Annotated in this window: 56 protein-coding genes, 1 tRNA gene and 2 pseudogenes (2 of these 59 only partly in view); 18 read left to right on the top strand and 41 right to left on the bottom strand. The window is 47.4% G+C overall.

Translation table 11 applies throughout. From position 1 onward, the window contains the following. The 3 genes in view from EFB11_RS05480 to EFB11_RS05470 are tightly spaced (at most 18 nt apart) and all read left to right on the top strand, a layout consistent with a single transcriptional unit that may run on beyond the window. A protein-coding gene (locus EFB11_RS05480; RefSeq protein ID WP_122789284.1) for an electron transfer flavoprotein subunit alpha crosses the window boundary here: on the top strand, nt 1-535 show its 3' end. It extends 656 nt beyond the left edge of the window; 535 of the gene's 1191 nt are visible here — the last part of the coding sequence; the start codon falls outside the window, past its left edge; it ends in the stop codon at nt 533-535. A gap of 3 nt (nt 536-538) precedes the next feature. Beyond that, the gene (locus EFB11_RS05475; protein WP_122789283.1) at nt 539-1960 is read left to right on the top strand and encodes an FAD-binding oxidoreductase; all 1422 of its coding nucleotides are present in this window, start codon (nt 539-541) and stop codon (nt 1958-1960) included. 18 nt (nt 1961-1978) lie between these two features. Then, the gene (locus tag EFB11_RS05470) at nt 1979-3151 is read left to right on the top strand and encodes a YkvI family membrane protein (protein ID WP_122789282.1); all 1173 of its coding nucleotides are present in this window, start codon (nt 1979-1981) and stop codon (nt 3149-3151) included. Nucleotides 3152-3264: 113 nt separating this feature from the next. Here EFB11_RS05470 and EFB11_RS05465 read toward each other — a convergent pair whose 3' ends face one another. The 7 genes from EFB11_RS05465 to EFB11_RS05435 all read right to left on the bottom strand — a co-directional run bounded on the left by EFB11_RS05465 (nt 3265) and on the right by EFB11_RS05435 (nt 11714). Then, the gene (locus EFB11_RS05465; protein WP_122789281.1) at nt 3265-4371 is read right to left on the bottom strand and encodes an NAD(P)-dependent alcohol dehydrogenase; all 1107 of its coding nucleotides are present in this window, start codon (nt 4369-4371) and stop codon (nt 3265-3267) included. Nucleotides 4372-4406: 35 nt separating this feature from the next. Beyond that, nucleotides 4407-6353 carry an oxidoreductase gene (locus tag EFB11_RS05460; protein ID WP_122789280.1) on the bottom strand — a complete coding sequence of 649 codons (1947 nt, stop codon included), beginning with the start codon at nt 6351-6353 and terminating at the stop codon, nt 4407-4409. A 104-nt stretch (nt 6354-6457) separates the two neighbouring features. Next, the gene (locus tag EFB11_RS05455) at nt 6458-7243 is read right to left on the bottom strand and encodes an SDR family oxidoreductase (RefSeq protein ID WP_122789279.1); all 786 of its coding nucleotides are present in this window, start codon (nt 7241-7243) and stop codon (nt 6458-6460) included. Nucleotides 7244-7332: 89 nt separating this feature from the next. Beyond that, on the bottom strand, nt 7333-8301 hold the full coding sequence (locus EFB11_RS05450) for a transketolase family protein (protein WP_122789278.1): 969 nt from the start codon (nt 8299-8301) through the stop codon (nt 7333-7335). A gap of 6 nt (nt 8302-8307) precedes the next feature. Further along, nucleotides 8308-9168, bottom strand: coding sequence for a transketolase (locus EFB11_RS05445; protein ID WP_122789277.1), 861 nt, complete (start codon nt 9166-9168; stop codon nt 8308-8310). Between the two features lie 19 nt (nt 9169-9187). Further along, on the bottom strand, nt 9188-10252 hold the full coding sequence (locus EFB11_RS05440; RefSeq protein WP_122789276.1) for a zinc-dependent alcohol dehydrogenase: 1065 nt from the start codon (nt 10250-10252) through the stop codon (nt 9188-9190). Between the two features lie 40 nt (nt 10253-10292). Next, nucleotides 10293-11714: an MFS transporter gene (locus tag EFB11_RS05435; RefSeq protein WP_122789275.1), complete on the bottom strand. Its 1422-nt coding sequence runs from the start codon at nt 11712-11714 to the stop codon at nt 10293-10295. A gap of 406 nt (nt 11715-12120) precedes the next feature. On the opposite strand from EFB11_RS05435, the gene EFB11_RS05430 reads away from it, so the two are divergent. Beyond that, complete coding sequence (locus tag EFB11_RS05430) at nt 12121-13023, top strand: AraC family transcriptional regulator (protein ID WP_122789274.1); 903 nt, start codon at nt 12121-12123, stop codon at nt 13021-13023. An 81-nt stretch (nt 13024-13104) separates the two neighbouring features. Here the strand turns inward: EFB11_RS05430 and EFB11_RS05425 are convergent, their stop codons facing one another. The 5 genes from EFB11_RS05425 to EFB11_RS05405 form a co-directional block, all read right to left on the bottom strand. Then, nucleotides 13105-14439, bottom strand: a complete 1335-nt coding sequence (locus EFB11_RS05425; RefSeq protein ID WP_122789273.1) for a copper amine oxidase N-terminal domain-containing protein — start codon at nt 14437-14439, stop codon at nt 13105-13107. Between the two features lie 486 nt (nt 14440-14925). Continuing rightward, a complete protein-coding gene (locus tag EFB11_RS05420; RefSeq protein WP_122789272.1) occupies nt 14926-16095 on the bottom strand; it encodes a sodium ion-translocating decarboxylase subunit beta in 1170 nt (389 codons plus the stop codon). Between the two features lie 15 nt (nt 16096-16110). Continuing rightward, nucleotides 16111-16494: a biotin/lipoyl-containing protein gene (locus tag EFB11_RS05415; RefSeq protein WP_442906825.1), complete on the bottom strand. Its 384-nt coding sequence runs from the start codon at nt 16492-16494 to the stop codon at nt 16111-16113. A gap of 18 nt (nt 16495-16512) precedes the next feature. Continuing rightward, entirely contained in the window at nt 16513-16845 is a 333-nt protein-coding gene (locus EFB11_RS05410; protein ID WP_122789270.1) for an OadG family protein, read from the bottom strand. 1 nt (nt 16846) lies between these two features. Beyond that, the gene (locus tag EFB11_RS05405) at nt 16847-18226 is read right to left on the bottom strand and encodes a pyruvate carboxylase subunit B (RefSeq protein WP_122789269.1); all 1380 of its coding nucleotides are present in this window, start codon (nt 18224-18226) and stop codon (nt 16847-16849) included. 785 nt (nt 18227-19011) lie between these two features. Between EFB11_RS05405 and EFB11_RS05400 the strand changes: the two genes are divergently transcribed. The 5 genes from EFB11_RS05400 (at nt 19012) to EFB11_RS05375 (ending at nt 22947) form a co-directional block, all read left to right on the top strand. Continuing rightward, nucleotides 19012-19088, top strand: a tRNA-Arg gene (locus EFB11_RS05400). Nucleotides 19089-19861: 773 nt separating this feature from the next. After that, on the top strand, nt 19862-20749 hold the full coding sequence (locus EFB11_RS05390; protein WP_122789267.1) for a DUF6017 domain-containing protein: 888 nt from the start codon (nt 19862-19864) through the stop codon (nt 20747-20749). Between the two features lie 51 nt (nt 20750-20800). Further along, entirely contained in the window at nt 20801-21628 is an 828-nt protein-coding gene (locus tag EFB11_RS05385) for a ParA family protein (RefSeq protein ID WP_206424165.1), read from the top strand. Beyond that, nucleotides 21585-22508: a ParB/RepB/Spo0J family partition protein gene (locus EFB11_RS05380; RefSeq protein ID WP_016147836.1), complete on the top strand. Its 924-nt coding sequence runs from the start codon at nt 21585-21587 to the stop codon at nt 22506-22508. Before EFB11_RS05385 ends, EFB11_RS05380 begins: the two co-directional genes overlap by 44 nt. A 13-nt stretch (nt 22509-22521) precedes the next feature. After that, complete coding sequence (locus EFB11_RS05375; protein WP_243115163.1) at nt 22522-22947, top strand: hypothetical protein; 426 nt, start codon at nt 22522-22524, stop codon at nt 22945-22947. On the opposite strand, the pseudogene EFB11_RS05370 reads toward EFB11_RS05375, so the two are convergent. The 3 genes and pseudogenes from EFB11_RS05370 to EFB11_RS05360 all read right to left on the bottom strand — a co-directional run. Beyond that, nucleotides 22895-23161, bottom strand: a pseudogene (locus EFB11_RS05370) (conjugal transfer protein TraG); the annotation flags it as partial. The gene EFB11_RS05375 and the pseudogene EFB11_RS05370 sit on opposite strands and share 53 nt — an antisense overlap. Further along, complete coding sequence (locus EFB11_RS05365; protein ID WP_122789264.1) at nt 23158-23646, bottom strand: PcfB family protein; 489 nt, start codon at nt 23644-23646, stop codon at nt 23158-23160. The pseudogene EFB11_RS05370 and the gene EFB11_RS05365, both read right to left, overlap by 4 nt. Before the next feature lie 6 nt (nt 23647-23652). After that, on the bottom strand, nt 23653-24546 hold the full coding sequence (locus EFB11_RS05360; protein ID WP_122789263.1) for a DUF6017 domain-containing protein: 894 nt from the start codon (nt 24544-24546) through the stop codon (nt 23653-23655). 358 nt (nt 24547-24904) lie between these two features. On the opposite strand from EFB11_RS05360, the gene EFB11_RS05355 reads away from it, so the two are divergent. From EFB11_RS05355 to EFB11_RS05335, 5 genes are read left to right on the top strand one after another with little or no spacing between them, the layout of a single operon-like run. Beyond that, nucleotides 24905-25888 (top strand): Fic family protein, encoded by a 984-nt coding sequence (locus tag EFB11_RS05355; RefSeq protein ID WP_122789262.1) that lies wholly within the window; start codon nt 24905-24907, stop codon nt 25886-25888. After that, nucleotides 25849-27174 (top strand): DNA cytosine methyltransferase, encoded by a 1326-nt coding sequence (locus tag EFB11_RS05350; RefSeq protein WP_243115162.1) that lies wholly within the window; start codon nt 25849-25851, stop codon nt 27172-27174. Before EFB11_RS05355 ends, EFB11_RS05350 begins: the two co-directional genes overlap by 40 nt. Further along, nucleotides 27153-29264: a sensor histidine kinase gene (locus tag EFB11_RS05345; RefSeq protein WP_122789260.1), complete on the top strand. Its 2112-nt coding sequence runs from the start codon at nt 27153-27155 to the stop codon at nt 29262-29264. Before EFB11_RS05350 ends, EFB11_RS05345 begins: the two co-directional genes overlap by 22 nt. Before the next feature lie 13 nt (nt 29265-29277). Further along, complete coding sequence (locus tag EFB11_RS05340) at nt 29278-29919, top strand: hypothetical protein (RefSeq protein WP_122789259.1); 642 nt, start codon at nt 29278-29280, stop codon at nt 29917-29919. A gap of 2 nt (nt 29920-29921) precedes the next feature. Beyond that, complete coding sequence (locus tag EFB11_RS05335; protein WP_122789258.1) at nt 29922-30602, top strand: hypothetical protein; 681 nt, start codon at nt 29922-29924, stop codon at nt 30600-30602. Here EFB11_RS05335 and EFB11_RS05330 read toward each other — a convergent pair. From EFB11_RS05330 to EFB11_RS05265, 13 genes and pseudogenes are all read right to left on the bottom strand, one after another. After that, the gene (locus tag EFB11_RS05330; protein ID WP_122789257.1) at nt 30585-30947 is read right to left on the bottom strand and encodes a hypothetical protein; all 363 of its coding nucleotides are present in this window, start codon (nt 30945-30947) and stop codon (nt 30585-30587) included. The two genes, EFB11_RS05335 and EFB11_RS05330, sit on opposite strands and share 18 nt — an antisense overlap. Nucleotides 30948-31115: 168 nt before the next feature. Further along, nucleotides 31116-31325, bottom strand: coding sequence for a helix-turn-helix domain-containing protein (locus EFB11_RS05325; protein WP_122789256.1), 210 nt, complete (start codon nt 31323-31325; stop codon nt 31116-31118). Nucleotides 31326-31825: 500 nt separating this feature from the next. After that, on the bottom strand, nt 31826-33424 hold the full coding sequence (gene tnpC, locus EFB11_RS05320; protein WP_122789255.1) for an IS66 family transposase: 1599 nt from the start codon (nt 33422-33424) through the stop codon (nt 31826-31828). Nucleotides 33425-33481: 57 nt separating this feature from the next. Next, nucleotides 33482-33838, bottom strand: a complete 357-nt coding sequence (gene tnpB, locus EFB11_RS05315) for an IS66 family insertion sequence element accessory protein TnpB (RefSeq protein ID WP_122789254.1) — start codon at nt 33836-33838, stop codon at nt 33482-33484. Next, nucleotides 33832-34173 carry an IS66 family insertion sequence element accessory protein TnpA gene (gene tnpA, locus EFB11_RS05310; RefSeq protein ID WP_122789253.1) on the bottom strand — a complete coding sequence of 114 codons (342 nt, stop codon included), beginning with the start codon at nt 34171-34173 and terminating at the stop codon, nt 33832-33834. The genes tnpB and tnpA overlap by 7 nt, the downstream gene beginning before the upstream one ends. Nucleotides 34174-34349: 176 nt before the next feature. Next, the gene (locus EFB11_RS05305; RefSeq protein ID WP_122789252.1) at nt 34350-35540 is read right to left on the bottom strand and encodes an IS256 family transposase; all 1191 of its coding nucleotides are present in this window, start codon (nt 35538-35540) and stop codon (nt 34350-34352) included. A gap of 871 nt (nt 35541-36411) precedes the next feature. Further along, nucleotides 36412-36612 (bottom strand): annotated as a pseudogene (locus EFB11_RS17130) (DUF1653 domain-containing protein); the annotation flags it as partial. Nucleotides 36613-36873: 261 nt separating this feature from the next. Beyond that, nucleotides 36874-38784, bottom strand: a complete 1911-nt coding sequence (locus EFB11_RS05295; RefSeq protein ID WP_122789250.1) for a serine/threonine-protein kinase — start codon at nt 38782-38784, stop codon at nt 36874-36876. A gap of 4 nt (nt 38785-38788) precedes the next feature. Next, entirely contained in the window at nt 38789-39595 is an 807-nt protein-coding gene (locus EFB11_RS05290; protein WP_122789249.1) for a PP2C family protein-serine/threonine phosphatase, read from the bottom strand. Between the two features lie 38 nt (nt 39596-39633). Further along, nucleotides 39634-39900, bottom strand: coding sequence for a DUF4176 domain-containing protein (locus tag EFB11_RS05285; RefSeq protein ID WP_122789248.1), 267 nt, complete (start codon nt 39898-39900; stop codon nt 39634-39636). 282 nt (nt 39901-40182) lie between these two features. Continuing rightward, nucleotides 40183-41358: a hypothetical protein gene (locus EFB11_RS05275; protein ID WP_122789246.1), complete on the bottom strand. Its 1176-nt coding sequence runs from the start codon at nt 41356-41358 to the stop codon at nt 40183-40185. A gap of 82 nt (nt 41359-41440) precedes the next feature. Beyond that, nucleotides 41441-41746 (bottom strand): WXG100 family type VII secretion target, encoded by a 306-nt coding sequence (locus EFB11_RS05270; RefSeq protein WP_122789245.1) that lies wholly within the window; start codon nt 41744-41746, stop codon nt 41441-41443. 35 nt (nt 41747-41781) lie between these two features. Next, a complete protein-coding gene (locus tag EFB11_RS05265) occupies nt 41782-42093 on the bottom strand; it encodes a WXG100 family type VII secretion target (protein ID WP_122789244.1) in 312 nt (103 codons plus the stop codon). A gap of 250 nt (nt 42094-42343) precedes the next feature. On the opposite strand from EFB11_RS05265, the gene EFB11_RS05260 reads away from it, so the two are divergent. Then, nucleotides 42344-43522, top strand: coding sequence for an IS110 family transposase (locus tag EFB11_RS05260; RefSeq protein WP_122789243.1), 1179 nt, complete (start codon nt 42344-42346; stop codon nt 43520-43522). 165 nt (nt 43523-43687) lie between these two features. Here the strand turns inward: EFB11_RS05260 and EFB11_RS05255 are convergent, their stop codons facing one another. The 7 genes from EFB11_RS05255 to EFB11_RS05225 all read right to left on the bottom strand — a co-directional run bounded on the left by EFB11_RS05255 (nt 43688) and on the right by EFB11_RS05225 (nt 51811). Further along, the gene (locus tag EFB11_RS05255) at nt 43688-43990 is read right to left on the bottom strand and encodes a WXG100 family type VII secretion target (protein ID WP_122789242.1); all 303 of its coding nucleotides are present in this window, start codon (nt 43988-43990) and stop codon (nt 43688-43690) included. Between the two features lie 19 nt (nt 43991-44009). After that, the gene (locus EFB11_RS05250; protein ID WP_164706613.1) at nt 44010-44258 is read right to left on the bottom strand and encodes an EsaB/YukD family protein; all 249 of its coding nucleotides are present in this window, start codon (nt 44256-44258) and stop codon (nt 44010-44012) included. Nucleotides 44259-44263: 5 nt separating this feature from the next. Further along, nucleotides 44264-48895 carry a type VII secretion protein EssC gene (essC, locus tag EFB11_RS05245; protein ID WP_122789240.1) on the bottom strand — a complete coding sequence of 1544 codons (4632 nt, stop codon included), beginning with the start codon at nt 48893-48895 and terminating at the stop codon, nt 44264-44266. A gap of 26 nt (nt 48896-48921) precedes the next feature. Then, nucleotides 48922-50052 (bottom strand): SPFH domain-containing protein, encoded by a 1131-nt coding sequence (locus EFB11_RS05240; RefSeq protein WP_122789239.1) that lies wholly within the window; start codon nt 50050-50052, stop codon nt 48922-48924. A gap of 16 nt (nt 50053-50068) precedes the next feature. Next, the gene (locus EFB11_RS05235; RefSeq protein ID WP_122789238.1) at nt 50069-50905 is read right to left on the bottom strand and encodes a hypothetical protein; all 837 of its coding nucleotides are present in this window, start codon (nt 50903-50905) and stop codon (nt 50069-50071) included. Nucleotides 50906-50998: 93 nt separating this feature from the next. Continuing rightward, a complete protein-coding gene (locus tag EFB11_RS05230) occupies nt 50999-51469 on the bottom strand; it encodes a hypothetical protein (protein ID WP_122789237.1) in 471 nt (156 codons plus the stop codon). Between the two features lie 63 nt (nt 51470-51532). Then, nucleotides 51533-51811, bottom strand: coding sequence for a helix-turn-helix transcriptional regulator (locus EFB11_RS05225; protein WP_122789236.1), 279 nt, complete (start codon nt 51809-51811; stop codon nt 51533-51535). A gap of 514 nt (nt 51812-52325) precedes the next feature. Between EFB11_RS05225 and EFB11_RS05220 the strand changes: the two genes are divergently transcribed. The 3 genes from EFB11_RS05220 to EFB11_RS05210 all read left to right on the top strand — a co-directional run bounded on the left by EFB11_RS05220 (nt 52326) and on the right by EFB11_RS05210 (nt 54955). Further along, entirely contained in the window at nt 52326-52685 is a 360-nt protein-coding gene (locus tag EFB11_RS05220) for a helix-turn-helix domain-containing protein (protein ID WP_122789235.1), read from the top strand. Between the two features lie 280 nt (nt 52686-52965). Continuing rightward, on the top strand, nt 52966-54336 hold the full coding sequence (locus EFB11_RS05215) for a BTAD domain-containing putative transcriptional regulator (protein WP_122789234.1): 1371 nt from the start codon (nt 52966-52968) through the stop codon (nt 54334-54336). Between the two features lie 331 nt (nt 54337-54667). Further along, a complete protein-coding gene (locus tag EFB11_RS05210; protein ID WP_122789233.1) occupies nt 54668-54955 on the top strand; it encodes a helix-turn-helix domain-containing protein in 288 nt (95 codons plus the stop codon). 89 nt (nt 54956-55044) lie between these two features. Here the strand turns inward: EFB11_RS05210 and EFB11_RS05205 are convergent, their stop codons facing one another. The 6 genes from EFB11_RS05205 to EFB11_RS05180 all read right to left on the bottom strand — a co-directional run. Further along, nucleotides 55045-55338 carry a hypothetical protein gene (locus EFB11_RS05205; protein ID WP_122789232.1) on the bottom strand — a complete coding sequence of 98 codons (294 nt, stop codon included), beginning with the start codon at nt 55336-55338 and terminating at the stop codon, nt 55045-55047. A 126-nt stretch (nt 55339-55464) separates the two neighbouring features. After that, nucleotides 55465-55800 (bottom strand): helix-turn-helix domain-containing protein, encoded by a 336-nt coding sequence (locus EFB11_RS05200; RefSeq protein ID WP_122789231.1) that lies wholly within the window; start codon nt 55798-55800, stop codon nt 55465-55467. A 160-nt stretch (nt 55801-55960) separates the two neighbouring features. Next, nucleotides 55961-56473 carry a hypothetical protein gene (locus tag EFB11_RS05195; RefSeq protein WP_164706612.1) on the bottom strand — a complete coding sequence of 171 codons (513 nt, stop codon included), beginning with the start codon at nt 56471-56473 and terminating at the stop codon, nt 55961-55963. After that, nucleotides 56445-56627: a hypothetical protein gene (locus EFB11_RS05190; protein WP_122789229.1), complete on the bottom strand. Its 183-nt coding sequence runs from the start codon at nt 56625-56627 to the stop codon at nt 56445-56447. Before EFB11_RS05190 ends, EFB11_RS05195 begins: the two co-directional genes overlap by 29 nt. Before the next feature lie 144 nt (nt 56628-56771). Further along, nucleotides 56772-57185, bottom strand: a complete 414-nt coding sequence (locus EFB11_RS05185; protein WP_122789228.1) for a hypothetical protein — start codon at nt 57183-57185, stop codon at nt 56772-56774. A 60-nt stretch (nt 57186-57245) separates the two neighbouring features. Then, nucleotides 57246-57671, bottom strand: the 3' portion of a protein-coding gene (locus tag EFB11_RS05180; protein WP_122789227.1) for a hypothetical protein. 168 nt of this gene lie beyond the right edge of the window; 426 of the gene's 594 nt are visible here — the last part of the coding sequence; its start codon lies off the right edge, out of view; the stop codon is at nt 57246-57248.

The following is a 57671-nucleotide window of genomic DNA, read 5'->3' as shown; positions in this document are numbered from 1 at the left end:
GCGCCCGCAGTTTGCGACCGTGCGCTACCGTGTTATGGACCGTGCGCCCCGGCTGGACAAGCCCCAAGGCGAGATCATTCGGTGTGCGGTGAGTGATGAAATGGCGTCCTCGCGCATTCGGGTGCTGTCCTCTACGACCGTGGAAAAGAACAAGAGCCTGGAAGAAGAGGACATTCTGGTCGTAGCGGGGCGCGGCGTGCGCAGCGAGAAGGACGTCGAAATGTGCCGCGAACTGGCACAAGCCCTGGGTGGTCAATTAGCCTTCACCCGTCCCATGGTCGAAAACGGCTTTGGCGACAATGCCCATCAGATTGGCCTGTCCGGCCGCACCGTGCGGCCCAAGTTGATCATCACCTGCGGTGTATCGGGCGCCATTCAGTTTACCTCGTGCATGACCGGCGCCGAGTGCATCGTGGCCATCAACACCGACCCGGAGGCGCCGATTTTCAAGGTTGCGCACTATTGCCTGGTGGACGACCTGTACCGCGTGGTGCCGCGCCTGACCGAACTGGCCCGCGGACGGAAGGAGGACTAACCGATGCCATTTCCCTATAAAAAGATGACCGAAGCCGATTTTGACTTCATCCGTTCGGCGACCGCGCCCGAGCGCGTGTGGGTGGGTGACGAGATCGCGTCCGAATACCACCGCGACGAGATGCCCGAGTACGGCGTCTATCCGCCCGAATTGTACGTCGAAGTCATCAACAAAGAAGAAGTTTCGGCCATTCTGGCCTATGCTTATGAGAACAATATCCCGGTCGTCTGCCGCGGTGCGGGCACCGGACTGGCGGGCGGCGCGACCTGCAAATACGGCGGTATTTTGCTGTCGGTCATGCGTATGAACCGCATTTTCCCGGTTGACCGCAAAAACCAGACCATCACGGTCGAGCCGGGTGCGCTGCTCATCGACGTGCAGGCGGCAGCCGCGGCTGAGGGCCTGTTCTATCCGCCCGACCCGGGCGAAAAAACAGCGTCCATTGGCGGCAATGTCATCACCAATGCGGGCGGCATGAAGGCCGTGCGCTACGGACTGACCCGCGATTTTGTGCGCTGCATCGAAGCTGTGCTGCCCGACGGTTCGATCATGGAGTTTTCGTCGAACGTAGTCAAGAATACGACCGGCTACGACGTCAAAGACCTGATTATTGGCTCGGAAGGCACGCTGTGCGTGCTGACTCAGGTGACGCTCAAGCTACTGCCCGCGCCCACCTGCTCGTGTACGCTGGTCATGCCGTTTGACAGCCTGGAAGCCTGCGCGGACATGGTACCCGAGGTGCTGGCGCTGCCGTTTGTGCCCACGGCCATCGAGTTTTTGGAGCGCGAACTGATCGACATCGTGCAGGACAACCTGCATAAGATGCTGCCCGTCCAGCAGGGTGAGGCGGTGCTCATCGTTATGTATGACGCATCCAGCCGGCAGGAGCTGGACAGCGCGGTCGAAGCGGCCGCCGAAGCTGCCTTGGCCCATGGCGCCATCGACTGCTGCATTGCGGACACGCCCGAGCGGGCGGCGTCGGTTTGGGCGGTACGCGGCGCGATTTTGGAGGGTATGAAGGCCGATTCGGTGTCGCAGGAGGAATGCGATGTCGTTGTGCCGCGCGCCCGCATTGCCGAATATGTCAAGGCAGCCAAGCGCATTGCGCTGTCGCATGGCATTCGTGTTGAGCCTTGCGGCCACTGTGGCGACGGCAACATCCATACCGAGATGCTGCGCGGCCCGGAGATGAGCGACGAAGAGTGGAAGAGTGCCACCCATGCCTGCCTGACCGAGCTGTATGCTTTGTCCAAGGAACTGGGCGGCCAGCTTTCGGGCGAACACGGCATCGGCAACGGCCGCATCGAGTTCTTGGAGGAATTCGTCGGCTCGCGTATGATCGCGCTGTATAAGGCCATCAAACTGGCCTTTGACGAAAAACTGATCTTAAATCCCGGCAAGATGATCGAATTTAATAAGGGATAAACCTCAGGGGGAACAGACATGAAAAACTCACTTCTCGTGGATAAAAGTCGGATGCCGCTCGCGATGGGCATCGCGTTTGTCGCCTTCACTACCCAGTTCGGCGGCGGCTTTGCCTCGGGCGCGCAGATCTATCAGTATTTCATCAATTATGGCATTTGGTGCCTGATTTTGCCCGTGCTGACCCAGGGCCTGTACGCCCTGTTCTTCTGGTACGGCATGCGCTATGCCTACAAGCACAAGACCTACGACTACCGCAGCTTTTCGGACAGTCTCTACGGCAAGACCCGCCATGTGATGAGTAACCTGTACGAAATTTGCTATCTCATCATGATTGGCACCGCTTCCGCGGCCGCGTTTGCGACCGGCGGCTCGACCATTGAAACCCTGTTCGGCCTGCCGTATTGGCTGTGTACGGTTATCGTTGCGGCATTCATCTTTGTCATCGCTCTGTTCGGTACCACGGTCGTGCGCAAGTGTGCATCCACGCTGAGCGTGCTCATTCTGATTGGCCTGCTGCTCGTGCTGGTGCCCAACATCATTGCCCAGTGGGACAATATCATGGACTCCATCGGACGCATGAGCGCCGGGGAAATGACCGTCCTGAGCCAGCAGTCGGGTGCGTTTGGCCCGGCGCTGTGGTCGGCAGTGCTGTATTTCTTCTTCCAGCTGGCCTCAGTTTCGGTCATGTATCAGCACATGGAGCCGGTCACGGACGTTAAGCAGATCGACCGCGCGGCCATCGGTATGTTTGTCTGCAACTTTGTGGCGATGGAACTGTCCATCATCGGCCTGCTGGCCATTGCCTTTGTCGCAGAACTCGCCACCGCATCGGTGCCCATGCTCATTCTGGTGCAGAACGGCGTCGGCGCCAGCGTGCTGACCCCGATCATTTCGCTGCTCATTATTCTGGGCGCAATCTCCACGGCGGTCAACATGATTTCGGGTATCGTCACCCGCTGCGTCAATGCGGTAGAGCGGCGGATGCCTACGCCGGAAAAGCGGCAGCAGGGCCACCTGACACGCAATGCTATCTTTACGCTGATTTTCACCTTCCTGGCTTTCGCCATCGCCCAGTTCGGCCTGATGACCGTGGTCAGCAAGGGTTATGCGTATCTGGGTTATGCGGCATTCATTACGTTGTTTATCCCCTTTGTGGTGCATGCCATTGCCACCCGGGGACGGGAAGTTTAAAAAAAGGGAAAGACCTCGCCAAAAAGGCGAGGTCTTTTTTCAGGGGATATCCGACAGGTTTACCGGCAGGGGAGGTCCAGACCCCGGCAGCAAACCGGAACGGCAGTTTGGAATCAGCCGTCCATACGGAGAACGGCCTTGATGCACTTGCCGGCACCGGACTCGGCAAAGGCTTCGTTGATCTGCTCGAAGGGATAGAACTTGATGAGCTTATCAAACGGGAACATGCCCTTTTTGTAGTAGTCGAGCAGCTTCGGAATGAACAGCTTCGGGATGGAGTCGCCTTCGACAATGCCGATCAGGCTCTTGGCGTCGCCCATCAGTTCGACCTGGATGTTGAAGGTCACGTCGCCAGTCGCGCCGAGCACAACAGCGGTGCCCATGAAGCGGCAGGATGCCAGGGCTTTCTTGACGAAATCGGGCACACCCGAGGTGTCGATGGCGTAGTTGACGCCGCCATCGGTGATTTCATTGCGGATGGTGCCGACGATGTCATCGACTTCCTTGCGGTTGATGGTATGGGTTGCACCCAGTTCCTTGGCGAGTTCCAGGCTTTTTGGGTTGCCGCCGACCGCGATGATCTTTTCGCAGCCTGCAATCTTAGCCGCCATAATGGCGCTCATGCCGACCGTGCCGCAGCCGAAAACGGCGATGGACGAACCGAATTCCGGGCGCAGGCGGTTGAGGACTGCACCGGCGCCGGTCTGGATGCCGCAGCCCATGGGGCCGATCAGCGCCAGATCGATGTCGTCATAGTCGACCTTGACCGCGCTCGACTCGTTGACGACGACATGGGTCGCAAACGAGGACTGGCCAAAGAAGGTGGCCAGCGGCTTGCCATCCAGGGTGGACAGACGGGTGGTGCCGTCTGCCTGAACGCCGCCGAAGTTGATGGCGTTGAAGTTTTCGCAGGCGTGCTGGTGCGCGGTCATGCAGTTGTGGCAATGGCCGCAGAAGCCGAACGACAGGCCGACCTTATCGCCAACCTTGAATTCAGTGACTTCGGGACCAACCGCTTCGACGATGCCGCAGCCTTCATGGCCCAGAACGGCCGGCAGTGGAACCGGAATGACCTGTGCACGGGCCGCGTCATCGGTGTGGCAAACGCCGCACGCGGTCACTTTGACCAGAATTTCGTGTTTCTGCGGCGGGGCCAGTTCGACTTCTTCGATTTTGAACGGCGCGCCTTGTTCGTAGGTAACAGCAGCTTTGATTTTCATAGAACATACCTCTTTCTCGGGTTTGGTTTTGGGGATTAAATATCGAGCGCTCGGTAATAGCCGCCCGAAACCGCTTCGACGACGCGACCGGCCTTGATGCAGTCGCCCACTTCAAAGACACGCGGCGCAGCATTGTAGAAGCTTTCGGCACAAGCGCGGTCGGCCTTCATACCGGCGGCCAGCAAGATGGTGTCCGCTTCGAGCAGTTTTTCGCCGTCCGGGCCTTCGCACAGCAGACCGGCATCGGTGACCGACTTGGCGGTGGTGTTCACATGGATATGAATATCATGATTGCGCATGTAGATCTTCATGGCGTTTTTGTGCATGAAGTAGGAATCTGCTGCCCAGTCGTCCTTCATTTCCACGATGGTGACATCCTTGCCCAGGCCGTCCAGATAAATGGCGCATTCGCTGCCGACCAGACCGCCGCCCAGGATGACCACCTTTTGGCCGAGGGCCGGGGTTTCCTGGTGCAAAGCATCCAAGGTTACGACCTTGTCGCTGTCGATGCCCGGGATGGGCGGCACGATGGGCTTGGCGCCCACGGCGACGATGATCACGTCGGCCTGCAGCGCTTCGGCCTGCTCGGCGGTCAGTTCGGTGTTCAGCTTGACTTCCACGCCAGTCTGCGCTAAACGGCCTTCCAGAACCTTGACGAAACGGTACATATCCTGCTTGAAGGGGATGTATTGTTCGGAGAGCAGCTGTCCACCCAGACGGCTGTTCTTTTCATACAGCGTGACCGTATGACCGCGCTGGGCTGCTGTAATGGCGGCATACATGCCGCCCGGGCCGCCGCCAACGACGATGACCTTTTTGGGGGTGGTCGCCGGTGCGCCATAGAAGCTTTCCATCTCGCGGCCGACCACGGGGTTGAACGCACAGCAGAAGGTGCGGTTGGTCAGGTAGTTGTAGAAGCAGGTAAAGCAGCGGCAGCAACGGGTGATATCGTCCTTGTGACCGGAGAAGGCCTTTTCGGGGAAGTAGGGGTCGCAAATCGACTGGCGGGCGATCTCGATGATGTCGGCCTTGCCGGATGCGATGATCTCTTCCATCTGGTCGGGGTCGTTCAGGCCGCCCAGAGTGGCCACCGGGGTCTTGACGTGCTTTTTGATCTCGGCTGCCAGATACACGTTGCAGCCGTGTTCGACGAACATCGACGGGTGGGTCAGGACGAAGACGTCCGGGTCCTCATGCACACCAGCCGAAACGTGGATGATATCCACCTTGCCGTCGATGGCCTTGGCCATGGCGATGCCTTCGTCCAGTCCATAACCATCCTTGGTCAGTTCGGCGCCCGACATGCGGAATTCGATCGGGAAATTATCGCCGACGGCTTCGCGCACCTTTTCAATGACCAGCAGAGGGAACCGCATACGGTTTTCCAGACTGCCGCCCCAACGGTCGGTGCGGTGGTTCATGGAGGGCGACATAAACTGTCCGAGCAGCCAGCCGTGGCCGCCGTGAATCAGGATCATATCAAAACCGGCTTGCTTGACGAGCGCGGCTGCCTTGCCGAAAGCTTCGGCCGTGCGGACGATCTCTTCCTCGGTCATCGCGCGCACAGGCAGTCCATCCGGGTTGACTTCATCGTTGGGGCCCAGGGCATAGGCTTCGGAAGCATGTCCATGGCCGCGGGCATTGGCGTATTTGCCGCCATGGGCCAGTTCCATGACTGCTTTGCAGTTATGGCGGTGCATGGCTTTGGATGCCTCTTTCAGCGAGGGCAGGGAGCCGATGTCATAAAGCGCCACTTCCTTGGTGTGTGTGCGGCCGACCGCGTCCACAATACCAAGACCGATGGCAACGCTGGACAGGCCGCCGCGTGCCCGGTTTTCGTGAAAAGCGATGTCCTCTTTGCGCATATGGCTGTCCGAATCCATCTCCGGATTGCTCATCGGTGCGCCGAGGATGCGGTTTTTAAAGGTCACGCCCTTGATGGTGATCGGGCTGGCCAGATGGGGATAGAATTTGTTTTGCATAGCTTCATTCCTCTGGTATAGGGCGGAAAAGCGGCTTTACAGGACCCTCCTGCAAAGCCGCTCTTCACAATATGGTTTGGAAAGAAAAAAACGGATCGGCAGGATTATAGGACGGTAAAGAAGCCGCCGTCCACGTTGATGTCAACGCCGTTCAGGTAATCGGATGCGCGGGAAGCCAGGAATACGATGGTGCCCATCAGGTCGTCCATCTCGCCCCAGCGGCCAGCCGCGATGCGATTGGTGATCTTATCATAGAACTTCGGGTCCTTGCGCAGCTCGGCATTGACCTCGGTGGCCAAAAAGCCCGGGCAGATCGCATTGGTCTGGATGTTATACCGGCCCAGTTCGTTGGAGAAGTTGCGGGTGATGCCGATAACGCCGTGCTTGGCTGCCGTGTACGGCGGGCACTTGGCGTCCGAGGTGTAGCTGAGCGCCGAACCGATGTTGATGATCTTGCCGCCGCCCTGCTTCTTCATCACGCGGGCGACTTCCTTGGACATGAAGTATACGGCGTTCAGGTCCAGGTTGATGCACATATCCCAGTATTTATCCGGATAATCGTCAAAGTCAGCAAAGGCGCTTGCACCAGCGTTGTTGACCAGGATATCGATGCGGCCATACTGCTTCATGCACTCGTCCACACAGGCCTTGCGGTAATCCTTATCGGTCAGGTCGCCGCGCAGGAAGTAAACCTTACGTCCTTCCTTTTCGATCAGTTCTTTGATCTCGGAAACATCTTCGGTGAAATGGGGGATAAACAGGTCGGCGCCAGCCTTGGCGAATGCAACCGCGTAAGCCATGCCCAAGCCCTGATTGGCGCCCGTAACCATGGCGACCTTGCCATCCAGACGGAACCAATCCAGGCTGAATTTATCAAAAACAGTCGACATCGAAAAACACATCCTTTCTGGGGAAACACAAGATTTGAGAGAGGGGCGGGGTACACTCCGTCGCGCGCCCCGCCAAAAAACATGGTGGCTTAGATGCGCAGCATCTGCTCGAGTGCTTCGACGATGCCGTCGCGATCCATGTGATAGTAGTGATAGATTTCGTCTACGGCGCCCAGAACAGCGAATTCATCGGGCATGCCGACGCGCTTGAAGTTGCCCTTGTAGCTCGATTCGCACAGAACTTCTGCAACTGCGCCGCCCAGACCGCCGTTGATCGAGTGGTCTTCGACGGTGACGATGTTGCCGGTCTTCTGCGCCACGCGCAGGATAGCTTCGGTATCGAGCGGCTTGATGGTGTGCATATCCAAAATGCCGATCGAAGAGCCGTGCTTTTCCTTCATCATCTTGGCAGCCATCAGGCATTCATACAGGTTGGAGCCGCAAGAAATGATGTAAGCGTCGGTGCCTTCCAGCGTTTCGATGGCCTTGCCGATGACCAGGTCATAATCTTCTGCGTATACGTTCGGGGAGCCCGCGCGGTCGATGCGGATGATCATGGGGCCCTGGAAGTCCATCGACTGACGGATGAACTTGCAGCACTGGCCAGCGTCCGCGGGAACGACAACGGTCAGGTTGGGGATTGCACGATAGAGCGCCAGGTCGGCGATGTCGTTATGGGTGGGGCCGCCGCCGGCGGTAACGCCCGAGTGGGTGCCGATCAGACGGACGTTTACGTCGTTGTATGCAATATCCGTATGGATCTGGTCGGCTGCACGCAGCGGAAGGAAGGGTCCAAATACCTGAGAAAAGACCGTGCAGCCGGACAGAGCCAGACCCGCCGAAGCGCCAACCTGATCGGGTTCGGCAATGCCGAAGTTGAAGCAGCGCTCGGGGAATTCCTTGAGCAGTTTGCCCGCCGAAGAAGAGGGGGCAACGTTATCCGAATAGGTGAATACAAAATCCTTGCCTTCGCAGGCCATTTTATAAAGCTCCTCGCCGTATGCTTCGCGGGCGTTGGAGAGCATCATATCAAAATCGTAGGTTGTTTTCGCTGCCATTTATCATCACGCCTTTCTCATTTTTGCAACGTCTGCCAGGGCGATCTTGAGGTCTTCGTCGCCGATGCCGCCGCCGTGCCACTTGTGGTTGCCTTCCATGAAGGAAACGCCCTTGCCCTTGATGGTGTTGGAGATGATGAAGGTCGGACGGGCTTCCTTGGTGTAATCGAGCGGGGGCAGCTTGTCGAGTGCGGCGCAAACCTGAGCCATGTCGTTGCCGTCCTCAATTTCAATGACATCCCAGCCAAAGGCGCGAACCTTATCGGCTACCGGGTCGATGTTCATGATCAGCTTGGTGTTGCCGGTCATTTGCAGCTGGTTCTTGTCGAGGATGCAGACCAGGTTGTTCAGCTTATAGTGGCCGCCAGCCATCAGAGCTTCCCAGTTGGTGCCTTCGTCGAACTCGCCGTCACCGATCATGACCATGACACGGTAATTTTCCTTGCGGTAGCGGGCGCCCAGCGCGTAGCCGACTGCGATCGGCAGGCCGTGGCCGAGCGAACCGGCCGAAACTTCGATCTGCGGGCACTTTTTGCGGTTGGAGTGCATGCCGAACTTGTAGGTGTCCAGGCTCTCGAAGTGCTCGACCATGTAGTCCTGGGTGTAAGCGCCCAGATCGGAGAAGATGGTGTACAGGGTCTCCGAGCAATGGCCCTTGGAAAGGATGAAGCGGTCGCGGCCTTCCTTATGCGGGTCCATAACGTCGAAGTTTAAGTATTTGTAGTACAGCGCAACCGCCATTTCCACGATAGACAGCTCACCACCCAGGTGGCCCATGCCGATGCGATGGATAAAAGTCAACAGATTGGAACGGATATCGACGCACTTGTCCTCGAGTTCCGCGATGGTTTGCAGTTTTTTACTCATTTTCACTCATCCTTTCGGTTTATTCGCCCTCGAACTTGTTGCAGCGAATGAGGATCTTGGGATACTTGCTGGTCAGATGCATTTTGAACGCCTCTTCGACGTCGTCGATGTCATAGACCTGTTCGTCAGCCGTAAAGGCAGACAGATCGACATACTTGAGGTATTCGGCCGTGCGCTCAAAGTTGAAGTGTGCGCAGTACATGCCTGTGATGTTGACCTGGCGCATGTAGCAGTACTCAAACAGGTTCAGCGGCATCTCGTAATCGACCGGGAACTGGGCGACATACAGGATGTTCGCATACTTGGCCGAAACCTTGAGCATGTTGACGGCTGCGCTCGGAACGGCCGAGCATTCCAGAATGACATCATAGCCCAGACCGTTTGTGATCTCCATGGCGCGTTCCACGATGTCTTCGGTGATCGGGTTGATGATGTGCTCCACGCCGATCTTCTTGGCCAGCTCGCAGCGGCTTTCGACCGGCTCGGACATGGTCAGTTCCGCAGCGCCATACTTGGCTGCGAGCTGTGCACACAGCTGGCCGATCGGGCCGCCGCCCGAAATCAGCACGCGCTTGCCGACCAGCATGCCGATCTTATCCATCGCACGAACGGCAATGGAGAGCGGCTCCATCAGGCTGCCTTCGCGCAGGCTGACGCTGTCGGGCAGCTTGCAGACCTGCGATTCGTTCCAGACGACATATTCGGCCATGCACGGCTCGTTGCCGATGTTGGTGCAGTATTCGGGGTGGCCGATCGAGCACTGATAGCACTTGCCGCAGTAGCCCAGGAAGTTGCCGCCCACACGGTCGCCGACCTTCAGGCCCTTGGCCGTGGCGTTCTTGCCAAGTTTGACGATGACGCCGGACATCTCATGGCCGATGCCGAACGGTGCGTCTTCCGGCTTGTTGAAGCAGCCGTCGACCACGTGCGGGTCGCTGCCGCAGATGCCGCAGTACGCAACCTTGATGAGCACTTCGTCATCTTTCAGTTCCTTGATCGGCATATCGACGATGCCGACCGTGCCCCGGGTTTCCGGGTTCGGGTCTTTCATATTGCCGACTCTTGTTGCACATACAACCTTCATAGTTTGTAACTCCTTTGCTCCGTGTGGGTGGTGGGTTTGCTTATTTTGCCGCCATCTGGGCATTGCGCTTGGCAATATCCTCTTGGATCTGACGGATTTTTTCTTCGTTCAGATGGTAGAATAAGCCGTATACCAACATGGCAACCACAACCGCGCCGAGCGGCAGCAGGGTGGTCATCACGCGGATGGCAGTCAGGGTGGTTTCATTTTGTGCCTGGTTGGCGACATAGCCGGTTGCTTCCAGAACCGCGGTCGGCAGCGAGCCGCCAACGATCATGGAGAACTTGATGCCCAGGCCAACCAGCGTCATAACGATGGCCGTGTAGCGCTTGCCGGTCTTCCAGTCTGCGTATTCGACCGGGTCGGTGATGACCGACCAGCAGATGCCCATCAGCACGCCGTAGCCGTAACCGGTGATGGCGCGGGAGATCATCATACCGGTGATCGCCGTGGTCGGCATGAGGTACAGCAGCAGGCAGCCGATGCCGGCAACTGCGAGACCAAACATAACCGTGCCTTTTTTATGCAGACGCTTGGTCAGATACGGCACGCACGGTACGCCGATGACCGAGAACAGCATCATAATCATGGAGAACCACGAAAGCATGTCGCTGCGATTTGCGTAGTAGTTGATGTAGTAAGCACCCATGGTGGACTGTACCTGGCTCATGGTGTAAACACCGAGGAACAGGACGAAGGTGACGAATACCGGACCAACGCGGAACAGCAGGTAGAAAACGTCCTTGACGCTTGCCTTGTTGTTCGGGTCGATCGGGGGAGCCGCGATGCGTTCTACGATCTGGCTGGAACCCCAGAGTAAGATCGCGACCATGATGATCGCCATGATGACGGTGGTGAGCATGTAGCCCTGTGCCAGCGTCATGCCCATGCCTTCGGAGAAGAAGTTCGAAAGCTCCGGCAGCATGATTGCGCAGACAACGCCGCCGGCCTGTGCCAGCGTCATGCGGATGGACTGCAGGCGGGTACGTTCGTGCTGGTCATTGGTCATCAGCGTGGCCGCCGAGATGTACGGCTGGATGATGAAGGTATAGAGCATGTTCAGCAGGTTGTAACCAACGACTGCCCAAACAACCTTCATGCCATAGCTGAAGTTCGGGGTGGTGTAGGTCATGATGGCGGCCAGACCGAATGGAATGGCGCCCCAGCGGATGTAAATCCAGTATTTGCCCTTCTTAGGCTGCAGGCGTTCGCAGATCGTGCCCATCATCGGGTCGTTGATTGCGTCCCAAATGCGGGATACCGCGAAGATAATGGCGACATGTCCGGGTTTGAGCCCGAAAATATCGGTGTAGAAATAGCTGATGTAAAGCGCAATGCACTGGAACACCAGGTTCATTGCAAAGTCGATGGAGGAGTAACCGAGTACTTCTTTTTTGTTCAGTTTGTAGTAACCGTACTGGGATGATGTGGTTTTCCAAGTGGATGGATCCTTATGATTCATGGCAGAATGCTGACCTCCCTTTTCTCTTCCATAATTGCGGGTTTGAAGAACTGCCCTCCTTTCTGTTCTGGATTTCTTCTTCTGTCTGTGCTCTTATTGTAAACGGACGGACGGTGCGGAAACAATTCCGAAAACAGACAGGTTTGCCAAGCAAAATGTCTGGAATCACCGGCATATTTGTGAACTTCCACAATACGCACTGGCAGAATATTGTGCAATAAATACAGAAAAACGAAAAAAAACTGTGATTTATTTAACATTGTGTGAAAAACGGACATGATTGCCGAAAAACAGGACCTTTTTCGGCGGGCATTCTGCACAAGAGATATTTTTTAAAAACGAAATTTATGGTATCATAATAAGAAAAAAGGGACTGCGGATATGGATAGGAGGGAGAAAAGACCGCATGAAGTATCAACAAAGGCAATATCCGTTTTATAATCCCAATCTGGTGCGCATGAGCATGGGCACGCTAGATTTTGTGGTCAACTACGCGGACATGCTCGATCAGACCTGCGTGGAGTTTCAGCATGTGCACGACTGCTATGAGATCTATTACTGCCTGAGCGGGATGCAGCACCTGATGATCGATGGGGAACAGCACGTACTCACTGCCGATTCCTTTGCTGTTATCCGGCCGGGCGTGCATCATTACACGGTCTATGAGCCGACGCTGCTCAAGCAGTATGTCGTGTTCGTCTTTACGCCGCCCACGGCCAACTCGTCCAAGAGCCGCAGTAAGGGCGTACAATCGGAATTGGAGTTCCTGTCGGCAGCGCTGCGGTATTTTGAGGAGCACACCCATTTCATCTGCAAAGACCGTTTCCAAAGCAATGCCGTGCTCAAGAAGCTGGGGGAGGAGATCGGTTCCGACCGGCCGGGCAAGAACCAGATGATCAACGCGCTGTATCAGCAGTATCTCATCACGATTTTCCGCCATCTGGTTTCGGCCAAACAGGAGGAGGCAGTGCCTTCCAATATCAACCTGGCCATTGCCATGACCAAGTACATGCACGCCAACTATAACAAAAATATTTCCCTGCAAGATATCGCCGATGTGTTCTATGTGTCCCCACGGCACATCAACCGCGTGTTTGAAGAATATTTCGGGCAGAGTTTCAAGCGGACCCTGAATATCTACCGCCTCAACTATGCCAAAAATTATCTCATGGACACCAACTATCCGGCCGAAAAGATTTCCGAACTGGTCGGGTTTTCCTCGCCCAAAATGCTGTACCAGCTCTTCAAAGAGATCGAAGGGACAACGGTTTCCGAATTTCGGGCGCGGTATCGCAAGGACCGTACATAAGAAAAAAGCGGCAGGTCGAAACCTGCCGCTTTTTTATGCAAAAAGAAAGCCTCTGCCGTCCAAAGAAAGCAGAGGCTGTTTTTAGTTCGTCCAGGTGGTGACCGAACCAGACGGCCGGGACACAGGGGTCTTGCCGCCGTCGGCCTGGGTCAGCGTAATTTTCATCGACAGGTCGGAGGTGGAGCCGCCCTGTACGGTCAGCGTCAGGGTCGAGCCGCTTGCTGTCTGGTCGATTTCCATGCCATAAGTTGTACCATCGGCCTGGGCTTGTCCGGAAACCTGGGCCCGTTCGACCGTGTTTGCTGCATCATAGGTCAGCGTGATGCGGTAGCTGCCCGTCGACAGCACGGCCTGATTGCCCGAAGTTTGGAAAGCGGTATCGCCATAGGTGGCCTTGGCCTGTTCCAGGAAGGTACGCACGGTCTGTACGGTGGCATTGGGGGCGCCTTCCAGGTCCAGTTGCTGCGCCTGGCTGGCGATAACGTCGGCAAAATGCTCCTGTGCCGGCGCGGCCAGCAGATCGCCGCCCGCCTGTCCGGCAAACGTATCAAAGGGGAAAGCCATCCAGCCGTCGGATGCCGCGCCAAGTTCGGTCATCAGCGCACCCGACAGATACAGCGTGCGGTCGGCACGGCTGAAAATCACCTGATACGAGGTGTTGGCCAGACTTTGCAGCAGCGATTCGATTTCGCTGTCGATCACGTCCGCGCCTTCATTTTTTTCAATGGCTTCGCGCAAGGCGGTCACATCGGCCTGCACCTGACCGGCCAGTTCGGAAGCATCGGCATTCGACGAACCGGAAACCGTGCCTGTCAGTTGCACCGGCAGGTCACCCATCGCGGCTTTGTATTGCATATCAAACGAGAAATCACCCTGGACCGCCTGGGCAGTATCGGATGCCGTAAAGTCCAGGTATTGGTCCATGCGGCCAAACGACGCGGCATAGGCATCATCCGCCAGGGCCGCCACGTCCACGATCAGCACCGTCTGGCTGGACTGTACCCAATCGACACAGGCGCCAAAGGCCTCGGAAGCAAAGCGAATGGGGACATAGGTCCGGCTGCCCTCGATAAAGGGAGCGGCATCGGTCGAGATCGTCTGAGTCTGCCCATCTTCGGTAATGGTCACATCGGTCTTGCCGATCTGGAAGCGGACATCTCGGCCGTCCCGCGTGGCGGTGACCGTCTGGGTCGCATTGTCCCAGGTGACTGCAGCATCCATCTCTTCAAAGATGGCGCGGAAGGGAACATAGGTCCGGTCATCCCGTAGAAGGGGATAAGCGTCGGTAAATGCGACCGTCTGATCGTCGACTTTCACGGTGATGTTGTTTGCCGCCTGGGCCGGAATGCTCAATGCACCGAGCAGCAGAGCCGAGCAAAATAACGTGCCCAAAGGACGAAAAAGGGCATGCTTCATGGGAAAAACCTCGCTTTATTCGGAAATTTTGGGACGCAGCGCCGCCGGCGTCCACCAAATTAAGGGTAACACAAACGCCGGGGAAACACAAGGGCAAAGGGGGGAAACGGACGAAAATCCAATTTTAAAATTGTTTCACAGTCCATTCATAGTATGTTCATAATTGGAAGGCAAGTCGATGGTATACTGTACTCGTAAAGCAGAAGAGGTATACAACGTACCGCACATTCTATTTTACCCCTAACCCCCTATTTCCCCCTTTTTTCTGAAGCGCGGAAGGGTAAAACGCCTTTCCCCCCTTGGCAGACCTTCCGCTGCTTCATCCCCCCTTTTTCTCTTTTGAACATATCTTACATTTCCCCTTTTCTTTTTTCTTTTGGTTTTAACCCCCTGATGGAAAAGCGGCGGCCCGAGCAAGGCCGCCGCTTTTCTGCAATAAGACAACCTGCCAGGAACATGTCCCAGCAGGTTGCAACATACGGCGTATCAGCCGCCAAATACCTTGATCATAAAGCCTGCGGCAACCGCAGAGCCGATAACACCGGCAACGTTCGGACCCATGGCGTGCATGAGCAGGAAGTTGGCCGGATTGGCCTTTTGTCCTTCGACCTGCGATACGCGCGCGGCCATCGGCACCGCCGATACACCGGCCGAACCGATGAGCGGGTTGATCTTGCCGCCTGACAGCCGGTACATAACCTTGCCGAACAGCAGGCCGCCGACCGTAGACAGCATGAAGGCGAGCAGACCCAGAATGATGATCTTGATGGTATCCCAGGTCAGGAAGGTGGTCGCTGTGGCTTTGCAGCCGACCGACAGACCCAGGAAGATGGTTATGATATTACACAGAGCGTTCTGTGCAGTATCGGACAAGCGCTCGGTCACGCCGCATTCGCGGAACAGGTTGCCCAGCATGAGCATACCGATCAGCGGAGCGGTATCCGGCAGCAGCAGGATGACAAACACAGCAACCGCGATCGGGAAAACGATCTTCTCGACTTTGGAAACCGGGCGGAGCTGCTCCATCTTGACTTCGCGTTCCTTGGGCGTGGTCATCAGACGCATGAGCGGCGGCTGGATGAGCGGAATCAGCGCCATGTAGGAATACGCTGCAATGGCGATGGCCGGTAGATAATCGGCTGCCAGCTTGGAAGCGGTCAGGATGGCCGTCGGGCCGTCTGCGCCGCCGATAACACCAATCGCTGCCGCAACCGCCGGGTCAAAGCCCAGAGCCAGTGCCAGCAGGAAGGCGGTAAAGATACCAAACTGTGCGGCTGCGCCCAGCAGCAGCGAAGAGGGGCGGGCGATCAGCGGACCAAAGTCGGTCATCGCACCGATGCCCAGGAAGATGATGGACGGATAAATGGCGTGTTGTACGCCCTGATAGATGACCCACAGAAAACCGGGGCTGGTAACCGCACCGTCGGCTGCGATAGCCGGTGCATTGAGCAGGCCGGTGAGCGGGAAGTTCGCCAGCAGGATGCCGAATGCAATCGGTACGAGCAGCAGAGGTTCGAATTTTTTGCCGATGCCCAAATACAGCAGGACACAGGCGACAACGATCATGATCAGGCTGCGCGGGTCAGACAAAAAGGCCGCAAAGCCGGATTCTTCCAAGATGCGTTGCAAGGTGCCAAAAAAGGAGAAATCATTCATGGTGATAAGCCCCCTTTATGCCAGCGTGCACAGGACGGTGCCTGTGTCGACCGCTGCCCCCTTGCTTGCCATGACCGAGGTGATGGTACCGTTCTTGGGTGCAAAAATTTCATTTTCCATTTTCATGGCTTCCAGGATGAACAGAACGTCACCCTTCTTGACCGTCTGCCCATTGGAGCAGCGAACGTCCAGGATGGTGCCAGGCATCGGTGCTGCAACCGGATCGCCAGCCCCTGCGGGTGCAGCGGCAGCCGGAGCGGGAGCAGGAGCTGCCGCCGGTGCGGCCGGAGCAGCTGCCGGAGCCGGAGCGGTTGCCTGTCCGGCGTAAACCGCGGTTGCCTGCCCTTTTTCTACTTCAACTTCATATTTTTTTCCATTGAGTGTAACAACATATTTCATAATTTGGTTCCCCCTGCGTTAGAGCGCCTTGATGGTCTTAAAGATCAGTTCGGAAAGCGGAATGCCGGTTTCATGGCTGACGATCGCCATGATACAAGCGGCTGTTTTCTCATCCACGTCGATCAGCTTGACATCGCCCGAAACCGCGGTCACTGCCGGAGCGGGAGCCGGTGCAGCTGCGGACGCGGCCTTCTGCGTGGTTGCCACCCGTTCGCGGACAACAGGCCGCTGGACGGATTGCACGATCTTGGAAATCACCGGGATCATCAAACACAGGATGGCCAACATCATGAAAACGATCACGATACCAGAGAGGGCGACCAGAAATGCGCCGCCAGAAAGATTGCCCATCTTACTTTACCTCCTCGATGGTATACGTTGCGACGAGCGCTTTTTTCAGTTCGCGCTCTTCAAAGAAGTGCAGCGCCTGCTGCGGGAAACAGATATAGGACAAAACATCCAGATCAGATTCTGCACGATTGCCCAGTTCGGCCTTGGCTTTTTCAAACTCAGGCTCCAGCGTTTCGGCATAGCGGCCGGTAAACGGCGGCTCATCGCCCAGAACTTTTTTCATCAGGTCCGGATCGATCGGGCCGGGCGCCTTGCCGTATTCGCCCTTGATATACGCCTTGATTTCCTTACCGATGTTTTTGTACCGTTCACCGACCAGGACATTGACCGTCGCCTGGACACCAACCATCTGCGAGAGGGGGGTGACCAGCGGCGGATAGCCGAGGTCTGCACGGACGCGGGGAGTCTCTTCCAACACTTCATCCAGTCGGTCGAGAGCGCCCTGTGCCTTGAGCTGCGCCATCAGGTTGGACAGCATGCCGCCCGGAATCTGATAGACCAGGGCGTCGGCCTTGACCGCCAGCACCGAAGGATCGAAGGTACCGTTTTCAATGAATTCCCGTTCTTCTGGCAGGAAGAAGTCATTGATTTTTTTGAGCACCTTGGAATCAACGCCGCAATCAAAGCCCATCTGGGACAGGGTATAGGCCATGGTTTCGGTTGCCGGCTGGCTGGTACCACCGGCGAAGGCGGAGATCGCACAGTCAATGCCGTCTGCTCCGGCTTCGGCAGCCTTGAGATAGGTCATAAAGCCCAACCCGGTCGTCTGATGGGTGTGGACATAGATCGGAATCTTGACCTGTTTTTTCAGCTCGGTGACCAGATCAAAGCATTCCTTGGGACTCATAATGCCCGCCATATCCTTAATGCACAACGATTGACAGCCCATGGCTTCGATTTCCTTGCCCAGTCCCACATACATCTCCAGATTGTGAATTGGGGAGAGGGTGTAACAAATCGTGCCCTGTGCATGACCGCCGGCTTTCAGACATTCATCGACCGCCGTACGGATGTTGCGCAAGTCATTGAGTGCATCGAAGATACGAATGATATCCATGCCATTTTCGATCGATGCGCGCACGAACCGGCGCACCATATCGTCCGAATAATGGTGATATCCGAGCAGGTTCTGGCCGCGCAGCAACATTTGAAGCTTGGTATTCTTCATATGCTTTTTAATGGTGCGCAGACGTTCCCACGGATCTTCGCTCAGGTAACGCAAACATGAATCAAATGTTGCGCCGCCCCAGCATTCAATGGAGTGGTAACCGGCTTGATCGATGGTATCCAGGATGTCTGTAAAATCCTGCATACGCAACCGTGTCGCCATGAGCGACTGGTTTGCATCGCGCAAGACGGTTTCGGTAAAATGAATTTTCATCGCTGTTCACTTCCCTTTACAGCATAATTATTCGAATGGCCGAAGAAAACGACCAAAATGAACTAACTTTATCATAACATAGGAATCGGTCATAGGAAATAACTATTTCATCTTTTTTTATGATATCTTCACAAGAATCTTGCGATTATTTTTGAATTACATGGATAAAAACACGTAAAAAACGGCAAGGAATTCGATGGTACACGGTAGAAAAAGGACAAGTTTATCTGAAGTTTTTGTAAGATTAGGACAATAGGTTGACTTTTGAATCAGAATACGATATGATTAAAAATACTGTGGTTACATATTGCCTAAAAAAACAAAGCATTGTATATTTTGATAATTTCTACGGAAAAATTTTGTGCGGACCCTTTCGGAAATACATAAAAATTCCATACGTTCCAGATGAAAGCAACTTGAAAGAGTAAAACCCGCAGAATGTTGTAAACAGAAATAACATGGATGGCAAAATATTTCCAGAACATGCCGTGAAAATTCTCTGCGATAAAGGGCCTGTCTCCTAACATCGAATCCTGGAGCCCTGCAAAATTGAATATTTTCTGTATAAGCCCCCGTAGCTCAGTTGGATAGAGCGGTCGCCTCCTAACAATCGAACCGTTCGAATCCCGGAGCCTTGTAAAATTGAATAATTTCTGTATATGCCCCCGTACCTCACCAGGATAGAGGGTCCGCCTCCTAAGGTCATGTTATAACGCTCAACTGGATAAAATTGAATAAGGGATTGCAGTTCGACTTTGGTCGGGCTATAATCATATATTAGACACGTCCATATAGCTCAGCTGGATAGAGCACTCGCCTCCTAAGCGAGGGGTCGGAGGTTCAAATCCTCTTATGGACGCCAGCTCATAACGCCGAAAGCCTTTATTTTCAAGGGTTTTCGGCTTTATTTGTTTTCAGTCGCAGATGAGCACCGCATCTAATCTTAGAGCTGTGATTACTTAAAAAAATTTTTTGTAGCACCACAAACAGACATCGAACTCTGGTGAAAAAACAAAATTTCCAGCTAATCATTAGCAAGAAAAAGCCTGTTTTTGCTAATCAGAAAGGCATTCCTGCTAATCAGAGCCAAAATGGTGCAAAAAACCTTGCTAATTAAAAAGGTGGCTGTTGCGTGTCCTACGTCGTTATGCCAAATACAATCTAATATTTTTTCGTTTACATAGAGTGTTTATTTCTCCCTTATTAGGGAGTGAATAGACACTCTTTTTTTGTTTCCAGACTGCTTCTGAAGCGACTGGAGGAAAGGAGGTATTTGAATCATGAAAACACAATATGCCGCTGATAAACCAAGCGACTGTCGATACTGCTACTACTGGAAAAACAAAAGGACAGGATGCAGCCTGGGCAAAGCAAACTGTTACTATCGGATTTCACCGCCGCCTAAACTTAAAAGCGATTGCGATGGATGCCCTTATGGGCGAGCGCAGCCTTGCATTGGGTGGTGTACGAAAAAGCTCTTGCGTGAGGTCATCGGAAAGGGGTGATGGAAAATGAAGTTGCGATTACTGGCGATGATCCTTGTTCGCTGTCCTTATCGTATCAGGGATGGCACTCTTAAAATGGCTCCTCTAAGCACAGAAAGATTCTTCAGGAAAAAGGCGGTGAGGAGGAGCAATGTATGATTATTTCTACGGACAGCAGGCAGAGCTATTTTCATTCTATCGGGTTCCCAAAGTTCTGTTTACAGACGAAAAATTCTCGAATATATCTTCTGATGCAAAACTGCTCTATGGTATTATGCTTGACCGTATGAATTTATCGGCAAAAAACGGATGGGTGGATGAACTTGGTCGGGTCTACATCATATTCACGATTGAAGAAATTAAAGGCGCACTTGGATGTGCAGAGAAAAAAGCAGTAAAGCTCTTGCATGAGCTGGAAAACAAATGTGGCTTGATCGAACGCAAACGTATTGGACTGGGGAAGCCCAATTATATCTATGTAAAAAACTTTGTGGATAACTCTGTGGAAAGACAATTCTTGAATTGTCAAAAGGACAATTCTGGAACTGTCGATAAAACACTTCAAGAGTTGTCAAAAGCACAAGGTAATAATACTGATATTAAAGATACTGAGTATAGTGATACTGATCCTATCCTATCTTCCGATTTTTCTGGAAGGGATGTGGAAAAGGATGAGGAATTTCAGAGCTACTATCAGTATTTTTATGAAGAACTTGAAATGGACTATCTTTTCAGGGAATTTCCCTATGATAAAGAAGTCCTGGAAAGCATTTTGGAAATATTGGTTGAAACCGTATGTAGCAAACGAAAGTTAATTCGGGTAGCCAGTGATGATAAGCCAGCTGAGGTTGTACGAAGTCGTTTGATGAAGTTAAATTCCGAGCACATTCGCTATGTACTAGACTGCTTTAAGGACAACACAACCAAAATCCGCAACCCCAAACAATATGCTCTTGCTGCTTTGTATAATGCTCCAGTCACGATAGATATAAAAATTGACGCCGATGTGCGGCATGATATGGCTTCTGGTTTAATTTGAAAGGTGGTGATATAGAAATGAGAGAAACAATTAGGAAAGGTAAGGTGATGAATTTTGGCAAAAGCAACTGTCCTGGCAGTAGTTAACCAGAAAGGCGGAACAGGAAAAACAACTACCTGCGAGAATCTGGGGGTTGGTTTGGCAATGGAAGGTAAAAAAGTGCTTTTGGTAGACACTGATCCACAAGCATCGCTCACTATTTGCCTCGGTCATCCTGTTCCTGATCAGCTTTCTCCAACATTATCGGATATGATGGGGAAAATCCTTTCAGAGCAGCCTATTGCTCCTGGCGAAGGCATTCTGCATCATCCGGAAGGTGTTGACTTGATGCCTGCCAACATTGAGTTATCCGGTTTGGAGGTATCGTTGGTTAATGCTATGAGTCGAGAAACTATTCTCAAGCAATACCTGGATACCGTAAAACAGAACTATGATTTCATTCTTCTGGACTGTATGCCCTCTTTGGGTATGCTTACAGTTAATGCACTGGCTGCGGCAGACAACGTACTGATTCCAGTTCAGGCGGCATATCTCCCTGCGAAAGGCTTGGAGCAGCTTTTACAGACTATCAATAAGGTGCGCCGCCAAATCAATCCGAAGCTGCGAATTGAGGGCATTCTGCTGACAATGGTAGATAGCCGCACGAATTACTCCAAAGACATCAGTAATCTGATTCGGGAAAATTATGGTGGCAAACTCAAAGTTTATAAGACAGATATTCCCCGTTCGGTTCGTGCTGAAGAAATCAGTGCAGAAGGAACCAGTATTTTCAAGCATGATCCGAAAGGCAAAGTAGCTGATGCCTATCGAGTATTGACGAAGGAGGTGTTGAGCAATGCCGAAAAAAGGCGGAAACATCAGCTTGAGCAGCTACGATGATATTTTCCAGACCGACCAGTCACGAGAGGAAGCTCAACAGGAACGAGTGCAGGAAATTCCGCTTTCTGAACTCCACCCTTTTAAGGGACACCCCTTCAAAGTGCTGGATGATGAAGCTATGCAGAAAACTGTCGAAAGTATCGCACAGTTTGGTGTTATGACTCCTGCAATCGCCCGTCCCCGTCCGGAAGGTGGATATGAGATAATCGCTGGACATCGCCGCCACCATGCTTCTGAGCTTGCTGGCAAAGACACCATGCCGGTGATTGTACGGGATATGGACGATGATGCAGCCACAATTTTGATGGTAGATTCCAATCTGCAAAGGGAAACACTCCTCCCCAGTGAGAGAGCTTTTGCTTTCAAAATGAAATTGGATGCAATGAAGCGCCAGGGTATGCGCACTGATTTAACTTCGGTGCAAGTTGCACCGAAGTTAACGACCGCCATCATAGGTGAAGAAAGCGGAATGAGTAGTGACAATGTAAAACGCTATATTCGACTCACAAATCTCATTCCTGAGCTGTTGGATATGGTAGATGAAAAGAAGATCGCCTTTAACCCTGCGGTCGAAATTTCTTATCTGAAACCAGAGGAACAGCAAGACTTTCTGGAAGCAATGGACTATGCACAATCCACCCCTTCTCTGTCCCAGGCGCAACGTCTGAAAAAATTTAGCCAGGAAGGAAAATGCAGTTTGGATGCCATGTGTGCAATCATGTCTGAGGAAAAAAAGGGTGAATTGGATAGGGTAACAATTAAACATGATGTACTTCGTAAGTATTTCCCCAAATCTTATACCCCAAAGCAAATGGAGGACACCATTATAAAACTGCTCGAACAATGGCAGCGAAAACGTGAGAAATCTATGGAGAGATAAGGAGGACGCATAAATGTTTACAGAAAAAGAAATGAGCGATGCTTTGAAGTGGCTGTTTGATCTGTTTCAGCCAGAGGACTATGAAGCGTATGATGAAGAAGAAGTCGGCTGTGCTGCCTTGTGTCTGCCGGAAGTTTGTATGGCTCTCCGAGATAAGGCAGAAACACCGTATGAGTATGTCGTAAAAACCAATATCGACCGTGGATTCGAGTACCGTGGCAAGGAACTGTTCATGCAGAGAGCTTGTCTGATTTATTCGGATATGGAAATCGGCATTTACGACATGACCGATACTTCCTATAATCGGGAGCTGTGGCTGCTGGAAGATATGAGTTTTGCTCTGGTACACAACGTCAGCATGGTCATCAAGTCCGGTGACTTCTACTACGGTATTTGCGGGCGTTTTTCCCTTTGGCGTACACCGCCAGCCGGACGATGACCGCCCCGGCAATACCTGCCAGCAGGTCCAGCGGATGCAGGCTTGGTGCCGCATAAGAAAACGCCCCCGTAAAGCCCTGGCTCAAATGCAGGAACTTTTCAGAGGCGTCAAGGCCGGGCGCAAGGCGCACCGCCTGGCAGAGCTTATCAAAGAGATACACGAACAGCAGATACGGAAGGTTGAGGATGAGAACCTTCTTCAAGTCAACCGTCATAATTCCACACCCCGGTCTTTGGTCTTGACCTTCTCCCGCTGGCGGTGCTGGGCTTTGGACTGCTGCTTTGCCTGAGCCAGTTCCTTGCGGATAGAGGGCTTTTTCTCTTTCTCCAGGTTCTTTGCGGAAAACTCCCGAAAAGCCGCCGTGATGACGTCGGCATCCCGGCCCTTGAAGAACACCAGGTAGCGGGGTATCTCGCCGCTGGTATCCTTTTTCAGTGCAAAGTCAATGCCGTATTTCTTGGCGGTGGCGGAAAAGGCCCGGATATTCTGATCGGTAATCTCAATGTTGGAAACGCCGGTGTTGTGCTTCATAAGCTGCCGGAGGGTCTGCTTGCCGTGGTGCAGCTTGGTCTTGTGGCCGGTCACTCCTTTCTGCATCTCGTCCAGCACTTTTTTCATGGCCTGTTGCAGCATCCCGGCGGAGAGCTTGGTGGCCTCCACACAGAGGGCAACGGTGCGCTGGGTGACTTCTTCCTGCATAAGTCATCATCTCCTTTCTCCGCTGCCGTACAGGTCGTGGTTCACCAGGGACGCATAGTAACTGTCGATGGTGGCCGGGGCGTTATACAGGGCAGCCAGCAGATATTTCTTGATGTTGCGGACATAGGTGGTGTTCTCCCGCATACGGTCCAACACATACTCGATGTGAGAACTGTTCAGCTTCAGGAACCGGGATTTGACCACCTCTGCCGGATAGTCGTCCCCGGCAATGCGGATCGTCTCCCTGCGGGAACAGACGGTATCCACCATGAGCTCCACCAGCTCGTCCAGACGGTCACGGTCCATGCGCTCGTTCTGTATGAGGATGTCGTACTCAATGTTCTCCAAAATCAGTTCCCGATAGACTTCTCGCTCCCGCATCCAGTCCCGTCCGGTCCGGCTAACCCCTGTGGGGATTTGGGGGCTTGATTGGATAGGATTTGATCCTTTCGTACTTAATAAATCAGTATTTTGTTCTTCAGGATTTCTTTTCTCTTTATTTAATTGCGGCCGGTTTTCCAGACATGGGTTATCCATATCCGGGTTTTCCGTATCTGGACAAGCCGTATCCGGCTCGTCCTCACACGGCTGGCCCGTGTCCGGGGAACGGGGTGTCTCGTAGATGACATACTCCACATCCACGATCTTGCCCTTACTGTCCCGGAGCCGGTTGCGGACTATGTACCCGGCCCGTTCCAGCTCCTTCAGGGCGGAGCCAATGCTGTCCGTGCCCTCCTTGCAGATTTTAGCCAAGCCCCTGGTGGTGTAGTTCCAGTCCTCCGGCAAGGACAGCATCATGGAGAGCAGCCCTTTGGATTTCAGGGACAGCCCCGCGTTGCGCAGGTGGTGGTTGGACATCACCGTATAGTTGCGGGTTTTCTCAATGCGAAATACCGCCATGGTATCACCTCCCTTCGGCGGTCTGGAAAAGTGTTAATTTTTAGAGCAAAGGCAGCCTCTATGCCGCCCGGATACCTCGGAGGGGAAAACCTATGGGCAGTGGTCTTTCGGCTGATTGTGGAAGAAAAACATGGAATTTGGGCTCCTTTCGATGCAGTTTTGAAAAAATAATAATTGACTCATAGAAATCAAAAATTTGAAAGATACGACGGGAAATAAATTTGATGTAAAAACGCCACAGGGATACCCTGTGGCGTGCAGAAAGAACATTATATGATTGATGGAATGAGAGATGTGTTGCTGTTGATGGAATAAAATGATATAATTAATTTAATATACTCAAACCATGAGGTGTTCTATGAATAGCAAGCAACCCCTATTTCAGATTACGAATAATATGATTGATTATGTAGCAGAAATCGCGGAGTTGGTTGGAAAAATGTCACTTTCTGACTGTGTTTCTAATAACGCTTCATTGTGCCGAGGCAACCGCATTCGCACCATTTACAGCTCTCTTGCTATTGAAAAGAATACGCTTGGTCTGGAGCAAGTTATAGCGGTGCTTAATGGAAAGCAGATTTTTGCTCCCCCAAAAGACATTGCCAAAGTCAAAAATACCTATGAGCTTTATGAAAGATTGGATAAATTAAACCCATACTCAGTAGATGACTTGCTCATGGCACACGGAATAATGATGCATGGATTAGTCGAGGAATCAGAGAAATTTCGTTTCCACCCTACTGGAGTAATGAATCAAGAAGGATACATTGTTCATTGCGGAGTATTGCCCCAGTATATGTCTGACTTGGTGAAGGAGCTGCTGGATTGGACAAAGAATAGCGACTTGCATATGTTAATCCGCAGTTGTGTGTTCCATTATGAGTTCGATAGAATTCATCCTTTTATAGATGAAAATCGTCGGCTTGGTCGTCTTTGGCATACATTACTGTTATCTCAGTGGAATTCTGACTTTGCTTGGATTCCAGTAGACTCCATTATCTACTCCAAACAAAAGGATTACTATGCGGCAATCAATAAATCAAACGACACTGGTGAGTCCACAGTGTTTATCGAATTTATGTTGTCTGTTATCAAAACAGCTCTTGTAGAAACCATCAGTAGGATGAATGGAATGGAAGATAAACCAACGGATAAGGCCTCAATCCGTTCGAGTAAAATCGAGTCATACTTAAAAAACCATAATTATATTATGAATGCCAATGTTAGGGCGTTATGCGATGTATCAGCAGCTACAGCCAATAGAATCCTTGGCAGATTGGTTGAAGAGGGTACTTTAATTAAATGCCGAGTCAATGGACACTGGGCTTATCAATTAATGTAAATGGATATTTGAATAGATTATTTTGTGTTAAAAGTTGGAATCCATCCAACCTGCGCAAAAAGTATGGTGAAAAAATGTTATATATAGATTTATTTGCTGGATGTGGAGGCCTATCTTTAGGCTTATATAAAGCGGGACTAAAAGGGCTATTTGCAGTAGAAAAAAATGATATTGCATTTTCCACATTGAAGTTTAATCTTATTGATCGGTGCAATCATTTTGCTTGGCCTGACTGGCTCGATGTAAAGAACCTTGATATAAACGATCTACTACGTGACAAACGTAAGGAGCTAATATCTTTAAGAAATACCGTTTCTTTGGTTGTTGGAGGTCCACCGTGTCAAGGTTTTTCGTTAGCGGGCCAAAGAAAAACAGACGATGTGCGCAATCAATTAATGAATTCATATATTGAATTTATCAAATTAGTGCAACCTCAAATGATATTTTTTGAAAATGTTCACGGATTCACAATCGGCTTTAAAAGTTCAACAAATCCCAAAATAAAGGGAATTCCATATTCTCAAAAATTGGTTTCGGCACTTGAAGAAGAGGGATATTCTGTTGCTTTTCGGATGATCACGATGGCAGACTATGGTGTGCCACAAAACCGCATACGCTTTATTCTATTTGGAATAAAAAATGGCAATGCAGAAAAATTTTTCGAAAGATTGGAGAACGGTCGAGAAAGCTTTTTGCGTAAAAAAGGTTACAAAGGACCTGTATCAATTAAAGATGCTATTGGGGATCTAGAAAAGAAGCATGGTGTAGTAGAAAGTAGGGACTCAAAAGGATTTTTTAATGGAATCTACGGAAAAATTGATACGCCTTATCAAAAAGTTATGAGAGAACACATTGCAGAAAAAGCAATACCGGATAGTCATCGTTTTGCAAATCAAAGGAAAGAAACTGTAGAATTATTAAAAGAAATAATGGAGGCGACAAAAACATCTGTTAGAATCGCTCCTGAACAAAACTTGGTTAAAGGTTTGAAAAAAAGGGGGATTACCCCACTTAAACCTGATACAATTTGTCCTACTATTACATCCATTCCTGATGATTTAATCCATTATTCTGAGCCGAGGATTATGACGGTTAGAGAACATGCCAGAATACAAAGTTTTCCAGATGATTTCGAATTCAAAGGAAAATATACAACTGGAGGAAAGGCGAGAAAGTTAGAGGTCCCTAGATATACTCAAGTTGCTAATGCAATTCCCCCAATATTTGCTGAACAAGTGGGTTGTGTTTTAAGTGAGGTAGAACAATGGAGATACGAGAAAAACTAAGTTTTAGCACGAATGCTAAACTTGGAAAATTGGTGGGACGGGAACTTATTACCAATAACATAATAGCTGTATTTGAATTGATCAAAAATTCTTATGATGCATTTGCAAGTAATGTGTGTATAGAATTTATTAATTTTCAAACTACAGGAACAGATAAAGAGTTAAATAGTCGAGGCAAGCGCGATACTGTTGTTTCAAATCCATTATCCAAGATTATTATTTCTGATGATGGCTGTGGAATGTCGTTCTCCGAAATAAAATCAAATTGGATGGAAATTGGGACAACAAGTAAAGAAGGTTCCATTGAGAGGAACTCTAAACGTGGAACTAGGGTTATTAAACGCGTTATGAACGGCGAAAAAGGCATTGGTCGATTTGGCTGTGATAGGCTAGGTTCAAAGTTGCGGATGATTTCGACTGGGAACAATGGCTTTGAAACCGCTGTTTTAGATATCGATTGGAGCCGTCTTGATGATCATACAAAAAAGCTACAGGATATCGAGTTTGAGTGTAACGTCACACAAAATGAAGTGCCTTTAAAAACTGGCGTTCGGTTGGAAATATCTGATCTTAGAGATTTTTGGACAAATGCTGACATTTTAAATCTTAAAAGGCACCTTAAAAGAATGATCTCTCCATTTGCTCAAGAGCAAGACGATTTTTGCATCATTCTTAAATTTGGTGACCATAGTGAAAAAATCATAAATGACTCTCTTGAATATGCTACTACAGGTATCAATGCAAAATTATCAGGTGATGGTGCATTAACCTATCAGTTGTTTGACGATCTTACTACAGTAAATAACTCCATTTCTGTAAATAAGCCGTCTTTCGGCCCCGTAGGAATCAAAATTTTATATATGGATGCAGCTGCAAAGCGTGCATTTGCAAGGCACAATGGCATTACCACACGAGAGTATGGCAATATTAAACTATTTCGTGATAATTTTAGAATATTGCCTTATGGTGAAATGGAAAATGACTGGCTTGGAATTGATAACAAACATGCACAAGCTGTATTTCGTTCGCTGGGTACTCGAGATATTATTGGATATGTTCAAATTACCAAATCTCAAAATCCAGCACTTAAAGATGCAACAAATCGTCAAGGCTTAAATGAAGATACACAAGAATTTTCTGATTTTAAAGATTTTATATGGAAAATTTTAGACCTTTTACAAGAATTTATATTTTCTAGAATAAAAACCGAGGCTCAAAAACAAGGAAAAGTAATTCAGACAACTGTAGAAGATATTAAAAAAGACCTTTTATCTTTTAAAAAAGACCTTCCACAATTATACGATGATATAGATATTCCGCAGCAAAAAAAAGAATTGGTAATTGGACAGACATTGAAGTCTTTTGGAACCATAGAAAAAAACATTCAACAGGTTGAACAAGCAAACAAAGAACTATCAAAACGTTTAATCGTGATGGAAAAAATTGTAGGAACAGAAACTATGTTATATGACTTGATCCATGCGGTTAAAAACAAGTTGGATGCTCTTAATGCTATGGTAATCTCCATTGAAATTGAAGCGCAAAATAAAGGCCTTGAATTTGATACTTCGGGTGCAAAAAAAGTTGCGAGTGATATTTCTCGTATGATATTTGCAGCATTGAAAAGAACATCACCCAAACGCAATAAGAAGGAATACACTATTCTTGCTGAGGTAATTCGTAGTTTTATTGAAGAAAAAAAGCTTGTCTATCCAAAAATAGAATTTGAATTTAAAGATATCATTTACAATCGATGTAAGTGTAATATAGACGGTTTCCGAACTGTACTAGATAATTTAATGAATAATTCTATGAAGGCTTTAAAAGATGTGACAAGCCCAAAGATAAAAGTTTCTATGAAGCTCTCTGGCGACTATTTAAAAGTTTATTTTGAAGATAATGGTTGTGGTATCAAAGACGAGGATGCTCCATTTATTTTTAATGTGACCTTTTCCAGAACAGGAGGAACCGGAATAGGCTTAGCTAGCACTTTAGCCTATATGAAAGAACAAGGTGGCGACATATCTTATATAAAAAACGGAACATTAGGCGGTGCATTATTTGAACTAACTTTTCCTATTAATTATTGAAGGAGGGCTTAATGTGGATAAGACATTTCGTATTGTTGCAATTGATGACAATCCAGACACATTGGATCCAGTGCTGCATGCTGTAAAACAAATGCTTAACTTAGACGGGGTCAAGATTGAATATAAAATATTATCAAAGCAATCAGAAGTTGATAGTCTAAAAAACTACTCTTGCGATATAGTAATGTTTGACTGTGCGCTAAGTGGCGAAGACTATAACTTCCAAAATTATGAAGAATCACGATTTGGGTTTACCCTTTTGAAGCGATATCGTGAAAATAATCGTAGAACAAAAATTATTTTTTACTCAGGTTCCTTTAATTTTGATGGAGAAGGAAACTTTGATTTGTCGGCGCTTGATTTTGTTCAGATTATAAATGAATTAAAAATCTTTGCAATTACAAACCGTGAAGTTCCTCGTTTATCAAAAGCAATAAAAAGTGCCATTGAGGAACTGGATACGGTATTAGTTAGCATGGAAGATTTAATATGTAATTATGGAGAAAATGGAGTTTTTTATATTGAAGGGAAATCCATTTCCGCCAATCAATTGCTTCAAGAATTGCGGTTGGGAACAGCCGTCGGGGAAAAGTTTAGAGAAGAGATTTATTCGACAATTATTTCGTATTTCATGAAATTTGGTGGAGAGCAATAGCAATGAAAATCTTCATTTATTGGAATAGAATTGATAATGATAGCAAAAAAATATATAAGTTTTTAAAAAAAGATTCTTTCCGGGAAGAATTAGAAAGCAAAAACGAAGTGTATTATCACGAGCCATATATATCTTTTCAAATCGATAAATCTATTCTTGAAAAAATAGCATCTAGTGATGTTGTAATGTTTTTTACGCATGGTGAAGAGGATGCGATATTAAAATCAAAATATATTCAGCAAGATCAAAAAAAGAATTTTAGTTTTATTGATTTTGAAAACGCCAGTATACTTGCCAAGAAAAAAGTTATTGCTATTTGTTGTGATAGTGCAAAAGCGTTAGGTAGATATTGCGTTGATACAGACATAAAGAGTGATTTCTACATTGGCTTTCAAGATGGGATAATTTATGATGATGGAGCACATAAAAATGTTAGAGGTTTGATATACGACTCGTATAGCGATGCTTTTGAAAAGACGATACTATTATCATTACACTCCAAATGCAATGCACAGCAATTTGTTCAATATCTAATAAAAAGTATAAACGATATGATGACAAACAAAATTCTTAACGAAACAGATGACCGTACGTTAGGATCTCTTGGAACCATTACATTTCATCGTCAATCAGCCGCATCCCTTATTGCATTAGGAAATGTGTGTTCACCAGTATTTTGCTAATTCTTCAAATGAGTGAATAATCTTTTTTTGATGATCGATTAAATTGTTTTTGTACCGTTCTTTTGAAAGCATAGAAAGTCTAGCGGGATATTTCTGAAATACTTCTACAATTTGAGTTTTTATTTTGGAAAGAGATTTTTGAAAACTTTCCAAAGATTCTATACGACTTTTTACATCCGATTCAATATATACTTTACTCTCACTGGATAGTTCCTCAATAGGGATATTAACATATGTGTTCCGCAGAACATCCATTTCTTTTTTCACTCGGCTATCTAAAAAGTCGATGTATGAAGTCAAGATCTGACGAGCAATAAATAAATCGTCTAAGCTATTTCTTGTCATATTTTCCCTCCAGAATCTATTAAATTATTTTGTTGGCATTATATATTATTCCTCCTTCTTGAAGTTTTAGAAGGTTCGCGAGACAATTCTATTTAGGTTGCATATTTCGAGCTTTGTTAATTAAATACTGGAGCGCCATAGGTTTTAAACCTATGGCGCTCCTATCAACTATTCCGTTTCGTCGTCCAGTCCCTCCGCTTTTAGCCAATCCTCAAAGGACTTCCTGGAGATGCGGATCATGTTGCCGATGCGGATCGTCTTGAACGCTCCGGAGTTGGCGAGTTTATAGGCCGTAGCGCGGCCGATACCGAGAATGGCTGCGATGTCATTCACAGTGTATGTTCTGCTTTGGGGCGTCCCTTTTTCGTTGGTGCTCATAAAATGATCCTCCCTGCTAATAGCATTTTGAAATGGTTCCTGAAAGCCTTCTGTCACAAGGGGTTCCTGCTAATACCTTGCTAATACGACATTTGAAAAGCCGTTGTAAGGCAGCATATTTCAGGGGAATTTGTGCAAATTGACCTGCCTCCAGGCAGCACAATTTGCGAAGAAACAACACGGGAAGATATGATATGAACAATTTACGAAATGGTACGCCGTACTCCTAAGCGTGGGGTCGGGGGTTCAAGTCCCTTTTGCGACGCCAGCCCACAATGCCGAAAGCCTTTGTTTTCAAGGGTTTTCGGCTTTTTTCATAACAATTTTCAGATGCACCAGATTTTGACCATTCATACCAGGTTGGGGTAGTGGGTAGTGTCAAGAATTTTTCGCAAATTGGTTTGGGTAGTGTCAAGAATTTTGTAACCGTCAAATCTCCAGGCGTATAAAAAGGCCGCCATCTCAGTGCGCAAGCATTGAGATGGCGGTCGGCATTTTCATTATGGTTTTGGAATTTTACATTCCTGCGGAGCATTCACGGGAAGGAAAGATTCTGCCCAAGCCTCATCCGTCTGGCTCAGCCCAGGTGCGGTGTTCAGAAGCCAAACCAGGTAGCGGTAGGGATCCAGGTCGTTCTCCTTTGCGGTTTCAATCAGACTGTAGATCACAGCGCTGGACTGGGCGCCGGCGGGGGTGTTGGAAAAGAGCCAGTTCTTCCGGCCCATGACGAATGGCTTAATGCTGCGCTCGGCACGGTTGTTGGAGAGCTCCAGCCTGCCGTCCTCCAGATAGCGTACCAGGTAGGGCCACTGCTCCCGCAGATAGTGCAGTGCCTTGCCCAGGGCAGACTTGGGTGCCGTTTTGGCGCTGGCCTCATTTGCCCATGCCAACAGAGCGTCCAGAACCGGTTTCTCCAGTTCCAGCCGCTTGGTATAGCGTTCTTCCGGCGTCAGGTCCATGAGAGACTGCTCCAGCTGAAACAGCCGGGTGCAGTAACACTCGCCGCCTGCCGCCAGAGACTCCTGCCGTTTCTCTTTGGGCAGTGTCTGCAGCGCTTCGTCAAACTTTCTCCTGGCATGAGCCCAGCAGCCCACCACCCGGATGTTCGACCGCAGCTTGTGGTAGCCCTGGTAGCCGTCCGCGTGCAGCCAGCCGGAGAAATCCTTGAGGAATGCCTGGGCGTACTCCGCCTTCCGGCTGGGCTGGTACTCGTACAACACAATGGGCTGCTCAGCGCAGCCGCTGGTCCGGTAGACCCACATGTAAGACTTGCTTGTTGAGGTCCTGCCCGGCGCCTTCAGCACCTGCAACGTGGTCTCATCCCCGTGCAGCACGGTTTCCTTGCACAGCTTCCGGTGCAGTTCATCGTACACAGGCCGCAGCCAGGTGTCCGAGGCCTGTAGGATCCAGTTGGCCATGGTCTGCCGGGAAAGCTTCAGCCCCTGCCGCTGGAACTCCTGCTCCAGACGGTACAGCGGAGAGTACATGACAAATTTCTGCGTCATGATATGGGCTACCGCCTCAGGTGAGGCAAAGCTGCCCGGGCAAAGCACGGGCTGTCTGGGCGCCTTTCGGAGATTGCCTTCGCCTGTTTCCGCTTCGCACTGCTTGCAGGCGTAGGTGTAGTACACATCCTCCCGGATCCAAAACCGGGCCGGCTCCATCTTCAGGCTCCGGCGCACCTCTTTGCCAATCTCCTCCATGACTGTACCACAGGCATCACAGATGCGCTCTTCTTCGGAAAGATGGTGCTCCACCACTTCCGTAGGGGTTTCCTCCGGTACGATATCCAACACATTGCCGCTCTGCCGCTTGCGGGCATGGGCCTTTACCGCCACCTGCTCCGCTGTGGCATTTTTCGTCCCATAGGCGTAGGCCTCCGCCTCATTCGCCATGAGAGACAGCTGGTCCATCAGCCCCTCCTGGAGCCGCTCTGAGGATGCCCCAAACTGCCGCTTCTTGGCAAGGCCAAGCTGCTCCAGAAGCCATTGGTTCTGGAGCTTTAACTCAGTTAGCTGTGCTTGCTGAGATTCGTATTCCGCCCGTGAGATGGTCATCATTTCCGGGGTGCTTGCGGCAGTGTTCTTCTCATGTTCCATGTGTAAATGATACCACAAAGCAGGGCAAAAAGCCAATGTTTTCAGCATTTTCCGGCATTAGATCACGCTCAGGCCGGACACCGCTTTGTTTGCCTTCGGCTGCTCGGTCTTCAGCCCCTCCATCAGCCAGCGGTACTGTTGGGGTGTCAGGGTCTGCACTTCCTCCGTGTTCCTGGGCCATTGGAAACTGCCGCTCTCCAGACGCTTATACAGCAGCAGAAAGCCGTCTCCCTCCCAGTACAGTGCCTTGAGCCGGTCCCGCCGTCTCCCGCAGAACAGAAACAGCGCCCGCTGAAAGGGATCCATCTGGAACTGGCTCCTTACCAGATTGGCCAGTCCATCAATGCCTCGCCGCAGGTCTGTGTATCCGCAGGCAATGTACACCGGGCAGCTGCAGTTGAAATCGTTCAGCATGACTTTGCCGCCTGGAGAATTGCCTGCAGTGTGTCCTTATCCGCTCCCTCGTAGACCTGGATCCGCACACCGCTTACCTCCATGGCTGCTACGATATGCCCGGAGGGCTGGGTACGCTCTATGACCGGCACCTCTGCGAAGGTCACCTCCTGGAGTTCTTTCAGCGCCTGAAATACCTTCCTCTGCCAGAAGAAATAGGTGGATACCGCTATCCCATTTTCCTGGCACCATTGACCTACCGGCAGCCCGCTGCTCCGGCAGGCCTCTACACGCCGGCTCCATTCCACCAACCGCTGTTGTTGATTGGCTCTCTGTAAACTTGCCGCCTTCTCCATGCCTGCACCTCACTATCTTGGAGTCTGGGATACTCTCTGGTACTATCTTGTACTACCATGCACTTTCTCAGACTCTTATAGTTTGGCAGAGGCTTTCTTTACTGACAAGTCGCCGACTGTTTTTACGCTTACAGAATTTTTCGCAAATTGGTTTGCAGACTCTGTTTTGAATGAAGTCAGCCGGCAATGGAGACATCCTCAACGGAGGCCTCCAGGTGCTTCATGTTCATGTACTTTTTGTTGCCCCACTGGGTGCCAGCCACATGGCGCAGCCGGGCACAGACCAGCATCAGTGCAGAGTTGCCGTCCGGGAAACTGCCCACCACACGGGTGCGGCGGCGGATCTCCCGGTTTAGCCTCTCAATGACATTGTTGGTGCGGATACGGGTCCAGTGCTCACTGGGAAAATCGCAGTAGGTCAGGGTTTCTTCAATGCCGTCCTCCACTTTCTTGGCAGATTCCTTCAGCTTCATAGAGCGCAGTTGCTCCACCACCGCCTTGGCCTTTTCGCGGGCAGCTTTTTTGCTCTCCTGGGAGTGGATCGCCTTGAGCATCTTGGCCACCTGCTTCACCTTGGAACGAGGCGTGACAGCGAAAACATTGCGGTAAAAGTGCACGGTACACCGCTGGTATTTGGCCTCAGGAAACACCTCTCCCACGGCTTCCAGCATACCAAGACACTTGTCGCCAACCACCAGTTTCACGCCGTCCAGACCACGCCCGCGCAGCCACTTGAAGAAGCTGATCCAGCTGGCCTTGTCCTCTTTCATGCCCTCAGCGGCGCCCAGAACCTCACGATATCCGTCCTCATTAACCGCAATTGCCACAAGAATGGCTACATTTTCAAATTCTCCGCCCCAGTTGCGGCGCAGGTAGAGCCCATCCACATAGACATACGGATACCGCCCGCCCTGCAGAGGACGGTTCCGCCAATCTTCAATGTGGACATACGCTTTCTTATTCAGTTCACTGATGGTGGAGGGAGACACCTTACTGCCCCACAGGGCCTCGGTGATGTCCTCCACACGCCGGACGGATACGCCGGCCAGGTACATCTCAATGAGGGCCTCTTCCACACTGCTCTCCCGGCGGCGATACCGCTCAATGATGGCGGTCTCAAAGGAGATCCCCTTGAGTTTGGGCACCTTGAGGGTGACATCCCCGGATGTGGTGGTAAGGTTGCGGTTGTAGTGGCCGCTGCGGTAGCCCTGGCGCTGTTCATTGCGCTCGTACCGGGCTGCCTGGGTCAACTTTTCTGCTTCGGCCTCCAGCAGTTCGTTGAGGGTTTCCTCTACGCTTCCGCGCACAAGTTCCTTGAGCTGCCCCTTGATTACTTCCTCGTTTAGCTGTACAATCTTCTCGGACATGGTTTGCTGTCTCCTTTCAGAATGGTGTGTTGCGACTTCATTCTACCAGAGATTTGCAAACCATGTCTCTTTTTATCTACTTTTCAATTTGCGAAACTTATTGTACCTTATCTATCCATATCCTTGGCATCGACCAAAAAGAGAAGCAACATCAGAGAGAAGTAAGTTCTACCCGATAAAATACCGCCACTACCGGCTCTCGATAGAGTTGGTAGTGGCGGTATTTTTTGTTTTATCGACCGTATGCCCAGAGCACCATGTCAATTTTTCTTGGCGTCCATCTGTTGCTCTGAAACTTTCGATTCAATTCTAAAGCCTTTTGACGCATGATTTCTTCCAAAAGAACTCCATCCTTGAGAGAAAGAAACTCTGGCTTCATCTTTCCCAAACGGTCATGTTCTGGTAATTCATCAATGGTCAGCAAGGCCAACACAGCAAACTGATCCACTGTTCCATACTGTTCTGGAAAGAGGATAGAAAGCAGCCCGCTGGCACCGGCAATACCAAGCCCTTTGATTTGGGATACAACGGTTAGCATATCGGTTGCCTTACTTCTGTCCGTAGAGAAAATCTGATTATGTATCTGTTCGAGCCGGTGAAGTTGATTGCCATCAAGATATTTCCGTAGATGGCTGCGTGTGGTTGCCAGCCTGTTTTTGGCTGTATACTTCCAGACGAAATACTTATCATGGAGAAAATAATAAAACTCAGAAGCGGACATCTGCTCCACTACTTCCGGGCGCAGTTCTTCCATAAAGGTTTCCAATGATACATCTTTGTAAAGCGTGTGGTAGTGGGCTAATGCTTTTTCCCATTTCGCCTCATCTCCATCGTACCATAACTGGCTCAGTGTGTTTGTGTACTCTTTGGGGATGTAAGAAAAGCGAGGAACGAGTTTACCGTCTTCCTCCACCATTTCCTCCCACATAGAAGCAGGCCGAACCCAAAGTTTTCCCTCACCATAGAGAGGACGGTATACAACCATTGGCTCCAGAGTTTCAGAATGTGTAGCAAAGTCTAAAACTTCGTATTCATTTCCTTTGAAATGACGATATTTACCGAGCTTAATCATAGACTCACCTCCATACTTTCGTGAATTGAGTTTCAAAACAGAGCAATCTTGTTATCACGATTATACAGTGTGACTCTCAATTTTTCCATAGTGCTGTCTGCAAGTAACGGTCAAAATGACCGTGTAGCCAACATCGCAGATGTTGTTCAATGGGGCTTGGGGCTGCTGCACCAACAAGCAATTTTTGAAAATTGAGCCTGCGGCGAAATTGAGAAAATGAGCAAAGTGGTACCACTTTGCACTGCTTGCCAATTTGTGCTGTTATCGTTTCTTGAGCTCTATTCGTCTACGAAGCAAAGAGTTGATGTTCATTATTGCTGTGTTCATGGCTTTTATGTTTTCCTCAAAATCGCCATTTTCAACGCATGGGGCGATGTCTACAAGAAACTGAATCTGTCGTGCTATGTTATTTTCACAACTGATAACAACATTTTTTCCGTATCCGAAGTCGCTCTCCACGGACAATTTTTCTTCAAGCTTCTTTGCAGAATAAATCAAAGAGTCGAGCTGTTTACTATAGTTGTGAGCCTTTACTTGCTTCAGAGCATCAATGACATCCTGAATCATCAAATAAGGCTCTTTCTTTGTTAAGATAGCATTGGGAGCATTAGGTTCGGGCTTTGACTGAAGTTGCTTACCAACAAAAAATAGGGAAGTAATCAGTCCAGCCAACCATACCCACCAAAAGATTCTCATGCCAATGATGCTGTTGACCTGCGGCAAAACAGCATTCGGATCACGAAGTGTAGATATGATATTCTGAGGATCGGTGAAAAGCCAATCCACAAAAGATACGACCCGTCCATAGATGTTAGGAACCACAATAAAGTATGCAATCACACCTACAAAAAGTATAATCACAGGAATGAAGAACACAAATTTGTTCATCACTTTCTTGTCCAGTGCAGCAGGCTCCTCTGGCTCACTTATATCTGGGGGGACGAAATCCACAACTCGTCTGTTTATATTTTGCTGGGATGTACCTGATGTGCTTTCTTGTCTGTGATCGTGTTCGTGGCTTGCAACAGGATCAACTGCTGGGATGTCGGTGGACGGAACTTCTCCAATGCTTTCAAACAAATGCCTATTGATAGAAGTGTTATGCTCGTCTTCAGAGTATTCTTCTGGTGCAGAATCAGGGACTGTTTCACCCAAAGTAGAGCCATATTGTTTTGCTTTTGGTTCTTCTGTGGACTCTACAGAAGAGGATACTCCGAATTTAATTTTTTCATTAAATATCTCGGGCGGTGTTTGGTCGATTGCTTGCTCCAAGGCGTTTATAAACTCATCAGCAGTTTGGAATCTTTCTGTGCTATTGGAAATAGATTTCACAATCACACGCCCGATAGCCTCGCCACCAAGGGCCGGAAAATCCGGAGTCTTGCCACTCATTCTTTCTTCAAAAGCAGCATCTTCATCCTGAGCAAAATATTGTTCAGGGAAGCGAGGCAGGAATGGATTTCTGCTGTAATTTAAGAGCCTGTAGAGCACAATACCCAGGGAGTAAAGGTCAACGGATTTTGTATATCCTTCCTTGCCTAAATAGACTTCTGGTGCGAGGAAATTAGGTGTACCCTTTAAGGACTCAGCTTTTGAGCTGTCTTTCAAAACTTTTGAAACGCCAAAATCGCCAATTTTATATTCGCCTTTATCAGATACGAAAATGTTGTCATCTTTTATATCTCGATGAATTACGCCGTTATCGTGACATGATTGAAGTCCATATAGAACATCTAATCCTAACCTGAGAACATCACGCACAAGGAAATCTGTACCCCGGATGAAATCTTCAAGAGGAGTCAGATATTCCATAAGAATAAAAATATCATATCGCCTTGGGGAGTCAGTAACAAGTATATCATTTTCATAATATCTGACGATATGCTGTACGCCCTTTTCAGATAAATCATTTAGGATTCTGATTTCCGAAACGATATTATTGAGCATTTGCGAAAAATAATTGTCGGCTTTAGAAACATCACCACCCATAGAGCTTAATACGGAGTTGTATTGCTTTTCTGTTGGAATTGTGATGTGCTTTAGCGCACGAACATACTGGCCTGCTGCATTTGATTTAACAACTTTGTACACCGTTCCAAATGCACCTGAACCGAGTTTTTCGATGACAGTATATCCGAGAATATTTTTGCCAATTAAGTTTGTTTGCGCCACAGAATCACCTCCTAAGTGGTATCAGTATAGCCGTTGCATTATCTGCATTAAGTGCTGACACGGCCTTGTCAACCAGCTGACTTACAGCAATTTCAAGGTTGCTTGCCGCACTTAGTATTTCGACGATTTGATCATTTGAAAGAAAATCTGAAATGCCATCACTACATAGCAGAACTACTCCGTTTTCTAAAACAGGATAGTATTCATCTGCTTGTAAAACATAGCCGTTTTGATTATAACCTATATAACGGTTCAAGTTTTTGCGTGCAGGAAAACCAGAGAGTTCTTTCCTCGTTAATAGACCGAGGTCAAGCATTCGTTGTCCTTCGGTATGGTCTTTTGTAATTTGTGTAATTGTGCTGTCGCTAAAATAATATGCACGACTATCGCCAATATTTAAGAGGGCATATTCGTCTTTATATGCAATCAATAAGACAAGAGTTGCCCCCATACCTTTCAATTCAGGTTGCTTGCGACTCATGTTACAGACAGTATCATTGATTTCGGCAATGATTGCTTGAAGATAGGTCACCGCTTCTTTGAGCGAACGGGATTGCTGCAGTTCGTTATATGCTAACGAAAGTCTCTCCACACATATTCGGCTGGCAACTTCTCCTGCATTATGACCGCCCATACCATCGCTAACAGCATAAAGATGTATGTTCGAGGAAGATGCACCATTAACGAAATAGCAGCGCTTATCTGACATTCGCTTTTGTATGTCAGATGACAGATAAGAGCCATCAATCAAAAAATTATCTTCATGGTTTGGACGTTTTCCAATGTGGGAGGAACAGACAGGCTTGTCCATAAGCTAAACCTCTCGTTTCCGGATGATTGGTTGCGGGGTTATGCATTATCATCCAGGTGATTTAACTTATTCAAGAAAGCTAATCCTTCTCCGTCCTGAAGTCCAACAAAATACAAACGCTCAATCTGTTCAGCATCAAATAGGAACAGTTTATCTGGATCGATGATTCCTTCAGGGTACAGGCAGGCGCTATAATCCCATACTTTGTCGGAGTTTGCTTGCTTCTGCTTTACTCCAACAATCATAATTCGTTTCTGGCTCTCTTTTAATAATACAACTGAGCCGATAGGCAGAAATTTCTTCATTTCAATCTCCTTTCTTATTTCGACAATTCAGATAAGGTGAATTCAGAACCGCATTTTTCGCAGGTAAAACGGTAAAAATAATGCTTTACTTGGCGGCCCTGGATATAAAGTGGAACCGAATTTGTATTAAACACGGAGCCGTCTACAGTTTCACAACATTTTTCTTTCTTCATATTTCCACCGCATTTGGGACACGATTTCTTTTTGAATAAGAAATACGTTAATTCTTTAGCGGTGAACTCATATCTAAAAGATTTCATGCTCATATGTCACCTCTTATAATCAATCCCAAAATACGATAAAGTCAACAAAGTTATCCCATCCGTCATCGTTGAAGCCGATTTCAATACCAGCTGAACCACCGATCAAAGCGGCAGCACCGCCTTCCAATACGAACTTATTATCTTCGATGCCGACTTTTCCTTCAACGCCAACTGCGCCAGCATAGCCACCGACTTTTCCGGTTATCTCTAAGCCCAGAATATTGATGGTTCCAGATGCTTCACCTTCAACGGCGGCAACCATTGCTTCGCCTTTAACATTGGCATTAACACCATCTTCACTAACAGAAAACTTTCCCTTGGCTTCAGCTTTAGCTGTGCCAACAGTACCTTCAGCTTTTCCCTCAACTCCGAGCATATCACTTCCCAAACCGGCTTCAGCGTCACCAGCTAATGCAGAAACACTAGCACTTGCACCGGCTTCGGCGGTAATGAAATCCGTCCTGGTTTTTTCAACCCATTTACCGTCTTTGTATTCTTTTTTGGTTGTTGTTTTCATAATGCCAGCATCGGCCTTGGCAGCGGCTTCGCCTTTGCCCAGATATGCATTGACACCAGCATAACCCCATTCATTTTGTGCTTCTGCACCTGCCTTTCCAACCCAAGCTGTTACGCCTGGATTGTCGTCAGACAGTTCATAACCTAACCAGTTGGCAGTTGCACTTGCCGACGGGGTACGAGAGTAGTCAAAGAATGAAGGTGTATTCCCTGTATGAATGCCACTGGTAAGATAAAGCAAACTTGTTATAGGTGAAATCAGAGATAGCAGCCCTGGAAATACATAAGGTTTTGTGATAACTATATCTTTGAAAATACTATCCCAATCCAAATGAAATTGTCCACCAGGCCCAAGAATAATAAATTTGTTAGGATCGATTGGAGCAACAGAAATATAGTCTTCTAAATTGAGCTTCTTGTACTCGTCGAGCTTGCCATATTCATTGCGAGCATCCTCGATAAATCGCTGATAAGCTTCTAATGCCCTTGAATATTGTTCGAGCTTTCTTGCAAGCTGCATGGCCGTGCTATTTATATTTGAATCAAAACGAATGTCCCAGTCAAGTTGCTGGATTGTATTTTGAAAATCGGATTGGATGGTATCAATTCGTGATGCTATTGTTTTGCAATTATTTCCAATCTGGTTGAGGCGAGCAAACTCAACATAAATTCTTGGCATACATCACAACCTCCTTTCCATCGGTTTCCCCAGCAGAGCACTTCGCTCTACTGGGGATAGCCGATTTTTTTCTTTTGAAAAATCAGAAAATCTTTCCCTGATCCTGGGCTTTTTGGGTGCCTTCACGTTCAGCAGCTTCATAACTCTCAGCGGCCTGGGTAAGGAAAGTGCTATATGCCTTCATGTCTTTAACAATGGTATCAAATGTATTCTGCATACCAGCAAACTGCTTTTTCTCTGTCTCGATTGTGGTACCCTTCATTTTATTAGCAGTTGTAGTAACCTCCTGAAGCATTTCTGCATACAGAGACTGGATTGTTACAGCTGCATTTTCGAGGGTCTTGGATTTATCACGCATAACGCTGGAATCTACTACTACTTGTGCCATAGTTAATAATCTCCTTTCGAAGTGATAATGTTGAATTATTTGCCGACGCTAAGTGCGCTTGCCTTGCTCTTGATTTCGTTCTCAGTGCTCTTCATCTTGGCGGCATACTCACGGAGGAACTGAACATAATTTTTCAGTGCTTTTTCTGCTGCGGAGAAATCGTTCTTATAGCCCTCAATTCTCTGGTTGAAAGTGTCGCTTGCTTCACCTTTGTAGGTTACACGCAGATCGGACACCGCAGTATAAATGCTGTTGTACGCCTTGGTAAATTCACTAGTTTTGCCCTCGATTTTGCTTGCAGATGCTTCGAGTTCTTCAGGGGTCACATCAAAAATTGTGGATGCCATAGTAGTTCTCCTTGTATTATAGAGTAGTAGTTTTTAAGGCCCCTCTCCAAGGGCTGTGCTACACTGTAAGGGATGCTGTGGATTGGTGCGATTCTCCTACCACAAGATGGTTCCTGAAAGGTTCCAACCACAGCCCTTTGCAGTTTTGTTAATCAGTTAAATACCGCCAGACGGTTTATGTGGAACAAGGTTACAAAAGCAAAGTGTTCTGTGGAACAGCATTACAAATTTACCGTTGGAGGTTTTAGAAATGGTAGTTTCTGTTGGTATTGATGTGGCAAAGGACAAGCACGACTGCTTTATTCAGAGTTCGGAGGGTGAAGTGCTTGCAGATGTGTTTACCATTTCCAACAATATGGATGGATTTCACACACTGCTGGAGAAAATCCAGGTCTGCACCGCATCCCAGGACAAAATAAAGGTAGGGCTTGAGGCTACGGGACATTACAGCTACAATCTGCTTGGATTTCTTCTTGACAACGGTCTGGCCACCTATGTCTTGAAGCCCTTACGCACGAACCTCTACCGGAAAAGTCTCAGCCTGCGAAAGACCAAGACCGACCATGTAGATGCTCGAACCATTGCTGCTATGCTGTTATCCGATGTGGGCCTCAAACCCTACACGAATGCAGCATATCACAATGAGGAACTAAAGTCACTCACCAGATACCGTTTTGACAAGGTAAAAGAACGAGCAAAACTGAAAAGCTCAATTTCCAGACTGGTTTGCATTCTCTTCCCTGAACTGGAGAAGCTGGTGTCCTCTCTCCATTTGGCGACTGTCTATGCTCTGCTGGAAGAGTTTCCAGGTGCCAAACAGATTGCCAAGGCACACCTGACAAGGCTCAAATCCCTTCTGGAGAATGCCTCCAAAGGACGCTATAAGCGGGATATGGCTGTGGCAGTTCGGGATGCGGCACGAAACTCTATTGGTTCTAAAATGCCTGCCAAGTCCTTGGAATTACAGCACACCATCCGTCTCATCCAGGAATTAGATACCGAGATTGACGAGATTGAAGCAGAAATTGAGGCCATGATGGAGGAAATCCATTCTCCCATCACCACCATTCCAGGTATTGGCTGCCGCATGGGTGCCATGATCCTGGCAGAGGTTGGGGATCTCTCTCGCTTCGACTCCTCAGACAAGCTGTTGGCTTATGCCGGAATGTCACCGTCTACTTACCAATCCGGACAGCTCAAAAATTGCTACCCGCACATGGAGAAACGAGGTTCCCGATACTTACGCTACGCTCTTTACAATACTACTAAGTATGTCTGTCTTTGGAATCCAACCTTTGCCGCCTATCTCGCTAAAAAGAGGGCCGAGGGTAAGCACTACAATGTTGCCATCTCCCACGCTGCCAAGAAGCTGGTGCGGCTTATCTTTGCCATGGAGAAATCCAAGCAACCCTATCGCTCAGCAGCCTGAGTGACACCACTTGAATAGCCGCCCAGTAGGGGTCTGACAAGACCTCAGCTTTGCTATGCCCTTTTTGAACCATCTCCGGTTGACCACCACTTGACCACCACCATTCATTTTAGGGGTTGACTTTTAATAGTTAATCTTTCAGTTATTCAGATTTTGATTTAATACTTAGTGCCCAGAGTTCAACGCCGCAGCTCGTTCCTCTGCTCGGCGATCTTCACGCTGAATTCTGTCTGCACAGTATTTAATCGTTGATGCTAAAGTGGACATTTGGCTTTTTGTTCTGCTCATTTCAGTTCGCAGAGTTCTAAGTTTGGTAATAAATGCGTCTGCGGCTTGTCCTTTCCAAGCAGACCTACAGTCCTGCTCCATTTGCTCCAGTAACCTAATTTGAGTTGAAAGCTCAGAGGCATTACCAGCAACAGAGTTGGCCTGTGAAATGACTTTTGAATAGTTAATCCTATATTTCATAGGCTAGATCTCCTTCCTGCTAAATCAGTAGTAGCTTGGCGCCATCGGAGATACCAAGCTGGGCAAAGCTGCATTCCAGACGTAACGCTTTATTATCTTCTTTGTCAAACAGCATTGCATCGGTGCTTTGATCTGAGATTCCATATTCTGAATTTAATATCCGTATCATCAGATTCTGAACATTTCGGATAGACATATTGCTAGGAACAACGAAATCATAAGTACCATTTAAGGCAGGTATCTCTACTGTGATAGATATTTTTTCCACGAATCTCACCACCTTATCTCAACATTCTTTTCCTTAAGACAAAAGTAACAACTGTGAGACTTTACATCCGAAACAAGTGGTAGAGTTTCTATCTTGGCGGAAGCAGTTTCATAACAGTTAGGGCAGAGAATATAGTTTTCTGCATTGACCACCAAAGACATAAACAGCCGATCATTGCTCTTTTCCCCATTCACATTGAACCCGCACAAGAAACAAATTCCGTATTGCGGAGAGTCAATGTATTGGAAAACTTTTCGCATAAAAACAGCCTGCTCATCGGTAATCATGTTGAAAAAGTCATTAAACTCAGAGATAACAATGAATAGCTGCTCATGTTGTTTGGCAGGTTCCTCCAAGCGGGCGTTGAGTTCAGGCTTTAGCGCCTCGATAAAACTGTCCAGCGCAGTGGAACCGCTGATGTACTGACAAGAAGGACACGCCTCTACGATGCTCGCAAAGATCTGCCTGTCATCATCGATAAAGATCAGATGCCTGTTACTGTACTGAGCAGCATTGGAGAGAACCGCTCCGTAGAATGTCATTAGCTGCTCCGCACTGCTCGCACAAGCACAGACCTTGTAATCCTCAGACAGGGTCAAGCCATAGGTCAAGGCACCTGATTTGGAAGTGCCCAGCACAAGATTCCTGCTGTCGTCAATGATTGATTCAGGCGGGTTGCTTCGTGAGAGGGGAGTATAGTAGCTTATAGAGGTCTCATATGAATCATCGGGTCCGTCCACCGAGCTATCCAACCGGAGCGGCTCGTATCCGTGCCACTTTTCTGCAAGGTCACAGTAGGATTGCGTGATCGCCGTAACTCGTTCGGCTTCGGTTTCGCTATCAAATGCAACAGCTGTCTGAAACTCCACAATTTCTTTGTTCACAACAGTAATTCCACGGCCACTGATGTCTTCTGGCGTAACCGGAGGACGCATATTATGAATATCCAAGTAATTGCTTGGGTCATTCATCTTCAAGGTGAAGTAAGTTGAAATGTGCTCCGTCACCTTGTAATAAATGGAGTTTCTAGTGCTCCCGGTGATTACAAAATAAACACCAAACGTCTTGCCAGAGCTGATAATGTCGATAAAGCTATCCGCAATATCCATGTAGTGATCACGGAAGGATGCGAAGTTGTCGATTAGCACGAGGATTGCCGGCAAAGGTTTCTTACTAATTGCACGATAGTCAGCAAATGTCCCGCAATTGTTGTCAGAAAAAATGCGCTTTCGCTCATCAATGATGCCATGCAATACAGAAGCTAGCTCTGTGAGTTTAGATTCATCATCCGCAAAGACCACACCACCGGTATGTGGCAGATCAGCAAGATACCCCAGATTTCGACCACCAAAATCCATTGCATACAGATTGAGTTCTTCCGGAGTATAACGGTAGCCACATACCATCGAATAAACCAAGGTTTGAAGGAATGTTGTCTTCCCTGTGCCGCTTGCACCATACAGGCCAACATGACCGGTTTTAGCAAAGTCTATGCTAAGCGGTTTTTGCTCTTGAGTACGAACAAAGTCAACCAAACCAATGGTTGCAGAACACAATCCCTTTTTGCCAACTTTAAGTGTATGCAAAGCAATCTTCTCCGGCAACATATCCAACCACAAAGGTTTAGCAGCAAGCCCCTTCTTCTGCCCGAGGGAAACTATCTCAGCAACAACAGCTTCGAGCTGCGTCTTATCAGATTTACCTCCCGAAAGGTCGATCTTGGCACTGTGTATCGGGTTTGCCGTGTTATCGGTCATCTGCACTGTGATTTCTTCATCAGGCATGTAGGTTTTTGTTGGAACATAATCGGCTCCGCTGTAACCAGATTGAATGCACTCGTAAATTTCATCATAACCAACCTGCAGATACAGACGACCAGGGTTTTTGATCATGGCAGCATCCGGCTTGTTAATCAGGTCAATGCTGTCCTGCTTATCCGCTACTTTCAAGCAAACTCGGAAACGGGAGTTGCTCATGATTTGTGGATCAACGATCCCGCTTGGCTTCTGTGTAGCCAGGATCAAATGGATTCCAAGACTTCGGCCAACCTGAGCCACATTGATGAGTTGAGCCAGAAATTCCGGTTGCTGTGTTTTCAGCTGTGCAAATTCGTCAATAATAATGATGAGATGTGGTAGGGGTGTGTCAAGACGGCCTCCTTTGTAATATTTGTGGTAGGAGTTGATGTCCAGCTTATCCACACCAAGTACCGCTGCAGCTTCATTAAAAATGCGTTGGCGAGATTTTATCTCCGCTTCCAAGGAAACCAATGCACGGTATAGAATGTTCCCTGACAAATTAGAAATTGTTGCTGACAGGTGTGGAAGTGCTGGAGCAAAAGGCTTGGCCATAAACGGTCTTGCCATATCTCCACCTTTGAAGTCTACCAGAACGAAAGCAACTTCTCTCGGACTGTAGTTAATTGCCAGTGACAAGATAAATGCCTGCAAAAATTCACTCTTACCGGAACCGGTAGTGCCGGCAACAAGACCATGACATCCATGATATGCTTCATGCAGATCCAGGCTAAATACCTCACCGCCTGCCATAACACCTATTGGTGCAGCCAACGATTTTGCGGAATTGTCATTGTCCCAATGACTTTCAATACCAAGCTCACTAACATTGCCTGCCTTGTACATTTGCAAGAACGAGATTCGATCAACGATGCCCAGAGAGCGAGAATCTCTTTTGATCGGCAATCGAGATAGTTCATTTGCAAAAGAACGAATGCGACTTGTTTCTATGCTATCAAGAGCAAACGGGATAAAGCGGTTAGCATTTTTGTTTTTTATGTAGTATCCCGTGCGAGTATCATCGCTTTGAATAATGGTTTTGCAGGATTTGGGCAGCTTTGTTACATCGCCGTATGCAAAAATGGTAGTAATGCCAACTTGATTATCAGCATCATTCATGTATCTGAGCAGAGCTTCTTTTTCAATTAAATGAGGCTCCGTAACAATCACAACAAAATGAGGGACGATGGGATTATCTCGGCCCTCAGCCCCTTCACGTTCCTTAATCGTTTCGTCAATGATGTTAAAAATGAAGTGAACCTCATCAGGATTGGTAGAAAAAAATCTGATTTTTTTGTCGTTGCTCCAAATATGAGGTACATTCTTGAAATCATCAAATACATGTGCTTGTTTTGGAGAAGTAACGAGCACTAGCTTCACTTCGTCGTAGGAATGAAGGGAAATGATATTCAAGATGGTCTCATAAAGAATAGTACGGATATTTTTCTGACTCCCGATAACGCCAATTGTATGGTTAGTGCGAATATCAATGGTCAAAGGTACATTGCTTAAAATACCGTACTTCTTTGAAAGCTCAGCCGGCAAATTGCGAAGTTCGTCCTCATACAACTGAAATCCTTGCTTTGGGATTTTTAATTTAACTTCAAAAGGTCTGTTACCTAACCCCATACGGATAGCAAGAAAGTCACCATCCTCATAGGAACGTTCCCACAAACGGAGTTTGTTGCTTTCATTATCAAGCATAGAGCAAAGGAGTTCAGGGGAAGGACATAACGAGTCGTTCAGAAGCCGAACGGCACGTTCCCGTTTAGCAACTAAGCCTTTTTCAATGTCAGCGATGTACGATGAATACCTGCTTTTCCTGTGAGCTTCTTCTGCCAGGGTTCGTCTTTTTTGATAACTTCTAAGCAAAGAAGGCCACATTAGCGAACCTAACAGCATACCTACTGCCATCATACCACTAGCAACAATTGTAGATAATTCACCACCACTGATTGCGTTTGTAACAGATACTCCCAAACTTGCCAACATCACCATGGACATGGTAAGGCTTGGCCCCAAAGTTAGAATTGCGGGGGTTTTATCTACGGTAAATGGGCTGGGGGGTGCATCAATTTCAACTTCGTCACTATCCAATGATTTCAGAATGCGAGGGGTGCTGACAAAATATTTCTTTTCTTGCGTATCGTCGATGGGGATTTTTGTCAAAAAAGATGTCATCAACGGTTGCGTACTTTCAGTCCTTAGGCTACGGACAGCTATGAAGTCACCCATGTAAATGATTGAAAGCCCCATGATGAAAACTTCATCAAAGGGTTTCAGCTGCTGTGAATGAGTAAGGCGACCATTTACATAAATGCCTACGCTTCGTTTCAAATCCTCAATAAATGCGTTCCCGTTGCCGTCGATACGAATTGCTGCGTGTTTTTCTCTTGAAACAAAGTCACTAAAGTCATACGAAATATCATTAAGTGGAGTACGCCCTATGAAAATATTGGTATCGTTCGACAGCTTGTATTTTTTATAGCCTACTTGTATATCCGAGGTGGCAATGAACAGGGTTTTAACTACTTTGTTATTATCGTTATTCTTAAATACAAAATAGTCTCCACTATGTATCACACGGTCATTGCAAGGATGACCATTTAGCGTTACTTCATAGTTATTGTCGTAGTCTTGTTTCAAAGTATAAATGACAGATGCCTCTCCTTCTTCCCTTGAAAAAGGAATAGCAAAGCCGGTGGGAAGTCCAAGAGTTTCCAGAAACAGATGATTACTTCTGTTTTTCAGGACATCGCTCAGCATCCGTGAAATTGCTCGATCTTCAACGAAGAACGTTACCAAGAAATCCGACATCGAATTATTCTTGGATTTAGCCATCTTTTCACCACCTCTATAAATAATGTTTACAATTTTCCTCCGCAGTTACCACAGAACTTCATCCCAGGCTTATTTTCAAAACCACAGGAAGGACATTTTTGTGCGCCAATAGGTTGTCCGCATTCGCCGCAGAACTTCATGCCGTCAGGGACTTCTTTACCACAGTGCGGACATATAATAGTAGCGGATAGTTTGCTTCCGCAACTACCGCAGAATTTCATGGTTGTATTGTTTGTAGCACCGCATTTTGGACAAGTTATAGTATCGTTGGTTGGAGTTGTATTCAAATTTTGCCCTATTCCAGAAAATACATTTCCAAATTGTCCGGCGGCACCTAGCCCCATGCCCAAGCCTATACCTGCATTAGCAATGCCACCGGCAGACGGATTTTCTGCAAGTTTTTCGAGAATATCGAGAGAACGGCGTTGTTGGTAGAAGCCCTGCCCGAGAGCTAATTCTTCCTTGTAACCACGAAGTTTTTCGTATTCTTCAGGCTTTGGTGCAATCGACTCACAGTAGAAATTAACCAGCTCAATACCGAAACGCTCAAATTCATCGTTAAGAGTTTCTTGGAAAGCTACTGACAATTCAGACAAATACTGAGAGATTTCGAGAAAGGAAATCTGTTTTTGGATCATATAAGAAGCAGTAACAGATTTGATTTTCGAGTTAATCAAACCATTGAAGTATCTTAAAATAATCAATGGATTGGTCGTCGTACCATTCGGAACAGCACCGATAATTTTAGATACGAACAAACGAGAGTCCGTAATTGTGATTCCGTACTGACCACGGGCACCAACGTTTAAGATAAGACCATATTTAGGATCTTCCAAGGGAATCGGTGTAGATGTTCCCCATTTCATATTAAGATTAGCTGTTTTGTTTATGTAGTAAACTTCAGCAGCAAATGGGGTTTTGCCTCCGAACGGCAAATTTACTATTTTTTTTAACAACGGCAAATTGCCTGTAGACAATGTATGCGTACCTGGGCCAAATAAGTCAAGAGCCTCTCCACCTTTGAAAAACAAAGCTTCTTGCCCTTGATTGACGATTAATTGTGAGCCGAGGACAAATTCTTCAGAGGGACATTTATAAATTAGCCATTGCGCTCCATTGGTTGGTCCATCATATTTTATTCTATCAATAATGGCCATTCAAATCCCTCCTTAATTAACCTTCTCTTTGAATTTGAGAAAGCAAAGTGTTCGTAAATACCTTGTAAGAATTATCTTGCGCAAGGGAATTTACATACGAGATAATCGTTTGTTTTGCTTGTTCGTTTTCGCTTTTTGCAGAGCGATACGCTTTCATGAAAATGTCCACAACTTCTTGTGCTGCTTTAGGTAAATGCTTCCCTGTGAAGAAATTCCCTTCCAATTCACACCATCTTGCCCTAATTTGCCTGAATTTTGCCATTGCGAAAAGTGCTCTCCAGTCATTTGGACATAAATCTACCGCCAACGAGGCAATTTCAGACTCATCACAGCCGATAACGCCAGAAACAAGATTAAAGATCTTGACACGTTCTTTGCTAGAAGCAATATTAAAAGCTCTAACAAATGCAGAACGTAGATGCTTGTCGGGAAGATAACCAGTCATATCAACAAAAGTATCGATTTCTTGTTGCTCCGTGGAAGCGAGGCTATAGGCTCTGCGGTATTCAGGCACCATAGATAAATATCCGGAACGATTCCCACCAGTAGAGGCATATCCAAGGTGTGCACTCCAACAATCAGGCTCAATGTCAATGGCACGACTAAATTTGGCATTTGCTGTACGAGTATCCCCCAGGTCAAGTAATCTGTATCCATCTGCTAATAATTCTTCCACATCTTTTCCTTGATACCCATAAACGTGTTTGGTAATATTCTGTGTAATCTTTTGTACGATTTGATCCTGCTTAACAACAAACTGGGCAAAACAATTTTCACAGGTTCCAATTTCGTGGGAATCATCAAGAATGATGTTACCACCGCATTGCTCGCAAATTAAACTTATCTTTGCCACTCTTAAAACCTCCCCACAACAATTATGGACGGAACGAGATAACATTCATGAACATATCTCATCCCGTCCATAATTTTAATCTTTTGATAATTGTTAGCCGTTCTCGCTCTTGGTTTCTTTCTTATCTGCTTTGTAACCGCTATTGCACTGCTTCAGACCCAACTTTGCAAAAGCAGACTCGGTTGCTTCGATAGCAGCAGAGAACACAGCGTTCCGGTACTGCATCTTGAAGACATCTCCGATAGCCGCAGAAAGGGCTGCAAAAGAAATGAGCTTCTGCTGAACCATCAGGTACACTTCCACATAGAGATATGTACCAACCGTGGTGTTGGAAATTGCAATCTGAGCTTCGTCATCAATGGTAATGACAACACACTGCTCCTTGCTTCCAAACAATGCACCTGCCAGTCCCTTGCCGGACTTCAGCGTAGAAATAGTAGCCTTCAGAGGATACTTCTTGGCCTGCAACTCATTCAAGATGGTCTGCTCAAGCTGATCCCGCATGCCGCCTGCATCCTCAAAGATGTAGCTGTTACTTCTTCCGGTAAATTCGGATTTTGCCATGATTGATTCCTCCTATAATAAATGTTCTATTCCTAAACGGTCGATATTAACCGATTAAGACAATTATTTATTCTCTCGCAAAATCTCTCGTATAGATTCAATAAATGACGGGATTTGGTCAAGCATGACTGATGTAGCCTCATTCAAGTCGAAAAAAGCTACTAGAGCCATAAAAATTGTCCATGTCATTTTTCTTGTTCCGTTTTCTATTGCGCAATATGTCTGCCTCGATAAGCCTATGTTTTGTGCTATTGTTTCTTGAGATATTCCAAGACGTGCCCTTAAAACAGGTAGTTCAGTAGTTAACGTCATCATTAGATCAAGCTTGTCAAAGGTATTCAAGTCGTTGTTTATACATCCTTTCTGTATAATATAACAATTTTTATCTAACTTTTTATCATAGAGTATCGGACTTTCAATCGCAATTCATCGTTCCCTAATTAGCATCTAATGCTAATAATATACAAAATGTCGTATGATTTGTCAATGTGTACATTAGATATACTCTCAAAATTCTAAAAAATCTACGATATGCATATAATTGAAAATCTGCTTGTAGCATTTTGCCCAATAAGCCTTCAGAATTATATTCATGAAAAAGGTTATTTTAAGCTCAGGCCAATTACTAGTAATTTCTTATGATGTTAGAGGAAGTCCAGAAACAGATGTTGAACATCAGTAGCTGGGCTTCTTTTTGTTTGTTACTGGTTATACAGGCAATGTAGTGACCGTACAGCAAAAAATATCAGCCGAAATTATTCTGTATAGACAGAGTGACCATATACCAAATCGACAAAAAGTCAGAATGCCCATAGAATAAAATTTCAGGAGTATGGACAAGGAGGTGATCGGAACGATGGACGCATATGAAGTGGATTATGTTAAAATTGGACAGCGTATCAGAGCTGCCCGCAACAAGTTGGGATGGCAACAATCAGAAGTCGCCTACCGTGCAGACCTTACTACTTCTCACATGAGCCATATAGAAACAGGAAAGACCAAGTTGGCTCTGCCGACTATCGTTAAGATTGCAAATGCATTGTCCGTTTCTGTTGATGAACTGCTCTGTGATAGCTTGGAACAGGCAAAACCTGTTTTTGACAAGAGCATCGCAGAAGAGTTGGAGGACTGTGATGCGGCAGAACTCCAGGCAATATTGGAAATCATTCACGCAACAAAAACAGCACTCCGTAAGGCTAAGAGCGCCACAAAATAATAGCTACAATTGAATGGTACTTGATAACATCTTCAGTGCAAGACACACCAGCTGATCTGTTGTGAACAGATGAACTCCTGTGAATGCCATTAAGTATCAAAACAACTGGATACACAAATTGCATTTCGTTAGCAAGCTGTCTTGACTGCCAGTATCGTACTTGATATGACAGCCAAAACCAATAAACAACTTTGAACCGTAAAGCTGTCAGGGCCCTGGAAACAGGGTCAGGGTAGTTTTGCGGTTTTTTTCATATATGTCATAGCGAGGAGGTATTGAATTGCCAGAAAGACAACTCAATGACAATAATTTGGGAACAGAAGGAAATAGGAAATTTGACAAGGAAGAGTACGCCCAGTATGCTCTTCAGGCCGAAAATACAATTCAGGAATTGCATAAGTGCCTGTCAAATACAGTAGACCCCAAAGAAGCTGCTATGATTTTGCTTCGTGTTGCACTGGAATTCTACGATGCAGAGTGGTGCGGCATTCTAGATATTGATAATGATGTAGGCGTTTGGACTCCGTTCTGGTGGTACAACAAAGAGCTTGGGGCGATGGCACAGTCTGTTTTGCTTCAGGAATTTGAGCTGATGGATGGTTGTGGCCGTTGGTACGAATGCTTGCAGAAGCAGGAACTGGTCATTATTGATGACCCAGAAGCAATAAAGGAAATTTATCCGGAAGAGTATGTGCTTTGCCAGCGTCTGCAAGTTGACTACGCCATTTCAGTACCGTTCTGGAAAGGACCGAAAGGTTTCCTTGTGCTAAAAAATCCGAAAAGATTCCAGAAACAGATTGGTTTGCTGCGTATGCTTACCTTTGCGCTGGTTTCCTTAATCAATGAGTATCATCTGTTGGAAAGTCGTAAACTGACGATCATCTCTCCCCGCATAACGAATGACACGGATGTATATATCACTGTTCTTGGGGACTTGAAAATCACAACGAAGGCTGGAGTTTTATCTGAAGATGAATTGAAATCTCCTAAAATATCCAGGCTGCTTGTTTATCTTTTGATGTCCCGTAAGAGTGCGTGTTCTCCAAGGGAAATCGTGGATGCACTTTGGCCGGACGAGGATGTAGACAATGCAGTAAAGAATATTAAGGGACTCATATACCGCTTACAGCACGCCTTTGGACTCATTTCAGAATATCGTTTGATTGTCTCGACCACAAATGGATACCAGCTGAATCCGAAGCTGAATATTTTCACAGACCTCCATCTGTTTGACAAAAAGTGGAGCATTGCCATTAAGGCGATAGATATTGAGGAAAAGATACATTATCTGAAGAAAGCTGTTGATCTCTACCGGGGGCCGCTTTTTCAAAGTGCAAAACACGAGCACTGGATCATGCCCAATGTTGTCTCGTTAGAGATGCGCTATCTTGGGGCAGTCAGTGAGCTGATGAAGTCGCTGTACCAGGTTGAAGATTATCTTTCTATACAGCAATACGCTTCCAAAGCGATGCACCTGTGCCCGCACAGCGTGGATGTGTATTTTTGGATGATTGTAGCCATGCATCGGTTAAAGCATCCAGAAATGGCCAGAAGCGAACTGCGAATGGCTCGCTGTAATCTTCTGCCGGAGGAGTATGAGGAGCTGGCAAAAAGGCTGGAAGAGCAGGTGCAGATTATACTGCACCCATAACACCATCATAACACCGATGAAAACCAGCAAAACACCCCATTTCGTCATAACACCACTATAACACCGTCAAACAACCCGTAAAAACTTTCATACCACCGTCCGTAAAACCCCCGTTGGTTATGTTTTGAAGGCAAGAGCAACTTGCCAACAAAACAAACTGACGGGGGACTTGTTATTTGGATGATGTGGCTATTTGTGCCGCACCTGTTCTTGCACATTTTTGCGAGAACAGGTGCGGCCTTTTTGTTTTTACAGGGGGCATTCACTGCCGTGATCCGCCGGTTTTCTTGAAGTTTCATTTTCAAATTTCAAGAAAACGGAGGATACATAGATGTATTACGATCAGAAAGAGTGCGGAAGGAGAATTGCTGACCTCAGAAAGCAAAAAGGAATGACACAGGATCAGCTTGCTGAGAAGCTAAACCTCAGCTACAGCATGATGACGAAAATTGAAACTGGCTTTAAAGGTATTTCTATTGACCTGCTGATTGAATTGTCTGTCCTCTTTGATGTGTCAATGGAGTACATCATTTTAGGCTGCGATTTATATAGAGACAAATTGAAAGAGCAGCTTGCACTTATGAAAGAGCAGTTCCTGACATTTGAAAAAACGCTTTAATCAGCAACTTTCACCAATGGTGAAAGTAAAACGAAAAAAACGCAGTGAAACTTTCACCATTGGTGAATTCAAATATGAAGCAAAAATTATTACAATTTACTCACAGCCAGCGAAAGCCAGCTGTACAGCACATTGAAAAGTAAATAGTCATTCATCAGGTACATTCCGATCTGGATGCAGTTGCGATTGCACTTGTGTGAAAGCAATGCATCAGTAGCCATATCAGCGGTGCGCCATGACATTCCTCTATATGACAGAATCACAATTATTATCTGTTTCATTATAGAAGAAAGAGCGATCCACATCTGCTGGTAGATATTGGACGGCTTCCGATAAGCTGATGATTTTGATGCGCCAAATAGTTCAACAAATTTTTTTATCATGCCAAACTCCTCCTATGTATTAAAGAATTATTCTATAACGCTAATACATAGTATAGCATAAACGGAAATAATTATGTCGAAAAAAGACGATGGGCTACAAGATTCCCTTGCAGCCCACAAAATCAATCATTTTAACTTCTTTTTCGCTTGCTGAACCATCAGCTCTACAATTTCTAAGATTCGTTGTTGCTCCTCTGGGGGAAGTTGCTTCAACTCCTCTGAAAGCTGGCCACTCCGGTATTCATTGGAGTGTGTAATAACATCGCAAAAAATTGCATCTGCGGATACTTCAAGTCCGTTGATAATGGCGATCAACTTTTCACAGCGAGGAAATGAAGCGCCTCTTTCAACGGTGGAAATATAATTTGTTGTCAAGCCCAGCCGCTCTGCAAACTGGTCTTGCGTCAGGCCCAATCTTTCACGACATTGTTTGATCCGTTCACCTATGCGTTTGTCGATCATACGGTCTCCGCCGCTCCTTTCTGTGCCGTTAAGACATAGTATACGGAGCAGCGAGAGATACATACAGAAACGCTAATACACTATAACTGTATTAGCGTTTGAGATTGAAAAAATTTAACATGACAATCAGCTCGTATTTCTGATTTATCGTCGCATAATCTCAGTCCCATGTATTAAATATGATTTCTCCGATTGTTTGTACTCTCCAATAGCAGATCTGTTCCAGTTCTTCCGAGCTGAGTTCTCCGCACGAGTTGTGCCAATCTTGATTCAGCTCGGCAAGGCTCAGGAAATGCATCAACCCTGTCGGCAACCGGAACCACTCGGGCTGACTGATCAGAACAAATCCGCCAAAACCGTCCCGCTGCGCAAAGGCGGCATAGGGATAGTGGATGTTCTGCAAAATAAAAACGGCATCGTCATGTCTGCGGATCTGGGCAGAGTAGAAGTTTCTTGGGTAGGTATCTGTGTCCAATTCTGTCACAGTCCCGCCGTTTTCCTTGGCAATGGAGTGGCACAGCTGGCAGAACGCTTTTTCGTCCAAATGCGGCGGTGGAGCAGTGGCCGTGCCCCAAAATCCAGTAATTCCTCTTGGAAGTATCATTTCATCGTCCTTTACTCGCAGTTGTGTTCTTGAACATTCTTCAAACAAGTCTTTTTGTGATGGCCTCATTCACCGGTTCCAATTCCTTCTCTAGAGCACATTGCAGATCCCACAGCATTTTGGATTCTTCTTCGCCCTTAACTGTCAGTTTCCCTGTAGACTCCCAGCGGCAAAGAAGCTTGTAAAGGGTGAGGGCTTCGTGTTCATTTAATTCAATCTTCATTTTCTATCTCCATCAGCTCATAAAGTTAAGGGCGCGTATCTTTGGGTGAAAATTCCCAGCTTTCGGTAATGATAGGTACGCAGCAGATAATCTTGCGATGGTGTGACCTCGGGCAGGGGAGTATCGGATGCGATAAAAATACAGTTACCCATGGGAAATCTCTTTTTTCTCTTTATTGTTTTCTCCTGTCCATTCCACCCATGTTGCATGTTCCAATGTCATAATGGTGTATTCAGGATATCTTCTGTGAATTTCAGTAAGGCAAATACTTCTCCACTCTCCATATAAGCCCTCACCGGTTACCTGAAATTCCTTGGAGTTCCAATAAGAAGATTTATATGTAGAATCCACTCTACCACAAATTTCGCATTGTCTACCCCAACAAAACGAGTCACTACCATAGTGTAAGATGATTTTTTTGTATCTATGTTTGTGCTTAGACCTTTTTCGGCTATCAGAGGTAGTAGCCGTCTTTGATTTTCCTTTCTGGGGGAGCGTTTCTTCCTCGATTGGTTTCTGGTACTCTTTTTTATACAAGTGTGTTTTTTCAGGATTCATCGTGAGGTTTCCTCCCTAAATATCTTGGTGTAAATGCTACCAACATGCACATATACTTCTTTACACAAGAAATAATCCCTGGGCCTCCACCAGTTTCCGCAGGAGTTCTACGGCAGCCTGGTTTTCTTCGGTAATTTTCTTCAGTGTGACAACATTGTATACTTCGCCGGTCTCAATATGAATCACCATATCAAGTGTTGGGAACAAAAATCTCATGGTCCCAAAGGTCTTTTGAAACACCAGGTCAGACAGTTCATCCATGTCATTGATGGATTCTATTGGGATTTCCAGGAAATATCCTTCTTCATTGGGTGTTTGTTCTTTGAAATCTTCTATATCCGGTAAGCCTACGCCAGTAACCAGAACAGTCTCCAGCGGATAGTAGCATGAAAAATGGAGAACAATGTCCAACCACTTACGAAGCAGACGAGCCATATTAGCCTCTTTATAATAATGCGTTTCCAGTAAGGCAATCCCATCATTCTG

This window comes from Intestinibacillus sp. Marseille-P6563 (genome assembly GCF_900604335.1).
Lineage (GTDB): Bacteria > Bacillota > Clostridia > Oscillospirales > Butyricicoccaceae > Butyricicoccus_B.
This window is presented reverse-complemented; position numbering and strand designations above follow the sequence as displayed.

What these genes read in the sequence shown, in the direction of transcription:
- EFB11_RS05360 (WP_122789263.1), bottom strand. Translation starts at nt 24,546, where the DNA reads ATGGCGGTATTTCGCATTGAGAAAACCCGCAACTATACGGTGATGTCC.
- EFB11_RS05375 (WP_243115163.1), top strand. Translation starts at nt 22,522, where the DNA reads ATGTTTACAGAAAAAGAAATGAGCGATGCTTTGAAGTGGCTGTTTGAT.
- EFB11_RS05390 (WP_122789267.1), top strand. Translation starts at nt 19,862, where the DNA reads ATGTATGATTATTTCTACGGACAGCAGGCAGAGCTATTTTCATTCTAT.
- EFB11_RS05465 (WP_122789281.1), bottom strand. Translation starts at nt 4,371, where the DNA reads ATGAAAATCAAAGCTGCTGTTACCTACGAACAAGGCGCGCCGTTCAAA.
- tnpB (WP_122789254.1), bottom strand. Translation starts at nt 33,838, where the DNA reads ATGCTGAACGATTTCAACTGCAGCTGCCCGGTGTACATTGCCTGCGGA.
- EFB11_RS05420 (WP_122789272.1), bottom strand. Translation starts at nt 16,095, where the DNA reads ATGAATGATTTCTCCTTTTTTGGCACCTTGCAACGCATCTTGGAAGAA.
- EFB11_RS05325 (WP_122789256.1), bottom strand. Translation starts at nt 31,325, where the DNA reads ATGAGCACCAACGAAAAAGGGACGCCCCAAAGCAGAACATACACTGTG.
- EFB11_RS05365 (WP_122789264.1), bottom strand. Translation starts at nt 23,646, where the DNA reads ATGCAGGAAGAAGTCACCCAGCGCACCGTTGCCCTCTGTGTGGAGGCC.
- EFB11_RS05350 (WP_243115162.1), top strand. Translation starts at nt 25,849, where the DNA reads ATGCCGAGTCAATGGACACTGGGCTTATCAATTAATGTAAATGGATAT.
- EFB11_RS05330 (WP_122789257.1), bottom strand. Translation starts at nt 30,947, where the DNA reads ATGACAAGAAATAGCTTAGACGATTTATTTATTGCTCGTCAGATCTTG.
- essC (WP_122789240.1), bottom strand. Translation starts at nt 48,895, where the DNA reads ATGGCTAAATCCAAGAATAATTCGATGTCGGATTTCTTGGTAACGTTC.
- EFB11_RS05305 (WP_122789252.1), bottom strand. Translation starts at nt 35,540, where the DNA reads ATGTCCGAGAAGATTGTACAGCTAAACGAGGAAGTAATCAAGGGGCAG.
- EFB11_RS05355 (WP_122789262.1), top strand. Translation starts at nt 24,905, where the DNA reads ATGAATAGCAAGCAACCCCTATTTCAGATTACGAATAATATGATTGAT.
- EFB11_RS05460 (WP_122789280.1), bottom strand. Translation starts at nt 6,353, where the DNA reads ATGCAAAACAAATTCTATCCCCATCTGGCCAGCCCGATCACCATCAAG.
- EFB11_RS05265 (WP_122789244.1), bottom strand. Translation starts at nt 42,093, where the DNA reads ATGGCATCCACAATTTTTGATGTGACCCCTGAAGAACTCGAAGCATCT.
- EFB11_RS05270 (WP_122789245.1), bottom strand. Translation starts at nt 41,746, where the DNA reads ATGGCACAAGTAGTAGTAGATTCCAGCGTTATGCGTGATAAATCCAAG.
- EFB11_RS05220 (WP_122789235.1), top strand. Translation starts at nt 52,326, where the DNA reads ATGGACGCATATGAAGTGGATTATGTTAAAATTGGACAGCGTATCAGA.
- EFB11_RS05210 (WP_122789233.1), top strand. Translation starts at nt 54,668, where the DNA reads ATGTATTACGATCAGAAAGAGTGCGGAAGGAGAATTGCTGACCTCAGA.
- EFB11_RS05415 (WP_442906825.1), bottom strand. Translation starts at nt 16,494, where the DNA reads ATGAAATATGTTGTTACACTCAATGGAAAAAAATATGAAGTTGAAGTA.
- tnpA (WP_122789253.1), bottom strand. Translation starts at nt 34,173, where the DNA reads ATGGAGAAGGCGGCAAGTTTACAGAGAGCCAATCAACAACAGCGGTTG.
- EFB11_RS05425 (WP_122789273.1), bottom strand. Translation starts at nt 14,439, where the DNA reads ATGAAGCATGCCCTTTTTCGTCCTTTGGGCACGTTATTTTGCTCGGCT.
- EFB11_RS05195 (WP_164706612.1), bottom strand. Translation starts at nt 56,473, where the DNA reads ATGAGGCCATCACAAAAAGACTTGTTTGAAGAATGTTCAAGAACACAA.
- EFB11_RS05455 (WP_122789279.1), bottom strand. Translation starts at nt 7,243, where the DNA reads ATGTCGACTGTTTTTGATAAATTCAGCCTGGATTGGTTCCGTCTGGAT.
- EFB11_RS05405 (WP_122789269.1), bottom strand. Translation starts at nt 18,226, where the DNA reads ATGAAAATTCATTTTACCGAAACCGTCTTGCGCGATGCAAACCAGTCG.
- EFB11_RS05380 (WP_016147836.1), top strand. Translation starts at nt 21,585, where the DNA reads ATGCCGAAAAAAGGCGGAAACATCAGCTTGAGCAGCTACGATGATATT.
- EFB11_RS05470 (WP_122789282.1), top strand. Translation starts at nt 1,979, where the DNA reads ATGAAAAACTCACTTCTCGTGGATAAAAGTCGGATGCCGCTCGCGATG.
- EFB11_RS05275 (WP_122789246.1), bottom strand. Translation starts at nt 41,358, where the DNA reads ATGCCAAGAATTTATGTTGAGTTTGCTCGCCTCAACCAGATTGGAAAT.
- EFB11_RS05410 (WP_122789270.1), bottom strand. Translation starts at nt 16,845, where the DNA reads ATGGGCAATCTTTCTGGCGGCGCATTTCTGGTCGCCCTCTCTGGTATC.
- EFB11_RS05345 (WP_122789260.1), top strand. Translation starts at nt 27,153, where the DNA reads ATGGAGATACGAGAAAAACTAAGTTTTAGCACGAATGCTAAACTTGGA.
- EFB11_RS05185 (WP_122789228.1), bottom strand. Translation starts at nt 57,185, where the DNA reads ATGAATCCTGAAAAAACACACTTGTATAAAAAAGAGTACCAGAAACCA.
- EFB11_RS05285 (WP_122789248.1), bottom strand. Translation starts at nt 39,900, where the DNA reads ATGAAGAAATTTCTGCCTATCGGCTCAGTTGTATTATTAAAAGAGAGC.
- EFB11_RS05450 (WP_122789278.1), bottom strand. Translation starts at nt 8,301, where the DNA reads ATGGCAGCGAAAACAACCTACGATTTTGATATGATGCTCTCCAACGCC.
- tnpC (WP_122789255.1), bottom strand. Translation starts at nt 33,424, where the DNA reads ATGGAACATGAGAAGAACACTGCCGCAAGCACCCCGGAAATGATGACC.
- EFB11_RS05290 (WP_122789249.1), bottom strand. Translation starts at nt 39,595, where the DNA reads ATGGACAAGCCTGTCTGTTCCTCCCACATTGGAAAACGTCCAAACCAT.
- EFB11_RS05430 (WP_122789274.1), top strand. Translation starts at nt 12,121, where the DNA reads ATGAAGTATCAACAAAGGCAATATCCGTTTTATAATCCCAATCTGGTG.
- EFB11_RS05475 (WP_122789283.1), top strand. Translation starts at nt 539, where the DNA reads ATGCCATTTCCCTATAAAAAGATGACCGAAGCCGATTTTGACTTCATC.
- EFB11_RS05200 (WP_122789231.1), bottom strand. Translation starts at nt 55,800, where the DNA reads ATGATCGACAAACGCATAGGTGAACGGATCAAACAATGTCGTGAAAGA.
- EFB11_RS05435 (WP_122789275.1), bottom strand. Translation starts at nt 11,714, where the DNA reads ATGAATCATAAGGATCCATCCACTTGGAAAACCACATCATCCCAGTAC.
- EFB11_RS05445 (WP_122789277.1), bottom strand. Translation starts at nt 9,168, where the DNA reads ATGAGTAAAAAACTGCAAACCATCGCGGAACTCGAGGACAAGTGCGTC.
- EFB11_RS05205 (WP_122789232.1), bottom strand. Translation starts at nt 55,338, where the DNA reads ATGATAAAAAAATTTGTTGAACTATTTGGCGCATCAAAATCATCAGCT.
- EFB11_RS05335 (WP_122789258.1), top strand. Translation starts at nt 29,922, where the DNA reads ATGAAAATCTTCATTTATTGGAATAGAATTGATAATGATAGCAAAAAA.
- EFB11_RS05240 (WP_122789239.1), bottom strand. Translation starts at nt 50,052, where the DNA reads ATGGCCATTATTGATAGAATAAAATATGATGGACCAACCAATGGAGCG.
- EFB11_RS05260 (WP_122789243.1), top strand. Translation starts at nt 42,344, where the DNA reads ATGGTAGTTTCTGTTGGTATTGATGTGGCAAAGGACAAGCACGACTGC.
- EFB11_RS05230 (WP_122789237.1), bottom strand. Translation starts at nt 51,469, where the DNA reads ATGGCAAAATCCGAATTTACCGGAAGAAGTAACAGCTACATCTTTGAG.
- EFB11_RS05190 (WP_122789229.1), bottom strand. Translation starts at nt 56,627, where the DNA reads ATGAAGATTGAATTAAATGAACACGAAGCCCTCACCCTTTACAAGCTT.
- EFB11_RS05440 (WP_122789276.1), bottom strand. Translation starts at nt 10,252, where the DNA reads ATGAAGGTTGTATGTGCAACAAGAGTCGGCAATATGAAAGACCCGAAC.
- EFB11_RS05255 (WP_122789242.1), bottom strand. Translation starts at nt 43,990, where the DNA reads ATGAAATATAGGATTAACTATTCAAAAGTCATTTCACAGGCCAACTCT.